Source organism: Heyndrickxia sp. FSL K6-6286 (assembly GCF_038630395.1).
In the GTDB taxonomy this organism is placed as follows: domain Bacteria; phylum Bacillota; class Bacilli; order Bacillales; family Bacillaceae_C; genus Heyndrickxia; species Heyndrickxia oleronia.
This window is the reverse complement of sequence record NZ_CP152029.1, coordinates 2,308,845-2,366,515: the sequence shown is the minus strand read 5'-3', so window position 1 is coordinate 2,366,515 and position 57,671 is coordinate 2,308,845. Positions and strand designations below refer to the sequence as shown.

Sequence of the window (57,671 nt, the reverse complement as noted above, 5' to 3'; positions counted from 1 at the left end):
TCCACCATCAGTTATACTCATTAAAAATAATGCAAAGCTCAAACCTGCAGCCATTAAAATAGCAATCGACACCTCTGAATACGTATGATAAGCCCTTCTCATATATTCAATCCCAACCGCGCCAATGATGACTACAACAATCGTTGAAAACGTTACATTTGTATGAATAAAAAATCCAATCGCAACCCCTGCTAATGAAATGTGGGATAATGTATCTGCCATTAATGCTTGCCTTCTTAAAACAAGAAAAACTCCTAAAAGCGGGGCGATAATACCGATTAGTCCACCAGCCCAAAACGCCCGTTGCATGAATTCAAGGTTAAACATTTCCATCCGCCTTGCTCCCCTTTCTCTAAGTGGATGATTTTATCAAGATAATCCTCAACCTCATCCTGATCATGTGTAACCATGATGACTGTGCGATTATGCTTTTTTACTTGGTGACTCATAAACTCATAAAAACCTTTTCGGCTTTCAAAATCCATCCCTGTTGTTGGCTCATCTAAGACTAATAGATCTGGTTCAGATGCCAATGTACGAGCAATACAAATTTTTTGCTTTTGCCCACCTGATAATGCGCCAATTTTATGGTTTCGAAATTCCCACATACCAACCATTTCAAGTGCATTTTTTACATTTAACTCATCAGTTTCATTTAATCGCCTGAACCATTTTCCTTTTGGATATCTACCGGAACGAACAAGTTCAATTACTGTACTTGGGAAACCAACATTGAAGGATGCAATTTGTTGGGGTACATATCCAATCGTAAGACGTTTTCCTTGAGCATTTTTCTTACTAATGATCACTTCACCTTCCCATGGCTTTAATAAACCAAGCATAATCTTCAACATCGTTGACTTAGAAGCACCATTAGGACCAGTAATTCCAACAAACTCTCCACTATTTAATTCAAAAGAAACCCCATTTAATGCAGGGGTATGAGTATATCCAAATACAATATTGTGTAATGATGCTAATTTCACATGTACCAGTCCTTTCTCTAATTAAAGACAAAAAGCGTGCGTTTGAACATTGCACACGCTTTTGTTTTGCCTCAATAGTAGATTGCAAAGTAATAATAAGAAACGAGTATGATTAACATTCTAATCAATTACAGACTTTTTAATCGCATCTAGATTCTTTTGCATTTCCGTAATATAATTTGAACCCTTTTCCTGTTCATCCTTACTTAAACCTTCTAGTGTACTTAATACTTCGGTTTTTGCACCAATTTCATTCGCTAATGTCTCAGCAACTTTTGGGGATGTAAGTTCCTCAAAATAAATGATTTTAACTTGATGCTCTTCAGCAAATTGTTTTAGCTCACTTAATTTAGACGGACTTGGTTCTTGAGAAGGAGATAAACCGGCAATAGGAACTTGCTTAAGTCCATATTCCTTTGTCAAATAACCAAATGCAGAATGCTGTGTGATAATTTCCTTTTTCTTTGCATCTTTTAAGGCTGTTCGGTAGTCTCGATCTAATTTTGATAATTTTTCAATGTACTGATCACTATTTTTTTGATAATATTCTTTATTTTTAGGATCAGCTTTTATTATTGCACTTGTTATAGCTTTAACTTCTTTCTGCGCTAATACCGGGCTTAACCAAACATGTGGATCAACATTTTCATGATGATCATCCGATGATTTTCCAGCTAAATGGATCTTGTTACTAGCCTCAACAAAAGAAAGTTTCTCATTACCTACACTTTTTTGAATGGCCGGGACCCAAGTTTCGAAATATTGACTGTTATAGACAAATAGATCTGCATTTTGAATACGGCCAACATCTTTCGGTGATGGCTCCCAATCATGTGGTTCAATATTAGATGGAATTAAAAGTTCGACATTCGCTTTATCCTTAGCAATATTCTTTGTAAATTCATACATCGGATAAAAAGTAGTTACAATTTGCAATTTTCCATTGTTCTCATCTTTTACGGTAGATTTACTTGAACAGCCACTGACAATGAATAAAGTGGAGATAACCACTATTAGACTGATCATATAATGTCTTTTTTGCATATACGTACCTCGTTTCTATGAATCGACATAATTACGATTTATCATGTACAATTAAAATATAAGTATACTATTCTTTTATCTTTTCTTTTTTTAAAACAAAATCATTCCGATTTACAATTCAAAGGAAAAAAGAAAAACAAAATATCCTCTCTAATAATAATACGGAATCATTCTTATTTGCAAGTATTTTATTTTTCCTTTCACCGACATTAATTTCAACTTTAGATGGATATATTATCTTTCGCTAGATTCATTATTTATTATTTCAATAAAATTTTTTAATATATTTGCTGTTAATCCCCAAATAGTATAACCTCCATAAAAATAGAACAGCTCATCCATATGTCTAATTTGCCATTTATATTTTTCCCCACCGTAAATTGAATGGAAAGGAAAGTCTTTTTCAGGTTCTGCATGAAAATGTACCTTATAATATTCCGGCTCTGTTTCCATAAAAAAAGATAAAGGAACTGTAAATGTTTCTGCTACTTCCTCTGGGTTAGGAATAATTTCTACCTCGTCTTTTATTATTCCTGCATATGGATAAATAATGGTACCAAATGGTGACACAACAAAATCTAATGGAAATATTTGTTCGATATTTCCTGAATCTACGCCAAGTTCTTCCCTTGTTTCACGAAGGGCTGTCATTTTGGAATCTCTATCTGTTTTATCGACTCTACCTCCAGGAAAACAAACTTCTCCTGGCTGCCTTCTCATATGGTAGGCACGGACCTCGAATAAAATATGATAATCTTCTTTTTTCTTAATAATAGGTAAAAAAATAGCGTACTTACTATAATTTATTTCCCCAATTATTTTTGGAATTCGATTTAAATATTTCTCTAACAACTTAGACCCTCCCTTCTTCCATGTTCAAAAAATCCATTACAACTAATTAAATTTCTGCAATCTTATTTACAATCATTTCACATAACTCATGAGTTTTGACGAGCTCTTCTTTAGTAATGTATGGAGCATGATTATATTCAATTGCGTGAATAAAATCTGCTACTGCTTGTTCAAATCCACGTTTGTACAGGGTCTGCTCCCAATCACTATATCCAATTCTTGTTTCATTTCTATCTTTCCGAATGATTAAATCTGCCACATTGGTCACTACTCTTTTTTCTTCTGAATTCATGATTTCAAGTTTCTCTTCATTTGTTCCACTATCACGATTCATTATCCCTATTGCCGTACCATATTTTGAAATCAATTGAATAACTACATGGTATAGAAGCTGATTTTGTTTTCTGCCATTAATGACAATATCCTCAATTGGATAAGGAAACATATATAGTAATGTATCTGCAACATGGATAAAGTCATCAAAAATAAATTTCCTATTATCTTCAGGGAGGTTTTGGCGATTTTTTTGCATAATAATCATGTTAGGATTGGAAAGCTCTTTTAAATTTTGATAGGAAGGTGCAAATCTTCGGTTAAAACCTGCCGTTAAGATTAATTTATTTTTTTCTGCTAATCTAAGTAATTTTTCCGTTGATTCAAGATTATATGTAATTGGTTTATCCACATAAACATGAATATTATTTTCAAGAAGTTTTTCGATAATTTCTTCATGGGATTCTGTCGCACTATGAACAAAAGCTCCTGTAATTCCGCTAGTTATTAAAGATGATAGGGATTCATGGCTCTTTTTAAAACGATATTTTTCTTGAATATTTTTTAACTTGATTTGATTTCTTGTATAAAGATGGATTTCGATATTTTCAAGACTAGCTAATACGGGTAAATAGGCTTTATTGGCTATATCCCCAAGTCCGATGATTCCAATTTTCAACATGATTTTCACCTCATTGTATTTATATTCTTCTATATTAAATATTAGCACGTATCCAGTAATGAATAAACTCCAGACTCCAGTGTAAAATGAAAAACAGACTACAATTTATAGTCTGTTTTATAAAATATGACTTTGGTTTACATAATAAAATTACAGTATATTAAATTCATCACTGATGGAACTGTGTACAGTAGTGATTCACCAATTCTTCAATTTGATTATGTTCAGGGAATTTACCTTGGAATTCGAATTTAATTTCTTCAACAAATTTTCCTTCCTTATATACATGTATTGCCCCATCTTGACTGATAACGCTATATTCAGGTTCAAATATATAGCCATTTCTTTCAATTGCACCCATAGCTTGACATCCCCTTTATTTCAGTTGCTTGCCATTTTAAATGATGATCAAACTTTAGATAAGTAATTCATAAACTTCATTTAGCTGATGTACTCTCTTCTCATCCTTTTCATTCTGTGCATAAGAAATTTCATCTTTTAAAATTGAGTTCAAAAAAGAAATTTCTTCCTCATCTAATTCTCTTACAAATTCTTCTTCGTTTTTATAATGATTTTGTAATTTTTTATAAATCCTTTGACCCGTTGACCGATTTACATGGTTTGATAATGATTCTCTTAAGTAGGCTAAAGTTGTATCCAATTATTTTCACCTCAAATTAGAATATACCTCTATCATATAAATTCGGTTAAAAATTCATAAATCATGCATACCAATTTTTCTTAATTAAGCACCAATTTCTTCATTTATAATTACATCTTTTGGACGTGAAATATAACTATGTAGAATCATTCCTATAATAACAAGAAAAATACCAAATAAGGCAAACATCGATGGAAATGCTGCATGTAAAATAATAATTTCTCCAATTAAGGCAAATAATATTTCAACAGACTGGGTTGCTTCCACAGCTGCTAGTTGAGAAACATCATCTTTAACAAGATCAGTCGCTTTAAAAAAAAGGACAGTTGCAATAACTCCTGAAGAAATAGCAACAATTAATGACTGATTCATCTGGTTTACACTAGGAGTTCCGACTGTTTCAAGAGCATAAACAGATAGGATGATCCAAAAAGGAAGACTCGCAATTGTCATTCCTAATACCCTTTGAAATGGATCTAATCTTCCTTCACATATTTGCATCATCTTTCGATTACCCAGTGGATAGGCGAAAGAAGCAATCAGAACAGGAAGCACAACCAATAATGTACTCTTTAGAGATATGTCCTCCCCTTGATTAAATTGCATACAAAATACACCAATTAAAATAATTAAGGACATCATTAATCCTTTAAAAGGGATTTTCCCTTTCACCTTTACAGGACCATTGGATGTTTGGATCACTTCTGAGAAAAATGGGACAAGTAGTGAGCCTGAAATGATTGTGATTTGCCATGTTCCAGCAACAAGCCAACCAGGACCATACGCGGATGAAAAACATAAGGGACCATAAAATAATCCAAACCCAACACAGCTCCATAATAACCATTGAACAGGATGCTTTTTCATTTCTCTTAGTAAATCTTTAAGATTTTTTCTCCATAAAACAATCATCAATAAAAATGGAATCATGAAAAAATAGCGTAATGATGCACTCCATAGCCAACTGCCACCAGAAAGTTCCATTGAACGATTTAGTACAAAAGTTATGGCAAAAAAGAAAGCTGCACCAATCCCTAATATAATTGCTTTCATAACCTACCTCCTTAGTTGAATCTATCCATGATGTATGTGTCTAGAGAATACGAAGATATCTACACCTATCTACACCTGTACTTCATGTTATTGATCAGTTTAACTGACTAGATTATTAACAAAATTAAGAAAAGTGCTCTTTTACAAAAATCTATATTACAAGAATATTCGTTTAGACAAAAAAAATCTAGAGGAGTTTTTCCTCTAGATTTTTTAATATGAAGATTTAAACGCATTAAATAATTATTTCTGCTCAACTAACATATGCGATAATGCCTTCTTCATCATTTATTTCTAATTCTAATGCTACAGCCATAGGGTCTACTCCATGTTCCGTATCAAGCCAGTGACGAAGTGCTTCAATCAATTTCACTTCATTTAGCTGATGTAAACGATCATTTAATTCAACCTCTGCACCAAATCCAGTATCATCATCGAAAACTAATTCAACAGAAACCTCTTCTGGTTGAATATAATTTTTATCCGCAATATATATACATATCGCATTGATGATATCTTGTTCGTATATCGCTGTCTTTTCCATATTAGTTATACCTTCTTGTTTTATTCCGCTTGAAGAAGCTGAAAATTCGTACAATAACCATAATCACTCCAATAAGAATGATGACATTTACAAATCCTGCTAGGATGGATCCAAAAGCACCCATTCCCATTCCTCCAAATAGGTTACCAATTAATAATCCACCTAATCCACCAAGAAGCATACCTTTCATAAATCCGCCTTTATTGGTTTTATTGGTAACAGATTTTGAGTTTGAAAACGTATTATTTTTCTTTTCTTGCTGGAATCTATTTGTGTTTGTATTCTTATTCGTTGAAAAAGGTGTTGATTGTGAAGGACTATATGATCGTTTTCCTGAACGATAGCCTTTAGCATCAGCATCATGAACAAAACCAATACTTGTGACACTAAATATTAATGTAAATGCAGTTAAAAACATAATTAGTTTTTTTCTCACTTATGATTCTCCTTTTTTAGTTAAAGTTTTTACGAGTTCCTATGAACCTATTATATGAACTTTTGAAGAAAAAATCAAGATTTTTTTATATTAGACACTAAAAAGTCAAAAATATCAAAAGATTTTTAACGTCTTCTAGTAGAAATTCAATAGTGGATTTGAATTTTTTTTAAATAGTAGTTTGACATTTCATATTACTAATCATAACATAAGTTCATAAGAACCTTGTTTTATGGAGGTGGAATGGTGCTTACCTTTCAATTAACTAGAAAAGAAATGGCTGAGCTATTATTATCTCTTAAAGGATGGAATAACAATCGGCCGATAACGATTCTCCAAGAAGCTTGGATTCGTTCAAACCATATCACAGTAGATGAACAAAAACCATTAAATGCATTTATTACAACAGTTTTAGCACCTATATTTGAAAAAGTGATTAAATATGATAAAACAGAAATTGCATTTTCATTAAATGAGATTGTTGCCCTTGGAAATCAAATAGAGAATACTAACTTTACGACTACTGCTGTTCAAAATTGGGTAAAAAGAGATATTAAAGAAATGATTTCTTCCCCTCAGAAAGGGAAAAAATATTCTTTGGAACAAACTGCATTATTATTTCTAGTTGAAGATTTGAAAACAGCACTAGATTTTGAATCGATTCGTAAATTATTAAAATTAGTCGTAAATGATCCGGAAAATGAAAATGATGATTTAATAAATCCCGTTCATTTATATGCAGCTTACTCTACTATTTTTGATCAAATTAATCAGCAATATCATAATCAAACAAGCCATACAATCCAAGATATTGAAAACATGATTGAATCAACTGCTAACCAATTGGTGGATGAGTATTCTCATCTTTCGGATAAACACCGAGAAGCTATTAGGAATACAATTGTTATTGCTACTCTATCTGTTTTCACAGCATATTTCCAAATGTATGCTCGCAAGTACCTATCGGCAACCTTATTTTTGCAAGATTTTACGAACCAAAATTCTTGATCACTTTCAGCACTAAGTTTGTTTAGAAACTTAGTTTTTTTAATCCATTAAGACATTCGAAAAGTAATTTTAATAATTTTTTATTATATTCATGCACTTATATAGTTTTTTAGATAATATGTGTCTTGAATGGATTATATAAATTAAGAAGTTTCGGTTCAAATGATTAGTGTTTATAAAAAATAAGCTATAAAAAAACAGACCCGACATAGTCTCAGGTCTGTTTACTATTACCAGTTATTAATTTCTTTACGGTCTCCTTTACTATTTCCCTTTTTTGCGAATCTATTTTTTAATTCTTCTTCAATTTCAGAAAGTGAAATGTTTTTCTCTGCCATCAAGACGAAAATATGATAAAATAAATCACTGCATTCACTAATCATTTCTTTAGGATCGTCATTTTTAGCAGCTATAATGACCTCTCCAGCTTCTTCTATCACTTTTTTTCCTATTTTATCGATACCTTTACTAAGCAAATAGTTGGTATATGAATTTTCCAGAGCATTTACTTTCCGATCGTTGATTTCTGTCATCATCTCATTGAAGATATCTGTCACCTTTTCATTTGGCTCAGAAAATCCCGGAACCGTACGATAAAAACAAGAAGTCTTTCCTGTATGACAGGCAGGTCCAGATGGTTCAACATAAATAAGCAATGTATCCTCATCACAATCAAATTGAATAGAATGCACCTTCTGTCTATTCCCAGAAGTCGCCCCCTTATTCCAAAGTGATTGGCGACTGCGAGAATAGAACCATGTTTCCTTCGTTTCCACAGTTTTTTGATATGCTTCCTCATTCATATAAGCAAGCATTAAGACATCTTTTGAATGTATATCAACAATAATTGCAGGAATTAATCCTTTAGAAAAATCGAACATCACGAATATTCACCCCATTTTCTTTACAAACCTCTTTTACTTCTTGAATCGTACATTCACCGTCGTGAAAGATCGATGCTGCTAATCCTGCGGAAACATTGGTTTCAGCAAAAACGTCAAGAAAATGGTGAGGCTTCCCACAACCACCTGATGCAATGATTGGTATATTTACACTATCAACTATTGTTTTTGTTAATGGAATGTCGAAACCATCTTTCACTCCATCACAATCAACACTTGTTAACAGAATTTCTCCAGCACCTAAACGTTCCACTTCCTTCGCCCATTCGATCGCATTTAATCCTGTATCTTTTTTTCCTCCATGTGTCATCACATGCCATGTACCGTCAGGAAATCGTTTTGCATCTATTGCTACCACTACACATTGAGAACCGAAGCGATCTGATGCATCTTTTATTAATTGCGGATTAGCAACAGCTGCAGAATTAATTCCTATCTTATCCGCTCCCGCCCTTAGCAGTTCAGTTACATCAGCAATCGTTCTTACTCCACCACCGACAGTAAAAGGAACAAACACTTGTTCTGCGGTTTTTTTCACCACATCAATCATTGTTCTCCTGCCATCATTTGTTGCGGAAATATCCAAAAAAACTAGCTCGTCTGCACCATTTTCAGAATAAAATTTTGCTAAATCCACAGGATCACCGAGCTTCCTTAAAGATTTAAAATTGATTCCTTTTACGACAGATCCATTTTTAACATCTAGACACGGAATAATTCTCTTGGCAATCATATCTGATCCCTCCGGAGAGATACCTTTCCATCATAAATTGCTTTACCAACTATCGCATCAGTTATCCCAATCCCTGACAAAGAAAGAATGTCCTCATAATGACGTATTCCTCCTGATGCAATAATTTTACAACCGACTTGATTAACGATTTTTTCTAGATGATAAAGATTAGGTCCACTCATTGTTCCATCCTTTGAAATATCGGTGTAGATAATTGTTTCTACGCCAAGCTGCTCCATTTTTTTTGCAAATTCGAGATAATTGACTTCTGAAATATTTTCCCATCCACTCGTAGCCACTTTTCCATTTTTTGCATCGATGCCAATGACAATGTGCTGATGATATTTTTTTAATGCTTCCTGTAAGAATCCTGGTTTTTCAATTGCCGCTGTCCCTAACACCAGTCTTGCAACCCCTGCACAAATATATTTATCAATCGTTTCTAGATCACGAATACCTCCACCGACCTGAATAGGTATCCTCGAAATTTCTACTAGTTTCCTAATTAATTCAAACTGTACACTTGTTCCCCGCCTTGCTCCATCAAGATCAACAATATGTACAAGCTCAGCTCCATCCTCAATAAATTGTTGAATTTGTATAAGAGGATCACTTGCCACTTCAGTGGTTTTTCGAAAATCCCCTTGGTACAACCGTACACATTTTCCATTTATTAAATCAATCGCCGGTATAATCCTCATCTTGTAACCACCTAACTTAATTATTTACAATTTTTATGTTATTTGATTGAAGAAATATTTCTATTAACTTCCTTCCAACAGCCCCGCTTTTTTCAGGGTGAAATTGCATTCCATAGATATTTCCCTTACGCACAATTGCTGGAATCTGTGTACCATAGTCCGTTGTAGCCAATACATATTTAGAATCAGTTTTTGCTATATAGGAGTGAACAAAGTAAACATATTGATCTTGAAATCTTCCAAATTCTTCGTCCTTAACATCAAGTGTATTCCATCCGATATGGGGGAGTGGATCAACTGTACGCATTTTTTCAACTGTTCCTGGAATTAAATTTAAACCCAATGATTGCTCCCCCTCATAACCCTTTGTAAATAATAATTGCATTCCTAAGCATATTCCTAAAATGGGCTTGGTTTTGGCTAATTCATGTAAAATCTCTCGCAATTGGCGGTTATTAAGTTCTTGAGCAGCCGCTTGGAATGAACCGACTCCTGGAAGGATAATATGTGATGCTCTTTCTAGTTCTGTTTGATTATCAGTCACACATACATCACAGCCTAAATCTATCAGCGCATTGGATACACTTGAGATATTCCCCATTCCATAATCAATAATAGCAATCATTCGAGTAACCCCTTTGTTGAATTGACTCCATTTATTTTCGGATCAATGGTAATTGCCTGACAAAGTGCACGTCCTAAGGCTTTAAACAATGATTCAATTTGATGATGCGTATTTTCTCCATATAACACTCTAGCATGTAATGTAATGGCTGATTGATAAGCAAAAGCAATAAAAAATTCTTTCACTAATTCCGTATCAAATGCACCTAATTTAGGATTAGTAAATTGTGCATCAAAATGTAGATATGGTCTGCCACTAATATCTACTGCTATAAATCCCAATGTCTCATCCATCGGTACGTAAGAAGATCCATATCTTGAAATTCCTTCTTTATTTCCTAATGCTGCCTTCACTACTTGACCTAAAACAATTCCTACATCTTCTACTGTATGGTGACTATCAATGTGTAGATCTCCTTCTGCTTTAATATGAAGTCCGAACCTTCCATGTTTGGCGAATAACTCAAGCATATGATCAAAAAAACCGATCCCTGTTTGAATTAAAACATTTGACGGATCGTCTAAGTGAATTGCCACAAATATCGATGTTTCATTTGTTTGTCTACTTTTTTCTGCTGTACGCATGAAGCTCACTCCTTCTTTACAAGTCCATCGGGCCATATTCTATTACATTTGTTTATTTTCTTGAATTCTTACTTGAACTGCTCGTGCATGTCCGGCTAACTTTTCTTGATTTGCTAATGTAACCACATCTTTGGAGGCATTTTCCAAAGCTGCTTTAGAATAATATAAAAATGTAGTTTTTTTCATAAAATCATCAACGGATAGTCCGGATGAAAACCTTGCTGTACCGCCTGTTGGTAATACATGGTTAGGGCCTGCAAAATAATCCCCAAGTGCTTCAGGAGTATGATAACCAAGAAAAACAGAACCCGCATTTTTGACTTTATTTAAATAGGTTAGAGGCTGATCTAATTGAATTTCTAAATGCTCGGGGGCTAATTGATTCACCAAATCAAATGCCATATCTATCGAATCAACTATGACACTAGCACTTTGAAATTCTAGTGATTTCTCAGCAATTTCCCTCCTCGGTAAACATTCACATTGTTTAATTAATTCCAACTTGGTTTCGCTCAATAATTTCTCACTAGTAGTAAAAAGAAAAGTGCGTGCTTGAACATCATGCTCAGCTTGAGCAATTAAATCTGCTGCAATAAATGTTGGATTCGCATTTTCGTCCGCAATGATAGCTACTTCAGATGGACCTGCAATCATATCGATACCAACATCACCAAATACTAGTGATTTTGCTGCAGCAACATAGGCATTGCCCGGACCAACAATTTTATCCACTGCTTGCATCGTTTCGGTCCCATATGCAAGTGCTGCAATTGCCTGAATCCCACCAATTTTATATATCTTATCTACACCTGCAATATCTGCTGCTACAGATAAAATAGGTGAAATCCTTTCTCCCATTCTTGCAGGAGTGGTCATGATGATCTCTTCAACGCCTGCAAGGGAAGCAGGGATGGCATTCATAAGTACAGTTGAAGGATAACAGGCTGTTCCACCAGGCACATAGATTCCTACTCGTTCTATCGGACGAAACAGTTGACCAGATATGATATCATCAGATAAATCCATAAATCTGGACTGTTGAAGTTGTTTTTTATGAAATTCTTTAATATTTTTAGCCGCTTTTTTTAGCGTAACAACGATTTCATTTGATATATTTTTCCATGCAAGTTCTCTTTCTTCTTTTGTAACTTCCCATTGTTTTGGTACTATACCATCAAATTTCTTTACATATTCTTTTAGAGCTTCTTCTCCATTTAAACGAATAGACTTAATGACTTCCTTTGCAATGTTTACTATTTCTTCCTGCATTGATTTTTCTTTATACCGACATTGAATAAAATTATTGATAAATTGCTCAGGTGAATAGTTGCGAATCATCGAATTTCCTCCTTAGGAAAAATCGCCTCAATTAAAGGTGTTATTAGCTCACGTTTTATTTTCAAAGATGATCGATTGGCAATGCAACGCGCAGAAATCCAATGAATATCTTCTGTTACAATTAGGCCATTTTCCCTTAATGTCGTTCCAGTTTCTACAATATCAACTATTGCATCTGCTAAACCCAATAATGGTGCTAGTTCAACTGAACCCTCTAGTTTTACAATATCAACAGATTCCCCTTTTTTTCGAAAAAAATCTGTTGTAACATTCGGATATTTAGTTGCAATGGTCCGTTTCTGTTTTCGTTTGACACCTTTTTTTTCTTGTTCCGCTAGTGAAAAACGACATTTTCCAAACGGGAGAGGCAATAAATTATAAACATCTGGTTGATATTCAAGAAGAATGTCTTCACCAATGATGCCAATATCCGCAATTCCATGTTCAACATATGTTGCTACATCTACACCCTTAGCAAAAATAAACTGAAAATTTTCTGTTTCTACAGATAGTTTTCTTCCCTTATTAACTAAAGGATCAATATTATAAGATAAAGTGCGAAAATAATTAAGAAATTGTTCTTCTAGCCTACCTTTTGTTAATGCAATACATATCTTCATTTCTCAATCACCTCGTAATCACCATTGCTTCCTATTATATTTAGCACCTTATCAAACGCATCTAGGTTTGTTTCCTTATCCAGAACTTCAACAATTGAATCCTTATATCGTTCCCTTAATTGTTCTGCTATTGAATACGTTTCTTCAGTTGCAATCACACAAATTTTTTCTCTATTTTTCTCTACTTGTATTTGTTCAGCTAACTGATCTGCATCAAATGCTAAACCAACAGCACTAATACTTTGTTCAAATTGTTCATACAATTTATCATAACGGCCACCTGAATAACACGTTGCACCATTTTCCTTCAGAAAACCTCTAAACATCATCCCAGAATAATATGGAAGATTTTTTACTCTTCCTAAATCAACGATTATGTCTGTTTCACCCATTGACTGTAGCATCAGTGATAATCGTTTTATCTCCCCTAGGATGTTCAATAAGGTGGCGTTATTTTTCCATCGGATTTCATACATTTCAATTACTGACTCAAAGTTGCCATAGGCATCGACCAAAGATACAAACTCATCGGCAATCTCATGATTGCCATGGTTTTTAGCTATTTGATAAACCGTATCTTTTCTTTTATCATGCATAGCTAAACGCAATTGCTCAAAATCATTTTCACTTAAATTTAATTGCTTGGATAATTCTTCAAAAATTCCTGTATGGGCTAGTTCGGTTATGTATTCCGATATCTTCAACTCATTAAGAAAATTTCTAGCCATAAATAAGCATTCACTTTCAGCTAGTAGATTGGTATAATTGATTATTTCTATTCCAACCTGTCTACCCTCTACCCCCAGTTTATTTCTTCTGAAAATAGATCCTTGATATGCCCATTTTTGAGGCTTGTCACTATGCTTTGCTATAGCTCTTGCGATGGCTGTCGTCCAATCCGGCCTTAATACTTCAATATCACCATCACTGTTAAACCATTTCAACATGTTTTGCAGGGGCATTCCGACATATTCATTTGTAAATGTACTCGCATATTCTACAACCGGAGTCGCTATTTCTTGATACCCCCTTAAAGTAACAACTTGTCGAAATGTTTCAAACACCTGGTTCTGCCGGCTAACTCTACTCCCCAACATATCTTTACTACCACTTGGTAAAAACATATTTTCACTTCCTACACCACTGATTCTTTAGTATATTATCACTCTACCAAACTAAAGTATTTTGAGTTGTATTTACAATAGCACAGTTCTTTGAAAAACGTCAATACATTAAAATTAATGAAATGGCTTTTAACTACGTAAAAAAAGAGTACACCTCTAATTTTAAAGTGTACTCCCTTTATCAAAATTAATATCAAATGATTTTATCAATAATCCCATACTCAAGAGCTTCTTTAGCAGACATGAAATAATCTCGATCGGTATCTTGCGCAACCTTGTCATAGGATTGTCCTGTACGTTCAGCAATCATTTTGTTTAAATGCTCTTTAAGCTTTAAGATTCTTTTTGCAGATATTTCTAAATCAGTAGCCTGCCCTCTTACGCCACCTAGAGGCTGATGGATCATAATTTCACTATTTGGTAATGCCATTCGTTTCCCTTTTGTTCCTGCCAATAGCAGCATTGCACCGAATGAGGCAGCTAAACCAATACAGATGGTTTGTACATCAGGTTTGATATATTGCATTGTATCCAAAATGGCAAAACCAGCTGATGTCGATCCGCCAGGACTATTAATATAGATGGAGATATCTTTATCTGGGTTATCAGCAGCTAAAAATAATAATTGTGCGACTACACTGTTTGCAACTGAATCATTGATTTCATCACCAATGATAATAATACGATCCTTTAATAATCTTGAATAAATATCAAATGATCTTTCACCACGCGATGATTGCTCGATTACATATGGAATTGTATTCATGCTTTTTCCTCCTGTTTTTTAAGCTGCTCGTAGTTGGAGGCTTGTCGAAATGGAAGGTGATGTAGATTTCAAGTTAAACAATCGGTATAATTCTACAAGAATAGATGGATTTTCATTTTTTATCGCTTCATACGTTGCATGAAGCAAAGCTTCCCTCTCATCCATATTCATATATGACTGCAACAACCTTTGAGGATCATTATCTGCCACAATATTTTTTAAACGATTACGAGTTCTAAATAATGAAGCCTTTATGGCGCCTTCTGTCATATTTAAGGATTCGGAGATTTCTGAAAGACTGAATTGAAAAACATCCTTTAAAATGAAAATTACAGTCTGTTGATAAGATAAATTTGAAACAAGTTTTTCAATTGTTGAGTATAGTTCAGGAAGATCCTTTATCGGATCATAGGATGGTTCTTTTAATGAACCATTTACTACTTTCGAATCTTTTCGCATTTGATCTACCCATCGATTATGTGCAATACGATACAATAAGGTTATATTGATACTTGCATTTTTATCAATATATGTTTTAAGCATTTTTTCCATCGTTTCTTGAGCCAAGTCATCTCCATCCCAGTTATTTCTTGTCACCATTCGACAATACCTCTTTAGAGCAGGATAGAAATTTGTTATGTCTGTTTTATCAATACCAGATTCATTACCAAGCTTGGTTTTCAAAGTGATCACTCCTTTTGAACCTCTATATAATAAACGAATTTTAACAAGAAAAAGTTACGGGTATGAAATTAAATCACTAATTTTTTTCTCCGCCATTTTTTAAATAAAACTCCATGCTTCGGCGAAGCAAACAAAGTAATGAAGAAAAGGAAGCCTGCTACCATAATCATACATCCTGCAATTGATGCATCCATTAAATAGGCAAAATAATAACCTAATACCGCGCTCGCGATTCCTGCAATCATACTATAAATAATCATGATAAACAGCCGATCAGTAAGTAAATATGCAGTTGCCGCAGGAACTATTATCATTCCAACAACAAGAATGGCACCAACACTTTCAAAAGAGGAAACAGTTGTTAAAGAAACGAGGCTCATTAACAAATAATGAAAGAAAACAACTGGTATTCCTAATGCAGCTGCCATTGCTGGGTCAAAAGAACAAAGCTTAAATTGTTTATAGAAGAGCCCAATTACTAGAATATTCAATAAAAAAATACTCCCCACGATCCAGACCGCTTTAGGACCTAATTCCATCCCATTTATTATAAATGTATCCCATGGTGCATAAGCAATTTCCCCATATAGAACACAATCAAGATCCAGATCAACCTGCCTAGTAAATAAACTGACTAATACGACTCCTCCTGCAAATAGTGCTGTAAAAACGACTCCAATCGATGCATCAGATTGTACACCATTATTTTGAAACATTTGTATAAGAAAAACAGTAATGATCCCTATAACCGCAGCACCTATCATCATGACGAAGGAATCTCTTGTTCCACTTAGAAGGAAGGCAATAACAATCCCCGGTAATATGGCATGACTAATAGCATCACCAATCATTGACATTTTTCTCAATACTAAAAAACAACCTACCAAGCTACACGAAGAAGCAACTAATGCTCCAATTAACATAATCCATATATGATTCATCATGCATTTCCATCCTTTATTGCTTGTTTAAGTTGCTGTTGGTTCAATATTTCTGTTTTTGCCCTTTTCTGTCTCATAGCCTTAGCTAATACTCCTCGACTAGGAGCCAATACAATTGAAACGACAAAAATACTTGTTGCTGAAAGGACGATCAATGGACCAGTTGGTAAATTATTTGCCCATGTACTAATAATTGTACCAATTAATCCACTTGTTCCGCCAAACAGTCCCGCTAATATAATCATTACATGCAATTTTTCCGTCCAATAACGAGCTGATACAGCTGGGGTAATTAATAATGCTGCCATCAAAACAACTCCCACAGCTTGTATTCCAATCACAACAGCTATGACCAAAAGTAGCATAATAAATTGATCAAGAATCATTGTAGGTAAACCGATTCCTTTTGCAAAGCCTGGATCAAAGGATAGTAGTTTAAATTCTTTAAAGAAGACAATACTTACTCCAATTAAAAACAAACTAATCCCTGCCATCGTATACACATCGGAATGAACCATTGATGCCGCCTGACCAAACAAAAATTTATCCAATCCACTTTGATTTCCACTCGCGCTATGCTGAATTTGTGTTAATAAAACAATTCCAATGCCAAAAAATACAGTTAATATAATCCCTAATGCAGAGTCTTGTTTAATCCGAGAATATCTTGTAATAAAACTAATTGACATTGTCGCTAAAATACCAGCGATCATCGCGCCAATTAAGAAAAAAAAGATTGATTTCGTTCCAGTTAATATAAAGGCAAGACATACACCTGGTAAAGCAGCATGAGATAAAGCATCACCCATTAACGATTGTTTGCGCAAATAAGCAAAGCATCCGATCACCCCACTGCTTATACCGAGTAAAACGGAACCAAATAAGATCCATTGAGTATTGGGGTCTTGAAAAACTTGAAAGATATTCATTTCTCTCACCTCGAATTAATCAGTATTGGTGATGTTTCAGAATCAAGCATCGTTAATTTGCCACCATATGTTTTTTGGAGATGGTCCTTAGTAAATAAATCTTTCGTAGGTCCTGCCGCAATAAGATGAACGTTTAACAAGATAAGCCAGTCAAAATATTCTTGAACCGTATTTAAATCATGATGTACAACCAAAACTGTTTTACCTTGCTTTTTTAAATCATTGAGAAGTGTAATAATTGCTTTTTCGGTCGCCGCATCCACTCCAACAAATGGTTCATCCATAAAATATAGTTGGGCATCTTGTGCTAACGCTCTTGCAAGAAACACACGCTGCTGCTGTCCACCTGATAATTGACTAATTTGCCGTTGTGCATATTCTTCCATCCCTACTTTTTCTAAACATTCCATAGCGATCCTTTTATCCTTCATCCCTGGTCGTTTAAACCAACCCAAGTGGCCATATCTTCCCATCGTTACGACGTCTAATGCATTAGTAGGAAAATCCCAATCTACCGATTCCCTTTGCGGAACATATCCAACAATTTTCCTTTTCTCTTTATACGTTTTCCCATATATTTCAACAGTGCCTGAAACAGAAGGAATTAATTCCAAGATCGCCTTAATAAGTGTTGATTTCCCCCCTCCATTTGGACCAATAATACCGATTAAATTTCCTTCAGGAATATCAAAGGTAACATTTTCTAGGACAGGTTTCTTTTGATATGCTACAGTTAAATTCCGAATACTTAATGGTGTAATCATCTTGAATTTCCTCCTTTTTATTTCAATGCATCTACAATGGTTTCTACATTATGTCTCACCATTCCAATATAGGTTCCTTCAGGAGTTCCTTCTTCACCCATTGCATCAGAGAAGAGTTCGCCACCAATTTTTACATTATGTCCTTTCTTTTTTGCTCCTTCTACAACCGCATTAATAGCTTTTTTAGGCACACTTGATTCCATAAAAACAGCTTTAATTTTATTAGCAACTAAAAAATCCCGAAGCTCACTGACATCCTTTGATCCGTATTCAGAAGCTGTACTAATGCCTTGGAGTCCCATCACCTCTATACCATATCGGTCTCCAAAATAGCCAAATGCATCATGAGCTGTTACTAAAACACGGGTTTGCTCAGGAATACTTGCAATTTTATCCTCCGCATACTGGTCTAATTCCTCCAATTTTTTGATATATGCATCTGCATTCGTTTGATAATCCTCCTTGTGATCTGGATCATACTTTATTAATTCATCACGTACTGTTTTTGTAGCTGTTATCCAATGCTTTACATTAAACCAAATGTGTGGATCATGTCCTTCTGTCCCATCATCCCAACCTCGTAACAGATCTTCGGAAATGTCCTTTGACACTGCGATCGTTGTTTTTTTCTTCGCCATCTTTTCGAATATATCAATCATTTTCCCCTCTAAATGTAAACCGTTATAGAAAATGATATTTGCCTCTTCAAGCTTCTGTATATCTCCCTGTGATGCTTTATAAAGATGAGGATCAACACCAGATTTCATTAAGCCAACCACTGCTACATGCTCTCCACCTACCTCGTTTACAATATCTTTTATCATGCCAATTGTAGTTGTTATTTGAATTTTACCTTCATGCTGTTTGCTAGTTTTTGCACTATTTCCACAGCCTGAAATGAAAACCATTGTTATAACGAATAAAATACAAAAATATTTTAAGTGACGCATTAAAGCTATTCCTCCTTTATTCTCTAGGCATACTTTTTTACTAATAAAACTTTAAAATCCTTTATTTTACCCCCCTTCAAGTTATTTAGTCATATACCATTTTCTTTCCCTTACGCAACTTTTAGACAAAAAAATATATCAACACAAAAATGTTTCCTTAGTGAAAAACTAAAACAAAACTGGAATAATGTCAATAGAATTTTTAAAATTCACTAAATTAATGTTCATTGTTATGATGCAAATTTTTAATTTGAACTTGGTTATTTTCTAATATAATTTTCGCATCTTCCTTACTTAATATCCCTATTTTTTCACATAGCAGCGTATAAAATATCAAACTCTTTCTCATCTTCATTCCTCCATTTTCAATATAAACGTTATTTTTTAAAAATTATATGCATAAAGGTAAAAAAGTTTACTTCTTGCAAAAATATAATTTATGTATATACTAAAAATTTTTTAAAATTGGGAAAGTACCTATCACAAATGGAAGTTCTACTCATAATCTGTATCATAACAGAATAAATTTTTTTACAACTGTTTTATATAAGTATATACTGTAAAAAACATTTACTTTTCTGTATATTTTAAAAAATGGAGGCGAGTATCGTGTTACAAAATCCTGTTGAATTTTTTTACAATTTAATGAATTCAAAGAAAATCTGTCCGGAATGTGGGGAAAAAGTAGAAGATCAGGCTGAATCCTATATTCTAGAATGTGAACGTTGTTTAGCTAATAAATTAGAGTAATAGTAAGTACTTTTATTTCTTTTTGTGAAATGTATGGTGTAGCGTTTTTCAACTGCATTAGTTAAAAATAATACTTTAATAGAATCAAATTTAAGTAAAGAACCTATATAAAAAAACGAGAAGGTTCTCTTCTCGTTTTCAACGAATTTATATGTTCATTTTGTAGGGAATAAAAATTGGATCTTTTGCCTCTCTTGATCCCATTCAAGATAAGCGTCAAAATTTCTCTCTTCTTTTTTAAATCCTTTAATTAGCTCTGTTTTTCCATCCTTAAGTAGTTTCGAAATATTTTTTTGTGAAATGGTCTTCCCGAGTATTTTTTTAGAAATCGTAAAATCACATTTTGTTTTTTGATAGTTCGTACACCCATAAAAATTTCCTTTTTCGACGATGCTTCCATCACATTTTTTACAAGCTCCTAATTTTGCTTTCGCATGTTTACGTCCTTGTTTTTTACTCGTAAAATGAGAGATTTCCTCAAGTAAGTCTTCGGAAAAGGTCCATTGTCCTTCAGCACTTTTTGCATCATCAATTAATTTCATGGACAATTTTTTTGCTTGCTCCATAAATATGGCCGGGGAAGCTTGTCCTTCGCCAATCTCCTGTAACCTTTTTTCCCACTTAGCTGTCATTTCCGGTGAGGCTAAAATACTTTTACCGATACTATCAATCAATAAAATCCCTTTTTTTGTAGCATAGACTAGATTTTTAGTTACTTCAATATACTTACGGTCTTTTAATACAGTAATAATCCCTGCTCGTGTAGCTTCTGTACCTAATCCTTCCGTCTTCTTTAGTATACTTTGTAATTCTGCGTCCGAAGTAAATTTTCCCGCTGTTTTCATTAACGTAATAAGCTGTCCTTCTGTATATCGTTTGGGTGGCTGTGTTTTTCCTTCTTTCACCCTTGATTGTTTGACAATACCCGTTTCATCCTTCAGTAAAACTGGGAGTAATTGATCCTCATCTTTCTTGTCATCTGTTTGATGGAGAACCTTTCTCCATCCCTCTTGAATCATTTGTTTTCCTTTTGAAACAAAGGTTGCTCGTTCTTCAACAATCGTGTGTATCGTTGTATAATCAAAAATGCTTTTTTCATAATGGGCAGCAATTAATCTTTTAATAATTAGGTCATAGATCCTTTGTTCATCCTTCTCAAGTCTACTTGGATCGACTACTTGTTCCGTTGGAATAATTGCATAGTGATCAGTAACCTTTTTAGGATTCACATAGCGCTTATTATCAATTATTGACTGGTTTGGGAGTGGAAAATAATCTTTATATGCATTCATTTCACCAATCTGTTTCAAAATTTCAGGAAACATCTCAGCCTCTTCCTTCGTTACAAAACTGGAATCAGATCTTGGATAGGATATAATTCCACGCACATAAAGCTTTTGAGCAATGTCCAATGTCTTCTTCGGTGGAAACTTGAATAATTTGTTGGCCATTGCCTGTAAAGCAGAAAGATTATATAAATATGGCGGATGAAATTCTTTTCTCTCTTTTTGGATATCCATCACTCTCGCCTTTTTTCCCTTACAAAAATCGGCAATAGCATCTGCCTTTTCCTGGGTAGAGATTCGAGTTTCTTGATCTAAATGCCAAATCCCTTCGTATTTTTTTTGATCCATTTGAAAAGTTGCTTTTACCTCCCAAAAGGGTTCACTCTTAAACTGTTCTATTTCTTTTTCTCTCTCTACAATTAAAGCCAGTGTAGGGGTTTGAACTCGTCCTGTTGAGAACACATCATTAATCCCTTTCTGTTGCAGTAACAATGTATAAACACGTGATGCATTCATACCGATTAACCAATCTGCACATGCTCGACTCATGGCTTCAAAATAGATCGAACGTGTCTCGTCTTCATTTAATAAATTTTGAAAGCCGTGAATGACTGCTTTTTCTGTTAATGAAGAAATCCACAATCTTTTCATCGGTTTACGGTTTTTAGCTTGTTTTAAAATGATGCGAATAATAGCTTCCCCTTCACGCTCAGCATCTCCAGCCATAATTACTTCATCAACTAATGGTTGATTTAAAAGATCCTTAATTATCTTGAATTGATTCCACTTATCACGTTTTACTTTATAGTGAAAGGATTCTGGTAAAATCGGTAAGGTATCAAGTGACCACTTTTTCCACTTCGGATCGTACTCTTCCGGCGGAATTAACTCACATAAATGTCCAACCGCCCAAGTTAAATAGGCACCTTCTGGGAATGTTTGGTTTGAGGAAATTTCGATGTATCCTTTCTTTTTCTTATGAGGAAAAGGTGCTGCTAGCTTTGCACCTTGGTCAGGTTTTTCAGCAATGATTAATGGAAAAGACATAGATTCCAAAAACCTTCTTTCAAATTTTATGTATTTAATAGTTTGCTTTATACGTTTTTATTAGAGAAATAAATCCATACTTAGTATATCAAATTTTAAAGGTATTGGTTCAAATGAATAATACTATCATTCCAGTGGAAGGATAAACAAAAACGTTAGGATAGGAGTATAAAATGGGAAAAGAATCTTCTAACAAGCCAGATTATAAAATTTTAGCCTATTTGACAGCAAATAAGGACAGAAAAATTTCAGGTGCTCCTCTTTTTTTATCATTTAACACTGAAGATGAACTAAAAGAGACCACTAACGATATTGCTAGTGCCTTGAAGGCAGACGTTGTAAAGCTAAAAAATAATGACTATATGATAATCCGAGTATAAAGTTCTAAAAGACAACATATTTTTAATTCCTTCCTCATAAAATGGACAAGAAGGGGGAATATGCATGGATGTTTCGATAATTAAATTAAGAGATCGTTTTAATTAGCAATGAAAAATACTCTCATTACATATCTAGGCCTATTATTTGGTGCTGCTGTACAAGGAATCGCTATGTCTTTATTTCTATTTCCACATTCTATCCCTTCAGGTGGTGCAGCAGGTTTAGCCCTTTTATTAAATCATTGGTTCCATCTTTCACTTGGTTTTTCGTTATGGCTTGCCAATGCTGTATTTTTACTATTTGCTTTAAATTATTTTGGATCTGCGTGGACCTTCCGAACAATCATTTCTGTAGCAACTACATCAGCTACTGTTACCGTCTTGACATCTCAAAATATTCTACCACATATTCATATCCTATTTGATGTTTTAGTTGGTAGTATTCTCTTTGGTATAGGTGTTGGCATATTGATACGGCTAGGAGCTTCAAGCGGCGGTATGGTCATTCCTGCTTTAATGATAGCCAGCTATAAAAATTGGAGTCCTGGAAAAGTGATGATGGGTATTAATCTATTTATCTTTTTATTAACTTCTCTTGTAATCGATTATAAAATCGTAATTTATGCAATTATATGTCAGTTTTTTTCTACAAATATTATTGATTTTATTAATGAAATGAAATTGCCAAAAGGTAGTTCTCTCTCATTAAACTGGCGAAAAAGATAAAACGATCCCTAATACAGGATCGTTTTATCTTTTAGATGTGATAATATAATACTGACTGATTCATCAATGCTTAAACGGTCTGTTTGAATCACAATTTCAGGGTTATTCGGCCTTTCATATGGGGAAGAAATACCCGTAAAATCAGATATTTCACCTAGTCTTGCTTTTTTGTATAATCCTTTTGGATCTCGCTCTTCACAAATATTAATCGGACATTTTACGTAAATTTCGATAAACTCATCCTTTTCAAACATATTTCTCACTAACTGTCGATCTTCACGAAAAGGAGAAATAAAAGCGGTGGAAACTATTTGACCACTATCTACAAAAAGTTTCGCTACTTCACCTATTCGACGAATATTCTCTTTACGATCCTCATTTCGGAATGTTAAGTCCCGATTTAACCCATGCCGGATATTGTCTCCATCTAAACAATAGCTTTGATAATGTTGTTTAAATAGTTCATTGTCTACAGCATTTGCTAGCGTAGATTTCCCTGATCCAGATAATCCTGTAAACCATAAGACCACACTTTTATGTTGATTTTTTCGTTGGCGATCCTTTTTCGTGATTGTTGCCTCATGCCAAGTAAGGTGGTTACTTCCCATATCCTACACCCTCATAGTTATCTTTCTTCATTCCTTGAATTAATATATCTATCACTTCAGGACGACTAAATTCCTTAGGTGGTTGTTCACCATTTCTTAACATCCCTCTTACTTTTGTTCCGGATAAAATAACTCGATGAATTTCATGATGTGGACATGTTTTATCTGATGCCATGTTCTCACATTTCCTACAGTAAAAACTATGTTCAAAGAACAACGGTTTAATTCCTAATTCAGCTTCATTAAAGTGACTAAATATTTTTTTGGAATCGTAGGTCCCATAATAATTTCCTACACCAGCATGATCTCTTCCAACAATAAAATGTGTACATCCGAAATTTTTCCTTACCAGCGCATGAAAAATAGCTTCTCTAGGCCCAGCATAGCGCATTGCAGCAGAAAACACAGACAAAAATACTCGATCTTTCGGATAATAATTATCAAGTAATACTTGATAACTTTCCATTCTAATTTCCCCAGGAATATCGTCCGATTTTGTTTCACCTACAAGTGGATTTAAAAATAAACCATCAACAATTTCTAAGGCTGTTTTTTGAATATATTCATGGGCTCGATGGACAGGATTTCTAGTTTGAAATCCAACCACCGTTTTCCACCCTTTATCTTCAAAATGCTTTCTTGTTTGTACAGGGTCCAAATAATAATTAGCAAACTGTTGTTTTTCAATTCGTTTAGTTAAGGTAATCGGGCCACCTAAATATACTTCAGGTCGTTCCATAAGCTTCTTTACTCCTGGATGAAGGTCATCGGTCGTCTGATACACCTTCAATGCTTCCAAATTTTTATCAGGAGAATAGATGTCTTTAATTTCCATTAGGCCATAAATAGTATTTTCATAAACAAGATTAATGGTTTCTCCTACTTGTAATTCCTCTGCTTTCTTTTTGTCGACACTTAACGTAATAGGGAGGGACCATGGTAGATGATTGGATAGTCTCATATCCTGAACGACTGATTCATAATCTTCCCTTTCCATAAACCCTTCTAACGGGCTATAACTGCCATTTGCAATTAACTCCAAATCACTTATTTCTAATGAATCTAGCTCAACATAGTTTAAAGAATAATCATCCTCTATCTGAAGGTCGATTCGATTAACCAATTTTCCTCCATGTGGAATACTTTTACTCATTATTTTTCCCCTTCCTATTATTTGTAATAATCTATTTATGTTTGATGAAGTCCACATTCCGTTTTTGAGCTACCGGCCCATCGTCCTGATCGGGAATCTGATAGATTTGTAATTGGTTTTGTACACATCGCACATCCAATACTCGGATATCCTTTATCATGTAATGGATTATAAGGGAGATGATTGATTTTTATATAAGTCATGACATCATCCCATGTCCAATGGATAAGAGGACAGATTTTCACCTTCTTAAATCTTTCATCCTTATTAATATATTGAGTCTTACTCCTAGTAGGAGATTGCTCTCGTCTTAAACCGGTAATCCAAGCTTTCGCATTGTCTAATGCTTCTTTTAATGGAACAATTTTTCTTATATAACAGCATTGATTTGGATCATGAACCCATAACTCCCTACCAAACTTTGTTGCTTGTTCTTCTAAAGTTAATTTCGGTTGAATTATATTTATTTTCAAAGTAGGATAACGTTGTCTCACCTGATCGATTAACTCATAGGTTTCCTGGAAATGAAGATTCGTATCCAAAAAAACAATTTCAGCGTTTTTGTTCACCTTATGAATTAAATCTATTAACACGATTCCCTCTGCCCCGAAGCTGCATGCGTAAACAATCTCATCCTCCTTATACTCTTGAAAAGCCCATTTTAAAATACCGATAAAATCTGGTTGAGCACTAATTAAATTAGCTACTTTTTCTTCATCAAACGTTTCATAGGTAAGTTGTTGGGACAAATTTATCCCTCCTTTATTGAACTGAATCAACAATGGTCGATGTTATAACCATGCATTTATTGTTTTCAACCGTAATTTTATTCATTTCGTTTATATGCCCATATTGATTTAGGGAAACAAACGCACGTATCCAAGCACCATGACCAAAAACTAAAAGATTGTTACACTCTTTATATTTATCTATAAACATTCTAATTCTTTGTTCTAAATGGTCGAGGCTTTCACCTAAAATGATCTCACTAGGATTACAAATCCATTGATTCCCATACTCTTTATAAAGCATTCTCTTTGAAACACCTTCAAATGGACCAAAGTCTAATTCATCCAATAGCTCTTCTATTTTAAAAAGATAACCATACCATTTAGCCGTTTGTTGTGTTCTTTTTAGGGTGCTTGCTAACACAAGATCAAATGGGGAAAGCTTACTAAGTAGCTTTATGTTATGCTGAATCTCTTCCTGGATTTTACTGTTCGGATAGGAAATATCAATATTTCTTTTTCCTTGCAATAAGCCTTGTTTATTCCATTCAGTCGGTAAATGTCTTATTAAAGTAATAGTTTGCACTCACTTTCCTCCAAAAAAAAGGTCTCACTTCTTAAGCCACAACGCTGTGCTTCTAAGACTAGTACATCGTTCAATTTTACATTTCCTAAATTGACGTTTGGTCCTATTTCTTTAATAAAATACATTTGATGTTTTGCTGTGGGGGCTTCGAAAATAATTTTATTACAATCAAAATCCTTTATTAATTCATGAATTAAATTCGACTTTATTTCCCCACTTTTTTCATATATACCTGCGGTACCAGAATCTCTCCCTTCTGTAATAACGTACTCACATCCAGCATCAAATAAAAGTTTCATCTCTTCCTTCCATTTGCTTTCTGACATTTCCTTATTTGCGTCTTTAGATCCGACCTCAGCAATTACATGAAAATCCTCCCTAAAAAGAGCAATCATATTTAAACGTTCTTCGATCGGTATATCGAGTGTTCCATTTGATATTTCTACCCATTCAATTCCTAATTTATATAAATAAGATTGATATTCGGCAATTTTGTTTTGATAAAAGCATTTTTCAAATAATGTTCCTCCACAATAAGGCCTTATATTATACTCCTTATATAGTTTTACTTTATCTTTGATTTTAGGTGTAACATACGCAGATCCAATTCCCATTTTGGCAATATCAATAATATGGCCATAGTCTGCTAATATGTGATCTAGTTCTCCCATTGGAGTTCCGAAATCAGCAACTGATGTAATCCCATTCGTTCTGATTCCTTTTGTTCTTTCTGGTAGATTTAAAAATTCCATAGGAGAAGCACCTCCTCTATTTTTTTGATTGTTTTCATATAGTTTGTTTCTTTTGTAAAAGCTGCCTGCTTTTGCACCAAAAAAGTACACCATATTTCTATAAAATGATTACAGCTCTTTTCTCGATAGAATGAAGGGTTTGAGGCACTTCAACTTATTTTTTTGTTAAAACTTTACCTAAATACCAACAGTGTTTGAGAAAAGAACTTTTACTATAAGGAAAGATAACGCACGGTTTAATGCATAGAATTAACTTTTCAAAGTGAAAATTAACATGTGTTACCATGCAGTTTTCGTAAGATAGAGTATTCAAAAATTAGGCGAATGTGTAAAAATATAACCCGACTCTATGAAAAATAGGCGTTTGCCCTGAATAAATGAAAAAACCGGACGAGTATTGTCCGGTTTTATAGTCAATCGACGTATTCTTAAATCTATTCAGATTCATAACCTTTGTGCGGAATTTCTGTTCGCTCATTATCAAGAACCGCGTTGATTTCGCCTTCAATATAAGCATCACTTACTTGTTCATGTGTAATTGCTAAGCCTGTTGATGTTTGGTCATTTCCCTGATAATCCTTTGTTTGATAGTGCTTACCCGCTACTTTTAAGCTTTCTTCATTGTATTTTTTATCCATACATCCCACCCTTTCTTCATTATTTTCTTTCATTTTGATAAAATCCAGTCAGGAATTATTAGGTATCTAATTTTTAAAAACAATGTACTTTTGTCCTAAATAATTCATAATCGTATAAAATCCAGTCCCGATTAGGATCGCCTGTTCTTCATCAGATAAGTAGAAACCTTTTATCATGGTGCTTAAAAGATTAAATACAATCAAATGGCTGAGCGAATAGGAGAGATAGTAACAGACAAGGATCGTCACAATAAATAGAATTACACTTTTATTCAACTCCACTCTACTTTGAAACGTAAATACTCTGTTTAAAAAATAACTAACACATGCACCAGTCCCATTCCCTATAAAAGTGGAGAGCCAATATGGTTGATGAAAACCATTTAATAACGTGAACATAATAAATAATCCGATAAGAGTATTTATCATTCCGACGAGCAAAAAACGAATGAATGAATTAGTTCGTTTCAGATAAATTTCTAAAGCTTGTACGATTGAGCTCATGATCTTTCCCTCCGGCATTTATTAAATGACGGGGAATGGGTAAATTTAAGGTGTCCATTTCGATAATAAACTTAGGTCGCCGTTTCGTCTCTTTATATATTTTACCGATATATTCCCCCACTAAACCAATAGACATTAACTGTAACCCGCCAATTAACCATATAGAAGTAATTAATGAAGTCCAGCCAGTCGTTGTATGACCGAAAAACTTTAATGCTAAAAAATAACATCCAAATACAAGGCTGATAAGGAAAGACAAGAATCCTACTACCATCACCAAACGGATAGGTGTAACCGAAAGAGAGGTAATTCCTTCAAATGAAAAGGCAATCATTTTCTTTAATGGGTACTTCGTTTTACCAGCCAACCTTTTATTACGCACATAGTAAACTTGTGTGGATTTTAATCCTATTAGTGGGACAATTCCTCGTAAAAACAAATTAACTTCTTCAAAACGTTCTAACTCGTCTATTGCACGTTTGCTCATTAAACGGAAATCCGCATGATTATACACTAAATCAATTCCTATTATTTTCATTAGTTTATAAAAGCTTTGAGCTGTACTCCTTTTAAAGAATGTATCACTATCTCTGTTGCTTCTAACTCCATAAACGATTTCATAGCCTTCGTGAAATTTAATTAAAAAATCACGAACAACATAAATATCATCCTGTAAATCAGCATCAATTGATATGACACAATCAGAAGTTGTTTTGGCAGAAAATAATCCAGCAAGGAGCGCATGCTGATGTCCAACATTTCTTGACAGTTTTAACCCTCTAATTCTTCCTCCTTTTAAGGTTTCTTTATAAATCATTCTCCACGTATCATCTTTACTTCCATCATCAACAAAAAGAATTTTACTTTTATCCGATATTAGTCCCTCTTCCTCCAAATTCATTAGTAACTGATCTAATTGTAAAATGGAGTCTTCTAAAACATCCTCTTCGTTATAACAGGGAACAACAATTGTGAGAATCGGGTGATCCATTTAATCCCTCCTCCTACTACTACAATGCTTTATAAAGATAGATTTTCCATGCTGAGCTTTTTGATTCAAAAACCTTTTCTAAGGCAAGATTATTATCGATAGCATTATCAATTGGAACAGCAGAAAAAATAAATCTTCCTCCCATTTCCTTGAAAACATCCGTATTAAGTTCTAAATTTTTCACTCTTTTTTTTGTGTGTTTTTTAAACATATAATGTTTTCCAAGTTCGCTTGAAAACATATAACAACGTCCACCCCATTCATCAAAATAAACTCGAATGGTTTTATTTTTCGCAAGTTCTTTTTCAATAATTTTTCGAAACTGATATTTATAGCTTAAAGGATAAAAATTATTGTATGTATCCAATGTGTAAAACCCATTATATTGGGCAATAGCCGGATGGAGTCCAATGCTTGCTACACGATAACTTTCTAGTGGCAAGTTAATATAATTTTTAATCTCATTGAATTGATCCACTGCAAAAAATTGCTTAACTGATGGTTTATCTCGAAAAAGGATCTCCTCATTAAAAAATACAATGACAATTATTTGTAATAGCACGAATCCTTCTAGGATTAACTTCCGAAAGCTCCCATACTTGAAAAGAATTTTTAATGATAGGGCAAATAATACATAGATAATAAGCGGTCTTAAAAAGTGAAATCTTGCAAAATTAAAAGTATCCATAAAATGAAACATTTTCGTTACCGGAAGCCAACCTTTATAAAACCAAAAGGCATACCACGCAGATAACGCAAAATTTAATATAAATAAAGAAACAAACACTTTTTCCTGCTTCCACAGTTTTTTTACTATAATGAGAAAAAAAGCAAGAATCATGACAGGTAAAATGACAAGTGTATGGATAGTTGCCACATGATGATGACCGAAAATAAAATTTTTAAAAGTAAGACGAATGCAATGCCAAAATGACAGTCTAGCATGAAAATATTCATCTCTACTGTTTGGCACATGGTCAAATAAAAAAGAATAAACTAGTCTATATTCAACAAGGAAATAGACACAGGTCATATAAATAATTGATAGGATAAATCGAGGATTCCATCCTTTCCCCTTTATTACATCTACTAACCACAATATTCCCATTACTGTTAAGAAAAAAAAGAAGCCTAACACAATACTAGAATAAAACGGAATTAGAGTTAGAACTACGTAATTACGAAGTAAGCTTTCACCTTTTCTAATATTTAAAAATGCCCAAAGGGCTAATGGCATCCCAAGCGTACTTAACATACCTGATGGCCAAAAAGGAGTAAATGCAAAAGCAAGTGCCGTACCGACATTAACGATTTCCCAGCCTTTTTCATATAGAAAATGCTTTTTTAGTAAAAGGTACATCCCTATAAAAGCAACGACTCTTGTAATCGTTTGGCTAAGAGCATAAGCGATCATTGTAGGAAATAACTTATACAGCCAAACGATTAAACTAAACTCCGTTCCGAAAGCATTTCGCGATAAATTCCCATTGATAATTTGTGAAATAGAGCCATTTAATGGCCCAGTTAATTGTCCACTCATTGCTAAAACTTTATACCAAGCTAAATTGGAATCCAAATTATCATGTACACGGATATGAGCGTCTTCTCCTAAAATAAATAGTGGAGAAACAAAAATCGCTAGTAACAGAAATGCTATGATCAATATAAGTTGTTCTTTTTTTTTGTTTTGCAATTGCAATTGCTACACCTCATAAAATTGTATTGACGATAATATCGTTTCGCAAAATATAGAATAATATTCCTATTTCTTTGCTCTTGTTCCTTCCTCATTCATTTGTGATAATACAACCTTCACCTCTCATACAAAATAAAAAGACATCTAATAAATAACAAGGGGTGTTCTAAATGATAAAAAAAGCAGTCATTCCCGCTGCAGGATTAGGTACCCGCTTTTTGCCAGCAACAAAAGCACAGCCCAAAGAAATGCTTCCAATTGTTGATAAACCAGCAATTCAATATATTGTTGAGGAGGCCATCGCTTCAGGAATTGAAGATATAATTATCGTAACTGGTAAAAATAAACGGGCAATTGAGGATCATTTTGATATATCCGTTGAAATGGAAATGTTATTAAATAAAACCGGAAAATTTGAAATGCTTCAGATGATTCGTAATATCTCTCAATTAGCTGATATCCATTACGTAAGACAAAAAGAACCTTTGGGACTTGGGCATGCAGTTTTATGTGCTAAAAAATTTATCGGTAATCAGCCTTTTGCTATCCTCCTTGGCGACGATATTATTGATAGTGTAGAACCGGCCTTACAACAGATGATTCGTGAATTTCAAAGAAATAAGACTAGTATTCTAGGTTGTAAAGAGGTTCCTCGCTCAGAGGTTAGAAAATATGGGATTGTCGGCTATACAGAACAGATTGGCGATCTATATAAAGTAAACCACCTCATTGAAAAACCAACCATTGCAGAATCTCCTTCTACACAAGCCATAATAGGTAGATATATTTTAACTCCTGCTATTTTTGATATGATTGAAAAGGTCAAACCTGACGAAAATGGGGAGATCCAGCTTACTGATGCCTTACAATTATTACTCCATCAAGAAGCAATCTTTTCATACAATATCAAGGGAAATCGATATGATATTGGCGATAAATTAGGATTTTTACAAGCATCCATTGATTTTGCCTTGAACCGGCCAGACTTGAAAGAAAAAATGGCAATGTATCTGAAACAACTTCGTTATTAATCTTCATCATAACCTTTACTCAAATAATGTTTTTATTCCTATGAAAGGAAGATAAATGTTTATATTTGCTCTTTTCTCAAACATTCTTACTTTTTAGATAAAGTTTCAACTAAAAAATATAGATTGAAAACTGTCAACCTTCTACATTTTACTGAGAAAAGAGCTACCTAAAAAAGTATGAAAACAGACTTTGTTTAAAGAGGAAATAACTTTAGGCCCATTCAATGAAGTATTGAAGTATTTCATGAACTAATGAATAAATCAGATGATGATTTCAAATAATGTAAAACAATTAAGTATATGGGATAAAAAGTTATGATCTGTGGTTAAAACTAATCTTTGATGGATCATTGTTTTAATAATGTGATCATATTAAAAGATAATGAAGGAATCCTAAATCAATCCATTTTTTTAATTAGGGGGTACTATTCTTGCCAAAGCAGAAACAAAAGGGCTTGACCATAGTGGCTATTGGGTCCATCCCACTTATTTTGGTCTTAGGGAACTCTATGTTAATTCCCATTCTACCTAAAATGCGAACAGAACTAGATGTTTCTCAGTTTAAAATCAGCTTAATCATCTCAGTTTTTTCTATTGCTGCTGCAATATCCATCCCAATATTAGGCTATTTATCTGATCGTTTTTCAAGGAAAGCAATTATTATTCCTTCTCTCATCCTTTACGGAAGCGGGGGAATTTTAGCAGGAGTGGCAGCAGCTTGGTTCTCTAGTGCCTACATATGGATACTCGCAGGTAGAGTCATGCAAGGAATCGGAGCTGCAGGCACCGCCCCTATTGCAATGGCATTAACTGGAGATTTATTTAAAGGTGGAGAACAAAGTAAAGTTTTAGGGCTAGTTGAAGCTTCAAATGGCTTTGGTAAGGTCATTAGCCCCATTCTCGGCTCACTACTTGCCATATTATTTTGGTATGCTGCCTTTTTTGCTTTTCCCATTTTTTGTCTCATTTCAATACTGTTAACGGTTTTTTTTGTAAAGGAAAAAAAGTTGAAAAAAACTCCGCCACCTGTTGGAAAATATGTTAAAGGACTAATTTCTGTATTTAAGACAGAAGGGCGTTGGTTGTTTGCAGCCTATTTAACTGGGGCAGTATGTTTATTTACCCTATTTGGAGTATTATTTTATATCTCTGATATTCTTGAAAAAGAGCATAATATTAATGGACTATTAAAAGGGAGTATTCTCGCAATCCCTCTTTTAATCATGACGATTACCTCTTATATCACCGGTAGTAAAATTGGTAAGAATATGCGCTTAATGAAATCCTTAATTATTTTAGGACTGCTTTTCATGACTGTATCTTTCTCAGTGCTCGTATTTTTTAAGAGTTTAGTCCCCTTTTTTTCTGTACTTGGGATTAGCAGTATCGGAACAGGATTAGTTCTCCCTTGTATAAATAGTTTTATTACAGGATCTGTCCCCTCAGATCGTAGAGGATTCGTCACATCCCTGTATGGATCAGTCCGTTTTCTAGGAGTAGCTATCGGACCACCAATTTTTAGCTCTTTAATGGAGTGGTCTCGTACAGGAATGTTCTTAATAACAGCAGGTTTAACATTGTTTGTTGGATTTTTATGTTTAGTACTAATTCATGTAAGTAAAAAAGAACCTTCAAATAAAAAAGATACCTTGTTTGAAAAATTACAGTTAACTTAATGCGTTCGAATAGGACAAACTATGTTCATAAGGAGTTGATCGTTTTGCAAATATATTTTTCACCAGAGATTATTAACCCGCATTTTCAAGTATTAAATGTTGTTGATTCAACAAACAAAGCAGTAGGAAATGTGGCTATTTTATTTGAAGAAAAGAAATTATATGTATATGGCATATTAGAGGAAGAAGGTGTGGGTTCAGATTTTAAAGATTTGGTCACTCCATATCTAAAAGGATTATCAAAAGCAACGTCGGGTCTAGATATTTTCTCTTGTTTATATGTTGGTTGCAAAAAAATCAATTTAAACAATGAAGATGAACCCAAATAAGCATCTTCACTTAACTAACGGAGTGATGAAATGAACCAAGAATCGATTTCACACGAACATATCATCATGATTGTTACAGCTATTATTGTAGGAACACTTGCAAGAATTTTCTCATTAAAAGAGGACTTCCGTCAGTACCCAAGCTATCCTAATGGATATTTAATTCATATTGTTACTGGCTTTATTTCTGCAGCTTTAGGGGCAGTGGCTATTCCTGCCCTTCTAACAAAAAATTTTGTTGCAGTGACCTTTTTAGCCATAGCTATTCAGCAATTTAGAGATGTTAGAAAAGCAGAAAAGGAAAGTTTAACAGACCTTGAAAATACTGAATATGTATTTCGCGGAAACGCATATATAGATGGAATAGCAAAATCCTTTGAGTCGAGAAATTATTTTTCTCTAGTTGTCGCATTTGTTACAGCATTGACCATACAAATTGTAAATTCTAAAAGTGATTGGATTAATATTTTAGTTGGTTTCATTGTCGGATTGATTATATTTTATATTTTAAAAAGATTTTCTAAGGGCAAAACAATTGGAGATATTGCTGAAGTGGAACAAGGTCAGATTGAAGTACGCGATTCAGAGCTTTATGTCAATGATTTATTTGTCTCTAATCTAATAGGCTCTGGTTATGCATCCCAGTTATTTAATAATGAAGGATTAGCAGTAATAATTACCCCTCATGAATACCAGTTCAGCCTTACATTAAATAACCTTGGTCAGAGACAAGCGGCACTTTTTGAAGCAGTAAGAGCGGTAGGTGTTAAGCGATACCACTTTACAAGAAAAGATTTTGAAACAGGTAAAGTCATCCTAGCCATAGTTCCTCTTATGCATGATATTGATCGGATAATAGAAGCAGTAAAAAAAACTCCCCTACTTGAAAGTGTCAAAAAAACTGAGGCAGTTATGGATACTAATTTATTTGGAAAAAAATAATTGTAAAAGTCTTCTCACGAGAAGGCTTTTTTTAATTATTCCCTTTTGATACAACCCATTTTTAACATTTAGATTGTAACAAGGTATATACCCATTTCATAAATTATCGATATGGGTTTCTTGATTTTTAGACTTTGAAAGTTTGGAGCGTGTGCAAATGAGTATTGGCATTATTATAATGGGGATATTAATTGGTTTTATGGTAGGATTAACGGGTGTTGGAGGAGCAGCTTTATTAACACCCATATTAATACTATTGGGCATCAGCCCATCAATTGCTGTAGGAACTGATCTATTCTATAACTCAATTACAAAATTTTTTGGTTCCATTCAACACTGGCGGCAGAAAACAATCAACCTCCAGTTAGTAAAAAATCTCGCCATCGGAAGTATACCAAGTGCTATCCTTGCTGTTGGCATGCTCCATCTATTTGATACCTTCTTTCATAATCAAGAGCAAATCATTAAGCATGCATTAGGTTATGTATTAATTTTAGTTGCATCTGCAACCCTTATTAGAACCTTTGGAAAAGATAAATTAAACTTCAATCGTTTTCAATTAAAATCCATACACGAAAAGCGCATGTTAACCATTATAGTTGGGGCAGTCTTAGGTTTCATTGTAGGCTTAACCTCCATAGGAGCGGGATCATTATTTGCTTTAGCAATGCTATATTTATTTAGAATGAGCCCTTCTGAACTAGTAGGAACAGATATTGCACATGCTTTTTTATTAGTTACTGCAGCTGGTATCATGCATGCTGGTATTGGTAATGTCAATTATCTATTAACGATAAACCTATTGTTAGGATCGATACCAGGAGTAATCGTAGGAAGCATCTTATCTTCTAAGCTACCAGTTAAACCGTTAAGAACGATTATGGCCATAATGATCTTAATAAGTGGAGTAAAACTAATTTAAAAAAGTGAAGCTTTGTGCTAATCAAGAACTTCATAAGACTATGAATTTGGGTGGATGCTGAATCCCCCAACTCCTTTTATAACTATATGTTAGAAAAAAATAAGCCCCCACTATAATGGGGACTACCAACTTGCCTTTTTGATTCCTGGAATTTGACCTTTATAGGCTAATTCACGGAAACATATACGACATAGCTTAAATTTACGGATAACTGAATGTGGACGTCCACAATTCTTGCAGCGTGTATAGTTTTGAACTTTATATTTATGTTCCTTATTTTGTTTAATTATTAATGCTTTTTTTGCCATTATGAAACCTCCTCTTTAGATTATTAGTGGAGGTAGAAGAGCATATTTTCATCTTATCAAATTAATATACTTCAGTAAATAGTAGATTATTGGTACATGGGTTTTTCGTTTCACGATATGATATGGAAAATCTTTTTACATAATTCAAAAAAAATTCATTAAAACACGCAATTATATGTTAGAAATTTTCATTTTAAATAGATCTCTTTTTAATAAGATCTTTTATACTGGCTGTTTTTGTATAGTTAGTTGCTTTTACAAAACTATCCCTGATCTTCCAAATGAAGGTTTGATAATCTTTAACCCATATAAATATCAGCTACATACATTCAAAAAGCCTGTTAATCATTTCTAATGTTTAATGATGACCATCCACAAAACGTCCATAGTCTGGTATGGCTATTTGGTCAAAATTTTCAACGAGGTTTTTTAAACCACTAGCTAATTTTTCTCCAGACATTGGAACCCCATGTCCAGTTATCACTTGATCTGGATATAACTTTTCTAATTTTCTTACGGATTCCCAAGCAGCCTTCCAATTAGTTGTTAAATATCTTGGTGGACCGTTCACTTCCTCTTCTTGCATCAATACCTTAAAAAGCGAATCCTGTTTTACCGTAATAAACGCATCCCCGGCTATCAGCGAACGATCGTTATCACGAAACAAAGATACATGACCGGGTGAATGACCTGGAGTATGAATCCAGCGCCAATCCTCCATCCCTGGGATACGACCATCTGATGGGAGTTTCTCAATATTCTTTCCTAAGTGGATCGGTTCATTTGGAAAATATGGGGACATTTTTGCTACTAGTCCCCCTTCTACTGTTGCATCGGGTTCTGGATAACTTTTATCTCCTATTAAATAGGGTAACTCCAACTCATGCGCATATACTGGAACATTCCAATGTTCGACCAATTCAACAATTGCTCCCACATGATCAAAATGACCGTGTGTTAAGACAATTGCTTTAGGCCGGCTATTAGGACCAAATCTATCTTCTGCTTCACGGATAATCATGTCAGCTGATTTCGGCATTCCGGCATCAATTAAAATCCACTCAGAGTCTTTCTTAGGATACCCAACAAACCCTACATTGACCACCTGGACTGTATAACAATATAGATCATTTGATACCTCCTGACCCATACCGCTCATAATTGAAGTGACAGGTATATATTTGTAATCTTCGCCGTACTCCATTTCTTTATCCACGATATACGATTCCTCGTTTCTTGTTATTTTCCCTTCCTTTCATATTATTTCAACATTTTTTTTCATTATTCGATTGATAAAAAATGTAATCCTTCTGTAAAAAATATAATTATACAATAATAATTCTTAATACGATTATTATCTTATTGTAACTTTATTCGGGTATAGAGATGATAACATTATTTATATAAATACAATATTTTTAGTAATACATTTATATCACATGGTTAGGATTTATAGTTTTGTGAATCGAACGAATTAAATAATGTTATATAAAAATAGAAATAAAATTATATAGTGAGGTGTTAATATGGCTTCGACCACTAAAAGAAATTTATACTTTGATAATGCAAAGTTAATCTTAATTTTTTTAGTCGTCTTTGGGCATGTCATTAGTCCTTTAAAAAGAAATGATGATTTCTTATTTACAGTATATACAGTGATTTATCTGTTTCACATGCCTGCATTTATTTTAATATCCGGATATTTTGCAAAAGGATATCGAAAAAAAGGATATTTAATGAAATCGGTTAAAAAGATACTTTTACCCTATGTTATTTTTCAAGTCATTTATTCCATTTTTTATTTCTTTAACGGGGAAGAACAAACATTAACATTTGATTTTTTACAACCACATTGGTCATTATGGTTTTTACTTAGTTTGTTTTGTTGGAATATCTTCCTATACCTTTTTGCACGATTAAAATGGGCTGGATTCTTGCTTGCCGTTGGAATTGGTATAGCTGTTGGCTATATAGATCAAATTGGAAGCTTTTTAAGCCTTTCGCGGACTTTTGTATTTTTCCCTTATTTTCTATTTGGTTTTTTAATCGACGCAAAGCATATCCAATGGATAAAGAATTTCAAGTTTTCGAGTGTAATTGGAATCGGCCTATTGTGTGCAACCTTTATTGTTTTTAGCTATTCTTTTCCAAGTGAGGCAGTTCCATGGTTACTCGGATCCTCTTCCTATGCAGATATGGGAAATGTAAACCTGATTGATGGTGTATTTCGAGGAATACAATATGTAAGTACATTTATTGTGATTTTTGGCTTTTTAACATTAGTTCCTTCCGGTGGATCTAAGTTTACTGTCATTGGTGAACGTACCTTGTATATCTATTTATTACATGGATTTATTATTAAAATAATCGAAACATTTGTATCTGATGAATCACTTGCAGCATTTGCGCAAAATTATTTATTGTTAATTTTGTTTTCCATCTCTATCTGTTTAATATTAGGAAGTTATTTAATAAAAAAATATACAAAACCACTTATTGAATTGCGCTTATAGTGGGGATTTGTATAAATTTCACATTCATTTCACACCATAGTAGTAATAACAAAATTAGAGGTGAAATGGATGGGACTTTTAAATACATTTCAGGAATGGGCTAGCAACCGGCATGAAAAAATGCTAGCTAATATGGAATCAAAGGGCTTTTGCCCAGATTGCCGAGGAAAAGGAATTAATCATCTTGCATTGAGTGAATATTATTATTCAACTTCCATTGAATGCCCTGGTTGTAATGGAAGTGGTACGTTCACAGACTGGGCAAGCAATAGTAAATAAAAATATAGGCAACCAAATTAAGATCCTGACTCCATACTTGTCTGTTCAGAAAAATGAGTGTTTACTTGGAGTCAGGCTCTTATATATATTAACCGCCAAAGAAAAAGTCAAGTATGTTGGAGCCGGTGGATGCTTGTTTATTATAAAATTCCGAGTAACCGCAGTTTTTACAATACACAACTGTAAATTGGTTATTTTGAATGTCGAACATTTTAGATAAGCCCGTACCTGTCATCGCTACATCCTTTTGACCAGCATTTTGACTTCCACACTTTATACATCCTTTTTCACTCATATCAAATTCCTTCTCTCATTTAGATTATTCATTCATTAATATTTACGTATTTTCCTTAAAAAAGTTTCAATCTAATTATATCTGTATTTGCTAGCCTTAAGAAAACAAATACATAGATAATACTTAGTACAAATCCCTACATTAAATAAAAAGGCCTAATTTTCAAATGTAAAGAGCACCACCAATGTGATGCTCCATCTAATTATTCTAAATCAATTTTTTCTAAAGATGTCTCTGCTGGTCCTTCTATTACATCTCCAGCGATCGAGAACCTAGAACCATGACATGGACAATCCCAAGTACGATCTCCAGAATTCCATTCCACTTCGCAGCCTAGATGTGTACAGGTAGTATCAACTACATATATTTTCCCCTCTGAATCACGATAAGCTCCTGCTCGCTTGCCATTCACATTAACAACTGAGCCTTCATCCTTTTCTAAATCATCTATATCTCTAAGTGGGTATTCTAATTTTCCTTCCACTAAATGCTTAGCCACATCAAAATTCGTTGAAATAAATTCTTTTACACTTGGATCAGCATTAAATCGCGAAGGAGAGAACAATTCTTCAAATCGATTTTCCTTCTCCCTAATGATGTCTCTTATTAATAATGCGGAAACAGTACTATTGGTCATCCCCCATTTCCTAAAACCTGTTGCGACAAGTATTCTATCGTGATTGCTGGTAATTCGACCAATATAGGGTACTTTGTCTAGAGTCGTTAAATCTTGAGCAGACCAACGAAATAAGAAATCCTTGATTCCAAAGGTCGTTTGTGCATATTCTTCAATAGCCTCGTAATGCTGAATGGTAGGAATCCCTTGGCCTGTCTTATGATTTTCACCGCCTACCAACAGAACATTCTCCCCCTGATAATTCATACGGCGAAAAGATCTTGTTGGCTGTTCAGCATTAATATACATACCAGGTGGAGGGTCTTTTTCTGTTTTCACAGCAATAAGATAAGATCTTTCAGCATACATTCTTGTTGGATAAAACCCGAGACCGTCGTAAAACGGAAAATGAGAGCATGCACATACATATTTACATTTTACCTTTGGTCCACCTCTCGTGATAACAATAGGATATTCTGCATAATCTACATCTGTAGCTGTTGTATGCTCGAATATTAGTCCTCCAGATTGCTGGATATACTCAATAAGCGGTTTTAAATATTTTATTGGATGAAATTGAGCCTGGCTTCTCATCACTAATGCAGCTTTCACGGAATAATCAATAGGCAATTGTTCAACCAATTCACCATTAATCCCTAATTCCTTATAAGCTTGCTCTTCGGTTTTCAATTTTGGTATATACTCCTCACTATTTGTAAAAATATAGGCATCTTCTTCACTAAAGTCACATTCAATCCCATGTTCTTTAATAGTTTCTTTAATAAATTGTATGGCTTCCGTACTCGCCTCATAATAAAGTCTTGCCTGTTCTTTTCCTAGATTTTGAATTAATTCATCATAGATTAAACCATGCTGTGCTGTGACTTTGGCAGTTGTGTGTCCCGTCGTTCCATTCAATAATTCTCCAGCTTCGATAATGGCTACCTTTAACCCTTCCTTTGTTAAAAGATAACCCGTGGTGATACCAGTAATACCGCCTCCAACAATTGCTACATCTACCTCGATATCCTCTAGCAACTCGGAATAACCAGGAATATCCATCCCTTGTTTCCATATCGGTTCAGGAAATTGTGGCATTTTCACTTCTTCGTTTGGCATCTAATCTTCCTCCAAATGCAATTATATACTTTCTATTTTTAACCAAAGGAAGAAATTTCATGTATTCTTTTTTATCGCCACGGATGAATTTTTACATATATTAAGTAAATAATACTCAAAGCTACTTACTAAAACAGAAAGGTGAATTAAACTTAATGACTGAATCATATGAAGACAAAAGATTAACAGATACACCAAAGCAGCCAAAAATCACGATAAATACAGCAATGAGTACCAAAAACCAAAAAAAATATTATCCTGGTCATTCAGTGGCTGATCATAAACAATTAGAAGAGGCAAATACCAACATAGCTGGAGACGAAATAAAGCAACAGAATGAGAATTTATAAATGAGATATGTATACATAAAAAAAGACGCTTTGATTTATGTACTATCCAAAGCGTCCCTTCGTATTTCATTGTTTATTGTTATTGCAGGTAACAGCAAAAATCAATTGTATAAATCTACCCCGATTTACAATATAAGTAGAATTTTAGAAAATTGATTTTTGATTATGCTTGATTAAGCAAATCTTTTAACAAGTCTTGGGCTCATCGTAATGATGATACTTAAAATAATTGCACATAAAAGACCTGATAGAAGCATTGTTGTTCCATTAGCAATTAATGAATATAAGAATGGCGATTGCCCTTCTGGTGCAAATTTACCCCAAAAAATCATCCCAGCTAAAAAATGCCAAAAATAACGACCAATGCTGCCAATAAACGTTGCAACTACAACTAAGAAAATTGTCTTTCCTTTATTACCTTCATGAATATTCGCTTGAATAAATGACCTAAATAGACCTGCTAGACCAATAAAAGAAAAGGCAATAAAAAATTCTATGAACCCTTGAACGGGAGTTAATATATCATCTGCTGCATCTCCCAAAACAATTTGAAGTAGTCCCCATAACAATCCTCCGACAAAGCTTGCTCTCACACCCCATCGAAAAGCAAGAATGAAAATAGGAACCATAGCAAAGGAAACTGAAATCGCTGAGCTTAGTTTTATAGATGGTAATAAATCTAACACAAACGCAAAAGCAGCACATAATGAAATCTCGATCAAAGTTAGCAAACTAAATTTTTTCATAAAAAAAATCCCCCTCTATAGTGTTTTTAAAGAAACGCACCGCAAAAGGGGGAATAAACGATTGCATATTGTAAAAAAAGCAATCCATTATTCAATCCACATCCCTACGCTAGTACTAACTAACAGGTTCAAAGGGTCAGAACAAATATGTTCACTCTCAGCAAAAAAATGCTCCCCTTGTGGTAACGTTCATTAAATTTTCATTAACATTGTACAACAATTTTAATTATTATGAAAGGCATTTTTTTTTAGAGAAACAACTGCATCCCTTTCAATAACTGACTTTTCCCTTTTTTAATCAACTCATGGTATAATTAATAAGATATTATTCTTTTGGAGGTATTTGTCTTTGATTACTGTAAATAATGTAGGCTTACGATTCGGTGAACGTAAACTTTTTGAAGATATTAATATTAAGTTCACACCTGGAAACTGTTACGGACTTATTGGTGCAAATGGTGCTGGGAAATCAACATTTCTTAAAATATTATCTGGTGAGCTTGAGCCTCAAACTGGTGATGTGCATATAACACCAGGCGAAAGACTTGCTATCTTAAAGCAAAACCACTTTGAATTTGAAGAAGAAGAAGTTTTAAAAGTCGTTATTATGGGACATACACGTCTATTCGAAGTTATGCAAGAAAAAGATGCAATATACATGAAAGCTGATTTCAGCGACGAAGATGGAATGAGAGCTGCGGAGCTTGAAGGTGAATTTGCGGAATTAAATGGTTGGGAAGCTGAGTCAGAAGCAGCAATCCTTTTAAAAGGACTCGGCATAGATGAAGAGCTTCATTCAAAAAAAATGGCAGAGTTAACAGGTGCGGAAAAGGTAAAAGTATTACTTGCACAAGCTCTTTTTGGGAAGCCTGATATTTTACTTCTAGATGAGCCAACAAACCATCTAGACTTAAAAGCAATACAGTGGTTAGAAGAATTTCTAATCAACTTTGAAAATACAGTTATTGTCGTATCGCATGATCGTCATTTCTTAAATAAAGTCTGTACGCATATAGCAGATCTTGATTTCAGTAAGATTCAATTATATGTTGGAAATTATGATTTTTGGTATGAATCTAGCCAATTAGCACAAAAAATGGCCCAAGAAGCGAACAAGAAAAAGGAAGAAAAAATTAAGGAATTACAAAGCTTTATTGCCAGATTTAGTGCAAACGCATCTAAATCGAAACAAGCCACTTCACGTAAAAAGCTTTTAGACAAAATTACCTTGGACGATATCAGGCCATCTTCAAGGAAATATCCATATGTACATTTTACACCGGATCGTGAAATTGGAAATGATCTTCTCCGTGTAGAAGAACTATCAAAGACTATCGATGGTGTTAAGGTACTCGATAATATTAGTTTTACAATGAATAAAGATGATAAAATCGCATTAGTAGGTCATAATGAATTAGCAAAATCTACTTTATTTAAGATTTTGGCTGGAGAAATGGAACCCGATAGCGGAACATATAAATGGGGTGTCACAACCTCTCAATCATACTTCCCTAAAGATAACACAAGTTATTTTGAAAATGGCGAATTGACTTTAGTAGATTGGTTACGTCAGTACTCCCCTAATGATCAAAGTGAAAGCTTCTTAAGAGGATTTTTAGGAAGAATGCTTTTCTCTGGTGAAGAAGTGATGAAAAAGGCCAATGTTCTATCGGGTGGTGAAAAAGTTCGCTGCATGCTTTCAAAAATGATGCTTAGTGGAGCCAATGTCTTATTACTAGATGAGCCAACAAACCATCTTGATTTGGAATCCATTACAGCAGTTAATAATGGTTTAATACGTTTTAAAGGTTCAATGATTTTTGCATCACATGACCATCAATTTTTTCAAACCATTGCCAATCGAATCATAGAAATTACACCAAATGGCATTATTGATAAAGAAATGACCTATGATGAATATCTAGAAAATGACGAAATTCAACATCAATTAAAAATGTTATATGCATAAAAACGATAAAAAGGTTGCCTAAAGATTGGGTCTGACATCACCATACGATATCTAATAAGAATTTTGTTCTAAAAGATTACGTATTTATGTGATGTCGGACCCTTAAATAGACAGCCTTTTTTATTTTATAAATTTCACTGGGTAGTCCGGTTTAAATTCAAGCATACAATTTATTATTCATAAAAGTGGGGTGGTAAAATTGTCTTTAAATGGAGATGATTTCATTAAAAGAATTGATGGTTTAAATAATGAGGTGTGGGTGGATGGAAAAAGAATAACTGGAAAAATCTCGGCACACCCTGCTTTCAGTGGCGTATTAGCAATGAAAGCTAAATTATATGATTATCAAGTTGAACATTGTGAAGAATTTACATTTTTTTCTGAAAGAACGAATAGTAGAGTGAATTTTTCATACCAACAACCTAAAACAATAGAAGATTTAAAGAAAAGATCAATTGCTACGCAAAAGTTGGCAAAATTAAATGCAGGTTTACTAGGTCGCTCACCTGATTATATTAATACTGGAATAATGAGTCTAGGTGTGGCAGAGGAAATTTTTAAGGAAGAAAATCAACATTACCATATCAATATACGCCAAATATATGAAGATGCAATGGAAAATGATTTGACATTTACCCATACATTTATCAACCCTCAAGTCAACCGTTCAGACAATTATTTCGAGGAATCTGATAAAGTTATTGCCGCAAAAGTAATTCGAGAAACAAGTGAAGGCATAATCATTTCGGGAGCTAGATTATTAGCGACACAAGGTGGAATTACTGATGAGATTTTAGTTCTTCCTGCAGGGGGAAATTACTTTGAAGATCCATATAATTATGCATTTTCTATTCCATCGAACACCCCCGGATTAAAATTTATTTGTAGGGAATCATTCGTCTCCAATGAATCCATTTACGATGCACCTTTAAGTTCAAAATTTGAGGAAATGGATTCTATTGTTGTATTTGATAATGTATTAGTTCCTTGGGAAAGAGTATTTCTTTATAAAAATTTTAAGATCTCTTTACGAATGTTTTCCGAAACTAAATTTAATACTTTCCTTCTCTACCAAGCCGTTTCCAGAATGATTGTAAAAACTGAGTTCCTGTTAGGAATAGCGGAATCCATTGTCGAAACAATTAGTATTAAAGAATATCAACATGTTAAAGATAAGATTACAGAAATAATCTCAGCACTTGAAATAATAAAAGCATTACAATTATCAGCCATGACACATGCTAAAGTTGATTCGAGGAATACAATGGTTCCAGATGATTATCCACTTAATGTTGCCATTTGCTATTACCCTAAAATATATCCCCGACTGGTAGAGATCCTTCAATTATTAGGTGGAAGCGGTTTAATCCTTCTCCCAACCAAAAAGCAATTTGACTCTTCTATTGGATCATATTTAGACGATTATCTTCAAGGAACAAATTCAAATGCCGTAGATCGTGTACAACTTTTTCGACTAGCGTGGGATCTCTGTATGAGTTCATTCGGTTCAAGACAAACACATTTCGAGCGATTTTTTTTTGGAGATCCTATTCGTATCAGTATGGGTTTATACGATGGATATCCAAAAGAAAAATACATAAATATGGTTAAAGATTATTTATCTTAACTATTCTACTAAAAAAGGTTTGATCCTGTTGACCATATTTTCAATTCTCTTCGCATTCAGTTTATACATTTCTTGAGCAGGTTTTGATTCTGTTGCTAATGTAAATAATTCAAGATCTGCTTGACATTTTTTAAGAGTCGCTAATAAAAGAGCTCGTTCCTGGGAATTTGGCAATTGAATTTTATCGTCATAAATATCAACAGTTAATTTTCCGTATGAATCAATTTGACCGATAAAAACATTATCAAGGGCAACATTTAATTTTTCTAATTCCGCCTTTAACCAAGCTCGATTAAAAACCGTTTCCCCTAAAGCCTCATCTAGTATCTGACCTTCTGATATTACTGTTTTTGCCTCCTTCTCAGGTGCCACCTGTAATTGGATATCTTTCGGTGTAATAGGTTGGTTTTCTTTTTTAAGAAGAACATTTAAGTCACCATTTGGTTCTAAGACAGCAAATTCAACATCTGCCAGATTAAATGCATTCTTTTTTCTTAAAAGCTCCGTTAAATCATCTACTGTATATTTTTCCTTAGTTAAAGTATCTTCTTGTATTTTTCCTTCTTTTATAATTACTTTCGGTGTACCATCAATAAAATCCCTGAATTTTTTGCTTTTTAACGAAAGAAATAAAATGCCTAAAGGAAGTAAGCTCCAGACTAACAGACTATATATACCATATAAAAAGTGTTTCTCGATACCTGTGGAAATCTCAGCAACGATACTTCCAATAGTTATTGCTATAATGTATTCAAAAAGTGTCAGTTGAGTAATCTGCTTTCTTCCAAGAAATTTTGTTATGAAAAATAATACTATAAGTGCTGTGATTGACCTTAAAATGACCTCAAACCATGCCGGTACAGACATTGTAACACTCCCCTCCTATTAATTTTTGTATTGTGGTTCTTCGCGTTCAAGAATAACTAATCGTTTTTGTAAGTCATTTATAATTTCCTCGGTTTCCATCATACATTCATGGAATTCTTTTTGCGCTTTCTCATCAACAGCCTTTAATGCGAGCTGACTAAAATTGTTCTTTGCTCCATTTAAGCTTGCAATACATGATTTTACATCCGATGCAATCGTCATATCATCATTCCTTTTTTTTGAAAAGGACTGCCGATTTGCAGGATGACAGTCCCTTTCTCATTTTATTAATTTCCTTACTGTTGCTTATATTGTGGTTCTTCTTGCTCAACTTCATTCATTCTTGGAGTTAACGTATCAATGATTGATTGTGTTTGCTGAGCACATGTTTGATATAGCTGTTTTGCCTGTTGATTGTCAGTTTGTAATGCGAAAGTTTCTAAATTCGCTTGTGCACTTTTTAATCCAGAAACAGTTTGTTTAATATTTGTAATAACAGTCATGTACATAACCCCTTTTTCGTTTAGGTATTGGGATGTTCATAATGAACAATGTTATTTTATGAACAAACATAGTTTTTATAAATTGAAATATTATCCTTTTTAACTTCATATAAAAAATTGTATGAAAAATAAAAAGATTCATATATAATAGAATTAATTAGTGCACCGAAATATCTCATCAAAAAGGAGAATCACATTATGGAAAAAACACTGCAAAAACGCATTGCACGCTCAGAGGTACCTGTAGAGCACACATGGAAGCTTGAAGATTTGTTTGCAACTGATGATGAATGGAACAATGAGCTTAAAGCTATACAAAATGATTTACCAACTGTTACACAATATCGAGGAAAATTAAGTGAAGGTGGAAAAACTTTATTAAATTGCTTAAAAGCAGAAGAAAAACTTCACTTAAGATTGATAAGAGTAGCAACCTATGCAAGTCTACGCTCATCTGAGGATGGAACAAGTCCCTTAAATCAAGGAAATTCAGCAAGAATGGCTTCGATGCTAGCTAATATTAGTGCTGCCTTATCCTTTTTAGATACAGAGATCCTTGCATTACCTATTGGCACGATTGAACAATACATACAGCAAGAACCTGAATTAAACGTCTTTAAAAACTATCTAGAAGATTTATTAGAGAAAAAACCACATACATTATCAGCTGAATTAGAAGAAACATTGGCTTCATTAGGTGAAGTTCATGATGCACCTTATATGATCTATCAGCGTGGTAAATCATCAGACATGCAATTTTCGGACATTGAAGATAAGGATGGGAATTTACTTCCTATGTCATTTGCCCTTTATGAGGATCGATATGAATTGTCTGCAAATACGGACCTGCGTAGAAAAGCATATTCATCCTTTAATCATTCTTTAAACCAATATAAAAATACATTTGCCGCAACATATGCTACTGAAGTAACAAAGCAGGTTGCTCTATCCCGTATTAGAAAATATAATTCTGTCACTGAAATGCTGTTACATCCACAGCACGTAACCTTAGAAATGTATCATAACCAGTTAGATGTCCTTCAAACAGAGCTTGCTCCAATTATGAGGCGCTTTGCTCAATTAAAGAAACGGGAATTAGGTCTTGATAAAATGCTTTTCTGTGATTTAAAAGCACCACTAGATCCCGAATTCAATCCACAAACGACATATGAAGAAGCATCGAAATTGATTATTGAAGCATTACAAATCATGGGACCAGAATATAGTGATATGATTCAAACTGCCTTATCAGAGAGATGGGTTGATTTAGCGGATAATATCGGAAAATCTACAGGTGCTTTTTGCTCTAGTCCTTATGGAGTGCATCCCTTTATTTTAATTACATGGACGGATACAATGAGAGGAGCATTTGTATTAGCACATGAACTTGGTCACGCAGGTCATTTTTATCTAGCAGGAAAAAATCAGCGGGTCGTAAATACAAGGCCATCTACTTATTTTATTGAAGCTCCTTCAACGATGAATGAGTTGCTTCTTGCAGACCATATTCTATCTACTACTGATGATAAACGGATGAAAAGATGGGTAATTTCTCAACTATTAGGCACATACTATCATAACTTTGTCACTCACTTATTAGAAGGTGAATTACAGCGACGCGTATATAAGCTAGCGGAGGATGGTAAACCAATCACAGCTACTACACTTTGTGAGCAAAAAAGAGAATTATTGCAAAATTTCTGGGGAGATGCTGTTGAGATAGATGAAGGTGCAAGTTTGACTTGGATGCGACAGCCGCATTATTATATGGGACTTTACCCTTATACTTATTCTGCTGGGTTAACTGTTTCCACTGCCGTTGCAGGAATGATTAAAAATGAAGGTCAACCTGCTGTTGAGCGCTGGCTAGATGTATTAAAATCTGGTGGCACTTTAAAACCGCTCGAACTCATTAAAAAAGCAGGTGTTGACATGTCAAAACCTGATGCAATAAGAAGTGCAGTCTCTTATGTAGGTAAATTAGTCGAAGAATTAGAGAATAGTTATAATTAAAGTACTCTAAAGAGATAAAAAAACACCCCGTTTTATTGAACGGGGCGTTTTTTTGAAATAAGTAGGGCTATTTGAGCCATTGTAATTGGTAAGGATGTTTTTTTACGATAAGCCAAATATTTCGGTTCCCAGTAATTAGCATATTTTTCTTTAAACCTCTTAAGGCCCTTAAAATGATAAACAAAATTACCATGCGTATAAATTTGCGAGGCTATTTTTTCTCCAGTAAAAGAGTACTTGGACAAACCAACATTAGCAAGAGGCGCCATCCCTAAATTATAACGTTCATATCCGTTCATTTTGCCCCATTCAATAACTCCTAAAAATAGAAAATCCATGGTTCCAGGTGGTGCTTCTGGTAAATATCTCATTAAATCAATAGATAAAGTTGTTTGCTGATCATATACTGGCATTATACTTGCAAATGCAATTGTATGATTTTCAGCATCATTAAGAATAGCTATTGGAGCCTTATTTAAATAATCCTCGTCATAATAGCCTAATGAAAATCCTTTCTCTTTCTTTTCACCTAGCCATTGATCAGATATATTTTTGAGTATGCTAAACTGTTCAGCGGAAAAAGGTGGTTCAATGATTTTGAATGTATACCCTTCCTTTTCGAACTTATTCTTTGTAGCACGAAGACCTTTCATTTTACTTCCTGTTAAAGTAAATGACTGTATATCAACAAATGCCTCTTCACCAAGTTTAAAGAAGTCATAACCATTTTCATGTAATTTTGGTAATAGTTCTTTCGTCACTTGATAATATGCAGGTGTATATCCATACAAATCAGCAAAATCTTGGAATTCTTCAATAGAATGAAGGATTTCATCCTTCTTACCAATTGGATCCCCTAAAATAACAAGCTTATCGGCATATTTTTGATACATAAACATAACTTGTCCGGTTTCATTCCAAAACACCTTTTTATCATTTAAGAAAACAAGATGCGATAGAACAGTTCCCCCATACTTTTGAAGATGTGCTTTTACTTTTTCTTTTTCAATTGGAAAAAATTCAAGTGTTCGTGGTTTTATAAATAAGTATGTACAGAACATGATGATCGCTGCAATAACTAAACCAATGATTGCACTAATAATTAAGTCACCTGCATCCACAATCATATATTTACGAATAAAGCTTGGAATTTTCAACTTGCTGTCCGGCAAATTATAATAACCGATGATGATATAAAGAAAAGTGAAAAAAAGAATTACACAAAAATCAAATAATGCTCTCCCCCATGTTATTACAAAATTTATTCGATAAAAACGTTTCTTTGAAATAACGAGCATTAATGCAACAAAACTTAAATAAATAGTTTCCTCATAATCCAATCCCTTAACAAGACAAAGGATTGATGCACTGATTAAAACAATTAATGTCGAGTAATATGCCCATCTAACTTTATATTCAATACCACGGGAAAGAAGTATTAACAAAAATCCTGAAACGATTGTTAACTGATGTGAAAAGTCCATTAATGGAGAGGATAGAAAACCCCTTAAAAATTTTATTCTATCTAGTACTCCAGGTAATGAAGCAGACAAAAGTAAGATAATCCCTGATAAAAAAACAAGAAGACTTAAGACCATATGACTAACATTTTTTGTTATTGTGTAAAAAATTTGTTTATACTGTACGTCAAGTAAATTCCAAAAGTGACGGCCAAATAATAAAACGGCTATTAAAAATGGGATAATATAGTAACTCACTCGATATAAAAGTAATATAAGTAAAACCTGTTCTGATGGAATATGATAAAATTCAAATCCCATTAAAAGAACCAGATCGAATGAGCCTAATCCCCCTGGAATCATACTTATAATTCCAGCACAAGCTGCAACAATAAAAATTGGGAACAAATGTCCAAAACTAATTTGAACATGAAGCAATCTCGCAATTAGATAAAATAAAACGAGTGAACCCATCCACTCTAGCAACGATATAACCATTAATTCTAATAAATAGTTGTTTTTAAATGAAAAATCCTTGTTTTTAAGATTTTTGAGTTTAAAACTAATTAATAGAAACGGGATGTATAAAGCAATTACCCACACAACGATTTTTAGCCATTTCATTTCTTCTAGAAAAGTCGGTTTAAATATTCCTAATGCAACGAACCAGCATAAAATAGAGACCCCAGATAAATAGAATATCGAAACCTTCGCTATACTTTTAATAATAGCGTCCTTTTCATTATAGTGGTCTTTGTAAAAGTACCCTCTTAGGCTTAAACCAATTACACCACCAAAACCAAGAAAATTTGAAAATGTATTAACAATCCATGAATAAGATAGAATCTTTTTAAATTGTAACTTCAAATTTAATAATTTACATAGGATAATATCGTAAAATAGCATTGGAGATACTGCGATAATCCCAAGTAAAAAAATAAGCAATAATTTAGATAAATTTAGTTCTGAAATATTATTTTTTAACAAATCAATATTAAAATCCTTCACCATACTTTTAGATTCAAATAAAATTAAAACTAAAAGTATGATTGGAAAGGCTATTTTTAATATTGATAATAACTTTCTTTTGTTAAGTTTCATGTTTACACCAGCTTTCCAACACTCACCTTTTTTGTTTATTTTGCCTACCTTTTTTCCATTTATTTTCTTTCAAATTACTAATACTATTCATTATTCATAATATATGTATATACTAACTATTTTTTCAGTTAAAGGATTACAAAAAAACAACCCAAGTATTGCTACTTGAGTGTTTTTTGTTTTTTATCATATTATCTTTGCGAAACTGTTTCTTCCTCTTCAATCTTTTGAAGTCTTTCCGCTACTTCCTCTTTAGTTAAACCATGTTCTTTGATATAAAGATTTCTAGGATGAACACGACATTCATGTGAACAACCTCTTAAATATTTATGCTCGTTTTCCTCAGAACATAGCATTTGACGATTACATTCAGGATTTGCACAATTAACATATCGTTCACATGGTTCCCCAGTAAAGTAATCCTTACCGACAATTACATGCTCTTTTTGGTTAATTGGCACAGCAATGCGCTCATCGAAGACATAACATTGACCATCCCAAAGTTCACCTTGTACTTCTGGATCTTTACCGTAAGATACGATTCCTCCATGAAGTTGTGCAACATCTTCGAATCCTTCTCTAACTAACCAACCAGAAAACTTCTCACAACGGATACCGCCAGTACAGTAAGTTAAAATTTTCTTGCCTTCAAATTTTTCTTTGTTTTCGCGAACCCAGTTAGGAAGATCTCTAAATGTTTCTATATCAGGACGAATGGCTCCTTTGAAATGACCAAGATCATATTCATAATCATTTCTAGCATCTAGAATAACAGTATCTTCATCTTGCATAGCCTCATAAAATTCTTTTGGACTATAATATTTACCAGTTAATTCATTTGGATTTATATCATCTTCTAAGCGAAGCGTAACTAACTCTTTTCTTGGTCTAACATGCATTTTTTTAAATACGTGCTTATCAGCTTCATCCACTTTAAATACAATTCCATCAAATCGTGGATCATTTTTCATCATTTCCATATATTGATTTGTTTGTTCTACCGGACCTGAAAGTGTACCATTAATTCCTTCATTGGCCACTAGAACTCTTCCTTTTAACCCTAAATCTTTGCAATATGCTAGATGCTGTGCAGCATATTCTTCAGGATTTTCAATTTTTGTGTAGAAGTAATACAATAATACTCGATATGGTTTTTCACTCATTTTTTTATTACCACCTGTCAATTTATATTTGCAAGATATAAATGTACTTAGGTTGTATAGTTTATACACTTGTCTCTTACAATAGATTATTGTATACAAATTATCTCACTTCTGCAAGGAGAATTTTATATTTAAATAATATGTTCTGTTATAAAAATAGGAAAAGTTATTTATAAAAACATTTATGAATTTACGGATTGAGGTTCAGTTTTTTGATTTTTTCCTTTTACTAAATAATGAATAAACTGATTTAATATACGTGTTCCAAATAATCCACACCCAATAATAAATGGAATAAAATAATAACAAATTCTAAATAAAAGTAAAACTAATAATGCCGTTTCTGAAGATATGTGATGGTAGTGGAATCCCATTAATAAGATAAAATCAAATGAACCTATTCCCCCTGGTAACATGCTAAGAAACCCAGCACAAGTTGCAATACTATAAATAGGGAAGAGTTGAATTAATTGAATGTGAATACTAAGTAAACGAGCAATAACAAAAATGAGTAAAAGTGAACCAATTTTCTCAAATATGGAAACAATGATTAATGAGAATATTTTACTTTGTCTAAACGAAAACCTTCGATTATTTCGATTTTTAAGTTTAAGACTTAATAATATAAAAGGAATATACATTGCAAGAAACCAAACAGCAATTTTTAACCATTTCATCTTCGTCAAAAATGTGGGTTTGATAATACCTACAGCAGTAATTAAACAAAATATTGATGTTCCTGATAAATAAAAAACAGAAACCTTTGCAATGTTTTTTATAATTAGCGATTTTTCCTTTACATAATTTTTAAAAAAGTAGGTTCTTAAACTTAAACCGATCGCCCCACCAAATCCGAGAAAATTAGAAAAACTATTAATGATCCAAGCTAGACTGAACAACTTTTGCACTTTTATTTTTAAATTTAAAATTTTACATAAAATAACATCATAGAATAATGTTGGAGCCATAGCGACTAATCCTACTATAATAATAAAAATTAATTTTAGTGGGGTTAGCTCAATAAAATGACTTTTTAATAAATTGAAATCGATTGATTTTACCATATTTTCTGATTCAATAACGATTAAAAACAATATTGAAACAGGAAAAAGAATTTTAAAAACTAATAACCAATTTTTTTTGTTTAATTTCACATATTCACCGCTTCTCCATTGAATGGGCAATAGCGCTAATTAGCTTTTCTATTGCTCAGCACTTTGATGTATTAATAATTTTGAACAAGAGAATATTTTACCTAAGTTTATTTATAAGTTCAAGAATAAAAGTACAAAAAAAGAGACAACCTTTTGAATTGCCTCTTTTTTGGATTAATCGAATTTCAAGCCTTTTAATGCATCTTTAAATGCATTATTTAAAGGCTCTTCACTTTTTTGCTGATTTTTCATGTATTTTTGTACTTCATGTTTAGATACTTTACCACGGGATTCCTTTTTACGACGTGCTTCAAATGCTGATAATTTTTCACGGTGTCCACATTGACATGCAAAAATTTGCCCTTCACCTTCGCCACGTAGCTCTAGCTTTTTATGACATTTAGGGCATCGAGCGTTCGTCAAACGTGAAACATTTTTTCTGTGACCACATTCTCTATCTTGACATACAAGCATCTTCCCCTTTTTCCCATTGACCTCGAGCATTGGTTTTCCACAGTCAGGACAATTTTTGGTTGATATATTATCATGCTTGTATTTTTTGTTACTTGCTTTGATTTCTGCCACGATTTCTTTCGTGTAATTTTTCATTTCCTTGATAAATACATCTTTTTTCAGCTTTCCATGAGCAATACGATCTAGTTTTTGTTCCCACTCTGCTGTTAAGGTAGGAGATTTAAGCTCTTCAGGTACAAGATCCAATAATTGAATTCCCTTTGAAGTAATATGAATATCTTTGCCACGCTTTTCGATTAAGAATGAATTAAATAGCTTATCAATAATATCTGCTCGCGTAGCAACCGTACCTAAACCACCTGTTGATTTTAATGTATCTGCCAGTTTTTTATTTTGAGTATCCATATACTTCGATGGATTTTCCATTGCTGAGAGTAATGTAGCCTCATTAAATCGTGCAGGTGGTTTTGTTTGTCCCGATGTTTGCATAATTACTTTTATTTTTAATTGATCACCTTTATTCATTTGAGGCAATTTTTGTTCTTTCAGATCATCTTTTGTCTCATCATCATCAAAATGATTTTCATAAACCTCTTTCCACCCATTTGATAGAATGGTTTTTCCTCTTGCAATAAAATTCTCTTCATCAATTTTTGCGTGCAGGGTTAATTGCTCATATGTGAATGCAGGAAATAATACTGCCAGAAATCTTTTTACAACTAAATCGTAGATTTTCCGTTCTTTATCCGAAAAGGCAGATAGATTCACATAGCTTTCAGTCGGTATAATTGCATGATGATCTGACACTTTACTATCATCAACAAATGCTTTGCTCGCTTTAATTGGATTTTTGAGCACCTTATTCGTTAATGAACGATACTCACCAATTCCACATGCTTTTAAGCGCTCGGGAAGGGTAGCAACAATATCAGATGATAGATAACGTGAATCGGTACGTGGATATGTTAAAACCTTATGCTGTTCGTAAAGCTTTTGCATAATATTTAGCGTCTCTTTAGCAGAATAACCAAAAATTTTATTCGCATCACGCTGTAGCTCTGTTAAATCATAAAGGCCAGGTGAAAAAGACTTTTTCGATTTCTTCTCAATGTCAGTTACAACTGCATTTTGTTTACCTAGTTTTTTTACAATTGTATCTATTTTTTCTTTATCAAAGCTACGCCCATTCCCTTTTTTATCTTGCCATGTCAATTTAATATGATCGATCGTTTGTGCTTCAATCCCATAATAAGTTTGTGTTTTAAAGTTTTTGATTTCTTCCTCTCGTGCTGCAATCATTGCAACAGTAGGTGTTTGTACACGTCCACAGTTTAACTGAGCATTAAAGCGAGTCGTTAATGCACGAGTAGCATTTAAACCAATATACCAATCAGCCTCTGAGCGTGCGACTGCAGAAGCATATAGATTATCATATGCTGAACCTTGCTTTAAATTTGCAAAGCCATCTTTAATCGCTTTATCCGTAACAGATGAGATCCATAAACGTTTAATCGGTTTTTTTACTTTTACTTTATCAATAATCCAACGTGCGACCAACTCTCCCTCTCTCCCAGCATCGGTCGCAATAATAATTTCTTTAACATCCTTTCTAATTAATTGACTTTTCACCGCGTTAAATTGTTTTCCAGTCTGCTTGATAACAGTTAATTTTAATCGTTCGGGTAGCATCGGTAAATCATCTAAATTCCATTTTTTATATTTAACATCGTAGCTTTCTGGGTCAGCAAGTGTGACTAAATGTCCAAGTGCCCAAGTGACGATATATTTGCTACCTTCTAGATATTCGTTTCCTTTTTTATTACAATTCAGTACACGTGCAATATCACGTGCTACCGAAGGTTTTTCAGCAATTACAACACTTTTTTCCATAATCTATACATCCTTTCGCTCTACCTAATTTAATATACCATACTCGTAAAAACTTCGCGATTGAGCATAATTACATGTTTATTAGAGAAAATATAGTCTTTTAGAAAAAGTTTTGTTAAAGTAAAGATGAGGTGATTATAATGGGAAAAAGCTTAGCAAAAAAGAAAAGAGATAAATTAATTAGAGAAGGCAGGAGAAACCCTGAAGAAAATCGAAGTTTCTTTGCGTTTGCAGATTTACGTTCAAGAAGAACAAAAACGAAGGCAGAGACACTTCAAAAACAAAAACATAAAAACCGATTATCTAATCAATATGATGAAGATAATCGGTTTTTTACGTTTAAATTAACTAAGGATATAATCAATAGAATAAGTAAGAATTAATTACCTTGTTTGTTCATTCATTTCCCGCACCTTTTCATCTTTTGGAAGTAAAAACGTCAGTAAACCTAATAATGGTAAAAAACTACATAAAATCATTACAAATTTAATGCTAAAGAAATCGGCAAGATTTCCATATAATACCGAACCAATTGCTCCCATTCCAAAAGCAAGCCCCACAATTAACCCTGATACCATGCCAATCTTATTTGGCATTAATTCCTGAGCATAAACAACAGTTACACTAAAGCTAGATGTAATAATGAAGCCGATTAGGAAAAACATCGGAATAACTAAAAATAGCGGTACATAAGGTAACATCATTGCGAGTGGTGCCGCCCCCACAAGAGAAAATAAAATAATATTTCGTTTTCCAAATCTGTCGGCTAATGGACCACCTAAAAATGTACCAATGACACCTGCAATCATAAAAATAAATATATAGATCTGTGCCCCTTGAATACTAATGCCATAATCCTCAATTAAATAAAATTGATAAAAATTCGATATGCCAGCTGAATACCATGATCTAGCGAAAACGATAAATACCAATAAAATCATTGCACCAATTAATTTTGGATGAATCCGCTGTTTTGTAGTTGAAGCCACTATTTTTTTCTTTATTTGAGCTCCAAAAGAAATCTGTTGTTTGTACCATTTAGATACAAAAATTAATAATATAATTCCCATTGCTGCAACAAAGGTGAAAGATAATATTCCCTTTTGTCCAAAAGGATAAAAAATAAGTGCAGTAAAAACTGGTGCAAGTGATTGACCAAAATTCCCACCAACCTGATAGATTGATTGAGCAAGACCTCTCTTTTCTCCTGCAGCCATATATGCTACCCTTGATCCTTCCGGATGAAATACAGCTGATCCGATTCCAATAAAAAAGACAG

The 57,671-nt window shown here is 33.6% G+C and carries 64 protein-coding genes and 1 riboswitch (2 of these 65 cut by a window edge); of the genes, 16 read left to right on the top strand and 48 right to left on the bottom strand.

Annotated features, from left to right (window positions below; all coding sequences use genetic code 11):
• The 10 genes from MHI39_RS11950 to MHI39_RS11905 form a co-directional block, all read right to left on the bottom strand.
• A protein-coding gene (locus MHI39_RS11950; RefSeq protein WP_058004450.1) for a metal ABC transporter permease crosses the window boundary here: on the bottom strand, positions 1 to 333 show its 5' portion. 519 nt of this gene lie to the left of the window's left edge; 333 of the gene's 852 nt are visible here — the first part of the coding sequence; the start codon lies at positions 331 to 333; its stop codon lies beyond the left edge, outside the window.
• Positions 279 to 986 (bottom strand): metal ABC transporter ATP-binding protein, encoded by a 708-nt coding sequence (locus tag MHI39_RS11945; RefSeq protein ID WP_058004449.1) that lies wholly within the window; start codon positions 984 to 986, stop codon positions 279 to 281. Before MHI39_RS11945 ends, MHI39_RS11950 begins: the two co-directional genes overlap by 55 nt.
• Before the next feature lie 120 nt (positions 987 to 1,106).
• Positions 1,107 to 2,030 (bottom strand): metal ABC transporter substrate-binding protein, encoded by a 924-nt coding sequence (locus tag MHI39_RS11940; protein ID WP_280615500.1) that lies wholly within the window; start codon positions 2,028 to 2,030, stop codon positions 1,107 to 1,109.
• Positions 2,031 to 2,264: 234 nt separating this feature from the next.
• The gene (locus MHI39_RS11935; RefSeq protein ID WP_251337006.1) at positions 2,265 to 2,882 is read right to left on the bottom strand and encodes a CoA pyrophosphatase; all 618 of its coding nucleotides are present in this window, start codon (positions 2,880 to 2,882) and stop codon (positions 2,265 to 2,267) included.
• Positions 2,883 to 2,928: 46 nt separating this feature from the next.
• The gene (locus MHI39_RS11930; protein WP_342541283.1) at positions 2,929 to 3,837 is read right to left on the bottom strand and encodes a Gfo/Idh/MocA family oxidoreductase; all 909 of its coding nucleotides are present in this window, start codon (positions 3,835 to 3,837) and stop codon (positions 2,929 to 2,931) included.
• A gap of 169 nt (positions 3,838 to 4,006) precedes the next feature.
• Complete coding sequence (locus MHI39_RS11925) at positions 4,007 to 4,198, bottom strand: YbxH family protein (RefSeq protein ID WP_251337008.1); 192 nt, start codon at positions 4,196 to 4,198, stop codon at positions 4,007 to 4,009.
• 54 nt (positions 4,199 to 4,252) lie between these two features.
• Positions 4,253 to 4,498 carry a sporulation protein gene (locus tag MHI39_RS11920; RefSeq protein ID WP_342541282.1) on the bottom strand — a complete coding sequence of 82 codons (246 nt, stop codon included), beginning with the start codon at positions 4,496 to 4,498 and terminating at the stop codon, positions 4,253 to 4,255.
• An 84-nt stretch (positions 4,499 to 4,582) separates the two neighbouring features.
• Positions 4,583 to 5,551: a multidrug resistance efflux transporter family protein gene (locus MHI39_RS11915; RefSeq protein WP_251337009.1), complete on the bottom strand. Its 969-nt coding sequence runs from the start codon at positions 5,549 to 5,551 to the stop codon at positions 4,583 to 4,585.
• 253 nt (positions 5,552 to 5,804) lie between these two features.
• Positions 5,805 to 6,095, bottom strand: a complete 291-nt coding sequence (locus tag MHI39_RS11910) for a YxcD family protein (RefSeq protein WP_251337010.1) — start codon at positions 6,093 to 6,095, stop codon at positions 5,805 to 5,807.
• Between the two features lies 1 nt (position 6,096).
• Positions 6,097 to 6,531 (bottom strand): hypothetical protein, encoded by a 435-nt coding sequence (locus MHI39_RS11905; protein ID WP_058004441.1) that lies wholly within the window; start codon positions 6,529 to 6,531, stop codon positions 6,097 to 6,099.
• A gap of 246 nt (positions 6,532 to 6,777) precedes the next feature.
• On the opposite strand from MHI39_RS11905, the gene MHI39_RS11900 reads away from it, so the two are divergent.
• On the top strand, positions 6,778 to 7,539 hold the full coding sequence (locus MHI39_RS11900) for a DUF1836 domain-containing protein (protein ID WP_058004440.1): 762 nt from the start codon (positions 6,778 to 6,780) through the stop codon (positions 7,537 to 7,539).
• A gap of 230 nt (positions 7,540 to 7,769) precedes the next feature.
• Here the strand turns inward: MHI39_RS11900 and hisIE are convergent, their stop codons facing one another.
• The 15 genes from hisIE to MHI39_RS11825 all read right to left on the bottom strand — a co-directional run bounded on the left by hisIE (position 7,770) and on the right by MHI39_RS11825 (position 19,549).
• On the bottom strand, positions 7,770 to 8,423 hold the full coding sequence (hisIE, locus tag MHI39_RS11895) for a bifunctional phosphoribosyl-AMP cyclohydrolase/phosphoribosyl-ATP diphosphatase HisIE (protein WP_280615504.1): 654 nt from the start codon (positions 8,421 to 8,423) through the stop codon (positions 7,770 to 7,772).
• Entirely contained in the window at positions 8,404 to 9,174 is a 771-nt protein-coding gene (gene hisF / locus MHI39_RS11890; protein ID WP_259545276.1) for an imidazole glycerol phosphate synthase subunit HisF, read from the bottom strand. Before hisF ends, hisIE begins: the two co-directional genes overlap by 20 nt.
• Complete coding sequence (hisA, locus tag MHI39_RS11885; protein ID WP_259545275.1) at positions 9,171 to 9,875, bottom strand: 1-(5-phosphoribosyl)-5-[(5-phosphoribosylamino)methylideneamino]imidazole-4-carboxamide isomerase; 705 nt, start codon at positions 9,873 to 9,875, stop codon at positions 9,171 to 9,173. Before hisA ends, hisF begins: the two co-directional genes overlap by 4 nt.
• Positions 9,876 to 9,891: 16 nt before the next feature.
• On the bottom strand, positions 9,892 to 10,500 hold the full coding sequence (gene hisH, locus MHI39_RS11880) for an imidazole glycerol phosphate synthase subunit HisH (protein WP_071974911.1): 609 nt from the start codon (positions 10,498 to 10,500) through the stop codon (positions 9,892 to 9,894).
• Positions 10,497 to 11,084 (bottom strand): imidazoleglycerol-phosphate dehydratase HisB, encoded by a 588-nt coding sequence (gene hisB, locus MHI39_RS11875; RefSeq protein WP_259545274.1) that lies wholly within the window; start codon positions 11,082 to 11,084, stop codon positions 10,497 to 10,499. Before hisB ends, hisH begins: the two co-directional genes overlap by 4 nt.
• Before the next feature lie 42 nt (positions 11,085 to 11,126).
• Positions 11,127 to 12,422: a histidinol dehydrogenase gene (hisD, locus tag MHI39_RS11870; RefSeq protein WP_058004434.1), complete on the bottom strand. Its 1,296-nt coding sequence runs from the start codon at positions 12,420 to 12,422 to the stop codon at positions 11,127 to 11,129.
• Positions 12,419 to 13,042: an ATP phosphoribosyltransferase gene (gene hisG / locus MHI39_RS11865; protein ID WP_071974913.1), complete on the bottom strand. Its 624-nt coding sequence runs from the start codon at positions 13,040 to 13,042 to the stop codon at positions 12,419 to 12,421. Before hisG ends, hisD begins: the two co-directional genes overlap by 4 nt.
• On the bottom strand, positions 13,039 to 14,166 hold the full coding sequence (locus tag MHI39_RS11860) for an ATP phosphoribosyltransferase regulatory subunit (protein WP_216383209.1): 1,128 nt from the start codon (positions 14,164 to 14,166) through the stop codon (positions 13,039 to 13,041). Before MHI39_RS11860 ends, hisG begins: the two co-directional genes overlap by 4 nt.
• A gap of 193 nt (positions 14,167 to 14,359) precedes the next feature.
• Positions 14,360 to 14,932 (bottom strand): ATP-dependent Clp endopeptidase proteolytic subunit ClpP, encoded by a 573-nt coding sequence (clpP, locus tag MHI39_RS11855; protein ID WP_216383207.1) that lies wholly within the window; start codon positions 14,930 to 14,932, stop codon positions 14,360 to 14,362.
• An 18-nt stretch (positions 14,933 to 14,950) separates the two neighbouring features.
• Positions 14,951 to 15,616, bottom strand: a complete 666-nt coding sequence (locus MHI39_RS11850) for a sigma-70 family RNA polymerase sigma factor (protein ID WP_342541279.1) — start codon at positions 15,614 to 15,616, stop codon at positions 14,951 to 14,953.
• 68 nt (positions 15,617 to 15,684) lie between these two features.
• Positions 15,685 to 16,557: a metal ABC transporter permease gene (locus MHI39_RS11845; protein WP_216383452.1), complete on the bottom strand. Its 873-nt coding sequence runs from the start codon at positions 16,555 to 16,557 to the stop codon at positions 15,685 to 15,687.
• The gene (locus tag MHI39_RS11840; protein WP_058004429.1) at positions 16,557 to 17,486 is read right to left on the bottom strand and encodes a metal ABC transporter permease; all 930 of its coding nucleotides are present in this window, start codon (positions 17,484 to 17,486) and stop codon (positions 16,557 to 16,559) included. The genes MHI39_RS11845 and MHI39_RS11840 overlap by 1 nt, the downstream gene beginning before the upstream one ends.
• A 5-nt stretch (positions 17,487 to 17,491) precedes the next feature.
• Entirely contained in the window at positions 17,492 to 18,250 is a 759-nt protein-coding gene (locus MHI39_RS11835) for a metal ABC transporter ATP-binding protein (protein WP_342541278.1), read from the bottom strand.
• 17 nt (positions 18,251 to 18,267) lie between these two features.
• Complete coding sequence (locus MHI39_RS11830; RefSeq protein ID WP_259549522.1) at positions 18,268 to 19,158, bottom strand: zinc ABC transporter substrate-binding protein; 891 nt, start codon at positions 19,156 to 19,158, stop codon at positions 18,268 to 18,270.
• 259 nt (positions 19,159 to 19,417) lie between these two features.
• Positions 19,418 to 19,549: a hypothetical protein gene (locus tag MHI39_RS11825; RefSeq protein ID WP_257234068.1), complete on the bottom strand. Its 132-nt coding sequence runs from the start codon at positions 19,547 to 19,549 to the stop codon at positions 19,418 to 19,420.
• A 257-nt stretch (positions 19,550 to 19,806) separates the two neighbouring features.
• On the opposite strand from MHI39_RS11825, the gene yhfH reads away from it, so the two are divergent.
• A complete protein-coding gene (yhfH, locus tag MHI39_RS11820) occupies positions 19,807 to 19,950 on the top strand; it encodes a protein YhfH (protein WP_235813343.1) in 144 nt (47 codons plus the stop codon).
• 155 nt (positions 19,951 to 20,105) lie between these two features.
• Here yhfH and MHI39_RS11815 read toward each other — a convergent pair whose 3' ends face one another.
• A complete protein-coding gene (locus MHI39_RS11815; protein ID WP_078110756.1) occupies positions 20,106 to 22,283 on the bottom strand; it encodes a DNA topoisomerase III in 2,178 nt (725 codons plus the stop codon).
• A gap of 173 nt (positions 22,284 to 22,456) precedes the next feature.
• Here MHI39_RS11815 and MHI39_RS11810 point away from each other — a divergent pair, with 173 nt between their 5' ends.
• The gene (locus tag MHI39_RS11810; protein WP_058004425.1) at positions 22,457 to 22,663 is read left to right on the top strand and encodes a hypothetical protein; all 207 of its coding nucleotides are present in this window, start codon (positions 22,457 to 22,459) and stop codon (positions 22,661 to 22,663) included.
• Positions 22,664 to 22,771: 108 nt separating this feature from the next.
• Positions 22,772 to 23,389 carry a YitT family protein gene (locus MHI39_RS11805; RefSeq protein ID WP_180212163.1) on the top strand — a complete coding sequence of 206 codons (618 nt, stop codon included), beginning with the start codon at positions 22,772 to 22,774 and terminating at the stop codon, positions 23,387 to 23,389.
• A gap of 8 nt (positions 23,390 to 23,397) precedes the next feature.
• On the opposite strand, the gene cysC is transcribed toward MHI39_RS11805, so the two are convergent.
• From cysC to MHI39_RS11760, 9 genes are all read right to left on the bottom strand, one after another.
• Positions 23,398 to 23,997, bottom strand: coding sequence for an adenylyl-sulfate kinase (cysC, locus tag MHI39_RS11800; protein WP_058004423.1), 600 nt, complete (start codon positions 23,995 to 23,997; stop codon positions 23,398 to 23,400).
• Positions 23,987 to 25,150, bottom strand: coding sequence for a sulfate adenylyltransferase (sat, locus tag MHI39_RS11795; protein ID WP_259545271.1), 1,164 nt, complete (start codon positions 25,148 to 25,150; stop codon positions 23,987 to 23,989). Before sat ends, cysC begins: the two co-directional genes overlap by 11 nt.
• A 35-nt stretch (positions 25,151 to 25,185) precedes the next feature.
• Complete coding sequence (locus MHI39_RS11790; protein WP_276532096.1) at positions 25,186 to 25,899, bottom strand: phosphoadenylyl-sulfate reductase; 714 nt, start codon at positions 25,897 to 25,899, stop codon at positions 25,186 to 25,188.
• 13 nt (positions 25,900 to 25,912) lie between these two features.
• On the bottom strand, positions 25,913 to 26,464 hold the full coding sequence (locus MHI39_RS11785; protein ID WP_235813338.1) for a phosphoglycerate mutase family protein: 552 nt from the start codon (positions 26,462 to 26,464) through the stop codon (positions 25,913 to 25,915).
• Positions 26,446 to 27,216: a phosphosulfolactate synthase gene (locus tag MHI39_RS11780; protein WP_058004420.1), complete on the bottom strand. Its 771-nt coding sequence runs from the start codon at positions 27,214 to 27,216 to the stop codon at positions 26,446 to 26,448. The genes MHI39_RS11785 and MHI39_RS11780 overlap by 19 nt, the downstream gene beginning before the upstream one ends.
• 434 nt (positions 27,217 to 27,650) lie before the next feature.
• The gene (locus MHI39_RS11775; protein ID WP_058004419.1) at positions 27,651 to 27,854 is read right to left on the bottom strand and encodes a YozQ family protein; all 204 of its coding nucleotides are present in this window, start codon (positions 27,852 to 27,854) and stop codon (positions 27,651 to 27,653) included.
• A gap of 66 nt (positions 27,855 to 27,920) precedes the next feature.
• The gene (locus tag MHI39_RS11770) at positions 27,921 to 28,358 is read right to left on the bottom strand and encodes a GtrA family protein (protein WP_259545269.1); all 438 of its coding nucleotides are present in this window, start codon (positions 28,356 to 28,358) and stop codon (positions 27,921 to 27,923) included.
• On the bottom strand, positions 28,312 to 29,349 hold the full coding sequence (locus MHI39_RS11765; RefSeq protein ID WP_259545268.1) for a glycosyltransferase family 2 protein: 1,038 nt from the start codon (positions 29,347 to 29,349) through the stop codon (positions 28,312 to 28,314). The genes MHI39_RS11770 and MHI39_RS11765 overlap by 47 nt, the downstream gene beginning before the upstream one ends.
• Positions 29,350 to 29,368: 19 nt before the next feature.
• Positions 29,369 to 31,042, bottom strand: coding sequence for a DUF6044 family protein (locus MHI39_RS11760; RefSeq protein ID WP_342541435.1), 1,674 nt, complete (start codon positions 31,040 to 31,042; stop codon positions 29,369 to 29,371).
• 173 nt (positions 31,043 to 31,215) lie between these two features.
• Here MHI39_RS11760 and galU point away from each other — a divergent pair, with 173 nt between their 5' ends.
• The 5 genes from galU (at position 31,216) to MHI39_RS11735 (ending at position 35,945) form a co-directional block, all read left to right on the top strand.
• Positions 31,216 to 32,076 (top strand): UTP--glucose-1-phosphate uridylyltransferase GalU, encoded by an 861-nt coding sequence (gene galU / locus MHI39_RS11755; RefSeq protein ID WP_078110760.1) that lies wholly within the window; start codon positions 31,216 to 31,218, stop codon positions 32,074 to 32,076.
• Positions 32,077 to 32,507: 431 nt separating this feature from the next.
• Positions 32,508 to 33,752 (top strand): MFS transporter, encoded by a 1,245-nt coding sequence (locus MHI39_RS11750; RefSeq protein WP_342541272.1) that lies wholly within the window; start codon positions 32,508 to 32,510, stop codon positions 33,750 to 33,752.
• A 44-nt stretch (positions 33,753 to 33,796) separates the two neighbouring features.
• Complete coding sequence (locus tag MHI39_RS11745) at positions 33,797 to 34,081, top strand: hypothetical protein (RefSeq protein WP_058004414.1); 285 nt, start codon at positions 33,797 to 33,799, stop codon at positions 34,079 to 34,081.
• Positions 34,082 to 34,111: 30 nt separating this feature from the next.
• On the top strand, positions 34,112 to 35,023 hold the full coding sequence (locus MHI39_RS11740) for a YIEGIA family protein (RefSeq protein WP_251345087.1): 912 nt from the start codon (positions 34,112 to 34,114) through the stop codon (positions 35,021 to 35,023).
• Between the two features lie 157 nt (positions 35,024 to 35,180).
• Positions 35,181 to 35,945, top strand: coding sequence for a sulfite exporter TauE/SafE family protein (locus MHI39_RS11735; RefSeq protein WP_058004412.1), 765 nt, complete (start codon positions 35,181 to 35,183; stop codon positions 35,943 to 35,945).
• A gap of 122 nt (positions 35,946 to 36,067) precedes the next feature.
• Here the strand turns inward: MHI39_RS11735 and MHI39_RS11730 are convergent, their stop codons facing one another.
• A complete protein-coding gene (locus tag MHI39_RS11730) occupies positions 36,068 to 36,253 on the bottom strand; it encodes a type Z 30S ribosomal protein S14 (protein WP_058004411.1) in 186 nt (61 codons plus the stop codon).
• 358 nt (positions 36,254 to 36,611) lie between these two features.
• Entirely contained in the window at positions 36,612 to 37,469 is an 858-nt protein-coding gene (locus MHI39_RS11725; RefSeq protein WP_058004410.1) for an MBL fold metallo-hydrolase, read from the bottom strand.
• Between the two features lie 310 nt (positions 37,470 to 37,779).
• Between MHI39_RS11725 and MHI39_RS11720 the strand changes: the two genes are divergently transcribed.
• Positions 37,780 to 38,766: an acyltransferase family protein gene (locus MHI39_RS11720; protein ID WP_078111165.1), complete on the top strand. Its 987-nt coding sequence runs from the start codon at positions 37,780 to 37,782 to the stop codon at positions 38,764 to 38,766.
• 69 nt (positions 38,767 to 38,835) lie between these two features.
• On the top strand, positions 38,836 to 39,045 hold the full coding sequence (locus MHI39_RS11715; RefSeq protein WP_058004408.1) for a hypothetical protein: 210 nt from the start codon (positions 38,836 to 38,838) through the stop codon (positions 39,043 to 39,045).
• Positions 39,046 to 39,133: 88 nt separating this feature from the next.
• On the opposite strand, the gene MHI39_RS11710 is transcribed toward MHI39_RS11715, so the two are convergent.
• Together MHI39_RS11710 and MHI39_RS11705 are read right to left on the bottom strand one after the other, a co-directional pair.
• Positions 39,134 to 39,340, bottom strand: a complete 207-nt coding sequence (locus tag MHI39_RS11710) for a zinc ribbon domain-containing protein (RefSeq protein WP_058004407.1) — start codon at positions 39,338 to 39,340, stop codon at positions 39,134 to 39,136.
• Between the two features lie 202 nt (positions 39,341 to 39,542).
• Positions 39,543 to 41,075 carry an FAD-dependent oxidoreductase gene (locus MHI39_RS11705; protein WP_071974929.1) on the bottom strand — a complete coding sequence of 511 codons (1,533 nt, stop codon included), beginning with the start codon at positions 41,073 to 41,075 and terminating at the stop codon, positions 39,543 to 39,545.
• Positions 41,076 to 41,230: 155 nt separating this feature from the next.
• Here MHI39_RS11705 and MHI39_RS11700 point away from each other — a divergent pair, with 155 nt between their 5' ends.
• Entirely contained in the window at positions 41,231 to 41,425 is a 195-nt protein-coding gene (locus MHI39_RS11700) for a hypothetical protein (RefSeq protein ID WP_071974930.1), read from the top strand.
• A 173-nt stretch (positions 41,426 to 41,598) separates the two neighbouring features.
• On the opposite strand, the gene thiT is transcribed toward MHI39_RS11700, so the two are convergent.
• Positions 41,599 to 42,171, bottom strand: coding sequence for an energy-coupled thiamine transporter ThiT (gene thiT / locus MHI39_RS11695; protein ID WP_058004404.1), 573 nt, complete (start codon positions 42,169 to 42,171; stop codon positions 41,599 to 41,601).
• Between the two features lie 84 nt (positions 42,172 to 42,255).
• Positions 42,256 to 42,359, bottom strand: a riboswitch (TPP riboswitch).
• Between the two features lie 161 nt (positions 42,360 to 42,520).
• Between thiT and MHI39_RS11690 the strand changes: the two genes are divergently transcribed.
• Together MHI39_RS11690 and hpaB are read left to right on the top strand one after the other, a co-directional pair.
• Complete coding sequence (locus MHI39_RS11690; RefSeq protein WP_342541270.1) at positions 42,521 to 44,140, top strand: ATP-binding cassette domain-containing protein; 1,620 nt, start codon at positions 42,521 to 42,523, stop codon at positions 44,138 to 44,140.
• Between the two features lie 199 nt (positions 44,141 to 44,339).
• Positions 44,340 to 45,767, top strand: coding sequence for a 4-hydroxyphenylacetate 3-monooxygenase, oxygenase component (gene hpaB, locus MHI39_RS11685; RefSeq protein ID WP_058004402.1), 1,428 nt, complete (start codon positions 44,340 to 44,342; stop codon positions 45,765 to 45,767).
• Here the strand turns inward: hpaB and MHI39_RS11680 are convergent, their stop codons facing one another.
• The 3 genes from MHI39_RS11680 to MHI39_RS11670 form a co-directional block, all read right to left on the bottom strand.
• On the bottom strand, positions 45,768 to 46,634 hold the full coding sequence (locus MHI39_RS11680; protein ID WP_058004401.1) for a DUF421 domain-containing protein: 867 nt from the start codon (positions 46,632 to 46,634) through the stop codon (positions 45,768 to 45,770).
• 18 nt (positions 46,635 to 46,652) lie between these two features.
• On the bottom strand, positions 46,653 to 46,856 hold the full coding sequence (locus MHI39_RS11675; RefSeq protein ID WP_058004400.1) for a DUF1657 domain-containing protein: 204 nt from the start codon (positions 46,854 to 46,856) through the stop codon (positions 46,653 to 46,655).
• 74 nt (positions 46,857 to 46,930) lie between these two features.
• Positions 46,931 to 47,137, bottom strand: a complete 207-nt coding sequence (locus MHI39_RS11670; protein WP_058004399.1) for a DUF1657 domain-containing protein — start codon at positions 47,135 to 47,137, stop codon at positions 46,931 to 46,933.
• Positions 47,138 to 47,335: 198 nt separating this feature from the next.
• Here MHI39_RS11670 and pepF point away from each other — a divergent pair, with 198 nt between their 5' ends.
• Entirely contained in the window at positions 47,336 to 49,150 is a 1,815-nt protein-coding gene (gene pepF / locus MHI39_RS11665; RefSeq protein ID WP_058004398.1) for an oligoendopeptidase F, read from the top strand.
• Positions 49,151 to 49,182: 32 nt separating this feature from the next.
• Here pepF and mprF read toward each other — a convergent pair whose 3' ends face one another.
• The 4 genes from mprF to MHI39_RS11645 form a co-directional block, all read right to left on the bottom strand.
• The gene (gene mprF / locus MHI39_RS11660) at positions 49,183 to 51,711 is read right to left on the bottom strand and encodes a bifunctional lysylphosphatidylglycerol flippase/synthetase MprF (RefSeq protein ID WP_058004397.1); all 2,529 of its coding nucleotides are present in this window, start codon (positions 51,709 to 51,711) and stop codon (positions 49,183 to 49,185) included.
• A 191-nt stretch (positions 51,712 to 51,902) separates the two neighbouring features.
• Entirely contained in the window at positions 51,903 to 52,874 is a 972-nt protein-coding gene (locus MHI39_RS11655) for a rhodanese-related sulfurtransferase (RefSeq protein WP_058004396.1), read from the bottom strand.
• A gap of 182 nt (positions 52,875 to 53,056) precedes the next feature.
• Positions 53,057 to 54,028 carry a lysylphosphatidylglycerol synthase domain-containing protein gene (locus MHI39_RS11650; protein WP_058004395.1) on the bottom strand — a complete coding sequence of 324 codons (972 nt, stop codon included), beginning with the start codon at positions 54,026 to 54,028 and terminating at the stop codon, positions 53,057 to 53,059.
• A 174-nt stretch (positions 54,029 to 54,202) separates the two neighbouring features.
• A complete protein-coding gene (locus MHI39_RS11645) occupies positions 54,203 to 56,392 on the bottom strand; it encodes a DNA topoisomerase III (RefSeq protein ID WP_058004394.1) in 2,190 nt (729 codons plus the stop codon).
• A gap of 140 nt (positions 56,393 to 56,532) precedes the next feature.
• Here MHI39_RS11645 and MHI39_RS11640 point away from each other — a divergent pair, with 140 nt between their 5' ends.
• Positions 56,533 to 56,775, top strand: coding sequence for a hypothetical protein (locus MHI39_RS11640; protein WP_058004393.1), 243 nt, complete (start codon positions 56,533 to 56,535; stop codon positions 56,773 to 56,775).
• Here MHI39_RS11640 and MHI39_RS11635 read toward each other — a convergent pair whose 3' ends face one another.
• Positions 56,776 to 57,671: the 3' portion of an MFS transporter gene (locus tag MHI39_RS11635; protein ID WP_058004392.1), read on the bottom strand. The gene runs 337 nt beyond the window's last position; the window shows 896 of its 1,233 coding nt (coding positions 338-1,233); its start codon lies off the right edge, out of view; it ends in the stop codon at positions 56,776 to 56,778.

Excerpts from the sequence above, each read along its gene's own strand:
- pepF (WP_058004398.1), top strand. The coding sequence starts at position 47,336 with ATGGAAAAAACACTGCAAAAACGCATTGCACGCTCAGAGGTACCTGTA.
- MHI39_RS11655 (WP_058004396.1), bottom strand. The coding sequence starts at position 52,874 with ATGAGTGAAAAACCATATCGAGTATTATTGTATTACTTCTACACAAAA.
- hisF (WP_259545276.1), bottom strand. The coding sequence starts at position 9,174 with ATGATTGCCAAGAGAATTATTCCGTGTCTAGATGTTAAAAATGGATCT.
- MHI39_RS11700 (WP_071974930.1), top strand. The coding sequence starts at position 41,231 with ATGACTGAATCATATGAAGACAAAAGATTAACAGATACACCAAAGCAG.
- MHI39_RS11680 (WP_058004401.1), bottom strand. The coding sequence starts at position 46,634 with ATGTCTGTACCGGCATGGTTTGAGGTCATTTTAAGGTCAATCACAGCA.
- MHI39_RS11845 (WP_216383452.1), bottom strand. The coding sequence starts at position 16,557 with ATGAATCATATATGGATTATGTTAATTGGAGCATTAGTTGCTTCTTCG.
- MHI39_RS11810 (WP_058004425.1), top strand. The coding sequence starts at position 22,457 with ATGGGAAAAGAATCTTCTAACAAGCCAGATTATAAAATTTTAGCCTAT.
- MHI39_RS11860 (WP_216383209.1), bottom strand. The coding sequence starts at position 14,166 with ATGTTTTTACCAAGTGGTAGTAAAGATATGTTGGGGAGTAGAGTTAGC.
- MHI39_RS11645 (WP_058004394.1), bottom strand. The coding sequence starts at position 56,392 with ATGGAAAAAAGTGTTGTAATTGCTGAAAAACCTTCGGTAGCACGTGAT.
- clpP (WP_216383207.1), bottom strand. The coding sequence starts at position 14,932 with ATGAATACAATTCCATATGTAATCGAGCAATCATCGCGTGGTGAAAGA.
- hisB (WP_259545274.1), bottom strand. The coding sequence starts at position 11,084 with ATGCGTACAGCAGAAAAAAGTAGACAAACAAATGAAACATCGATATTT.
- MHI39_RS11670 (WP_058004399.1), bottom strand. The coding sequence starts at position 47,137 with ATGACTGTTATTACAAATATTAAACAAACTGTTTCTGGATTAAAAAGT.
- MHI39_RS11710 (WP_058004407.1), bottom strand. The coding sequence starts at position 39,340 with ATGAGTGAAAAAGGATGTATAAAGTGTGGAAGTCAAAATGCTGGTCAA.
- MHI39_RS11740 (WP_251345087.1), top strand. The coding sequence starts at position 34,112 with ATGAACCAAGAATCGATTTCACACGAACATATCATCATGATTGTTACA.
- MHI39_RS11840 (WP_058004429.1), bottom strand. The coding sequence starts at position 17,486 with ATGAATATCTTTCAAGTTTTTCAAGACCCCAATACTCAATGGATCTTA.
- hisD (WP_058004434.1), bottom strand. The coding sequence starts at position 12,422 with ATGATTCGCAACTATTCACCTGAGCAATTTATCAATAATTTTATTCAA.
- MHI39_RS11830 (WP_259549522.1), bottom strand. The coding sequence starts at position 19,158 with ATGGTTTTCATTTCAGGCTGTGGAAATAGTGCAAAAACTAGCAAACAG.
- galU (WP_078110760.1), top strand. The coding sequence starts at position 31,216 with ATGATAAAAAAAGCAGTCATTCCCGCTGCAGGATTAGGTACCCGCTTT.
- MHI39_RS11780 (WP_058004420.1), bottom strand. The coding sequence starts at position 27,216 with ATGGAATTTTTAAATCTACCAGAAAGAACAAAAGGAATCAGAACGAAT.
- MHI39_RS11915 (WP_251337009.1), bottom strand. The coding sequence starts at position 5,551 with ATGAAAGCAATTATATTAGGGATTGGTGCAGCTTTCTTTTTTGCCATA.
- MHI39_RS11940 (WP_280615500.1), bottom strand. The coding sequence starts at position 2,030 with ATGCAAAAAAGACATTATATGATCAGTCTAATAGTGGTTATCTCCACT.
- MHI39_RS11835 (WP_342541278.1), bottom strand. The coding sequence starts at position 18,250 with ATGATTACACCATTAAGTATTCGGAATTTAACTGTAGCATATCAAAAG.
- MHI39_RS11730 (WP_058004411.1), bottom strand. The coding sequence starts at position 36,253 with ATGGCAAAAAAAGCATTAATAATTAAACAAAATAAGGAACATAAATAT.
- MHI39_RS11805 (WP_180212163.1), top strand. The coding sequence starts at position 22,772 with ATGAAAAATACTCTCATTACATATCTAGGCCTATTATTTGGTGCTGCT.
- MHI39_RS11735 (WP_058004412.1), top strand. The coding sequence starts at position 35,181 with ATGAGTATTGGCATTATTATAATGGGGATATTAATTGGTTTTATGGTA.
- MHI39_RS11675 (WP_058004400.1), bottom strand. The coding sequence starts at position 46,856 with ATGACGATTGCATCGGATGTAAAATCATGTATTGCAAGCTTAAATGGA.
- MHI39_RS11720 (WP_078111165.1), top strand. The coding sequence starts at position 37,780 with ATGGCTTCGACCACTAAAAGAAATTTATACTTTGATAATGCAAAGTTA.
- MHI39_RS11925 (WP_251337008.1), bottom strand. The coding sequence starts at position 4,198 with ATGGGTGCAATTGAAAGAAATGGCTATATATTTGAACCTGAATATAGC.
- MHI39_RS11930 (WP_342541283.1), bottom strand. The coding sequence starts at position 3,837 with ATGTTGAAAATTGGAATCATCGGACTTGGGGATATAGCCAATAAAGCC.
- MHI39_RS11825 (WP_257234068.1), bottom strand. The coding sequence starts at position 19,549 with ATGAGAAAGAGTTTGATATTTTATACGCTGCTATGTGAAAAAATAGGG.
- MHI39_RS11910 (WP_251337010.1), bottom strand. The coding sequence starts at position 6,095 with ATGGAAAAGACAGCGATATACGAACAAGATATCATCAATGCGATATGT.
- MHI39_RS11775 (WP_058004419.1), bottom strand. The coding sequence starts at position 27,854 with ATGGATAAAAAATACAATGAAGAAAGCTTAAAAGTAGCGGGTAAGCAC.
- thiT (WP_058004404.1), bottom strand. The coding sequence starts at position 42,171 with ATGAAAAAATTTAGTTTGCTAACTTTGATCGAGATTTCATTATGTGCT.
- mprF (WP_058004397.1), bottom strand. The coding sequence starts at position 51,711 with ATGAAACTTAACAAAAGAAAGTTATTATCAATATTAAAAATAGCCTTT.
- hisG (WP_071974913.1), bottom strand. The coding sequence starts at position 13,042 with ATGAAGATATGTATTGCATTAACAAAAGGTAGGCTAGAAGAACAATTT.
- MHI39_RS11765 (WP_259545268.1), bottom strand. The coding sequence starts at position 29,349 with ATGGATCACCCGATTCTCACAATTGTTGTTCCCTGTTATAACGAAGAG.
- MHI39_RS11770 (WP_259545269.1), bottom strand. The coding sequence starts at position 28,358 with ATGAGCTCAATCGTACAAGCTTTAGAAATTTATCTGAAACGAACTAAT.
- hisA (WP_259545275.1), bottom strand. The coding sequence starts at position 9,875 with ATGAGGATTATACCGGCGATTGATTTAATAAATGGAAAATGTGTACGG.
- cysC (WP_058004423.1), bottom strand. The coding sequence starts at position 23,997 with ATGGGAAGTAACCACCTTACTTGGCATGAGGCAACAATCACGAAAAAG.
- MHI39_RS11715 (WP_058004408.1), top strand. The coding sequence starts at position 38,836 with ATGGGACTTTTAAATACATTTCAGGAATGGGCTAGCAACCGGCATGAA.
- hisH (WP_071974911.1), bottom strand. The coding sequence starts at position 10,500 with ATGATTGCTATTATTGATTATGGAATGGGGAATATCTCAAGTGTATCC.
- MHI39_RS11815 (WP_078110756.1), bottom strand. The coding sequence starts at position 22,283 with ATGTCTTTTCCATTAATCATTGCTGAAAAACCTGACCAAGGTGCAAAG.
- MHI39_RS11640 (WP_058004393.1), top strand. The coding sequence starts at position 56,533 with ATGGGAAAAAGCTTAGCAAAAAAGAAAAGAGATAAATTAATTAGAGAA.
- MHI39_RS11705 (WP_071974929.1), bottom strand. The coding sequence starts at position 41,075 with ATGCCAAACGAAGAAGTGAAAATGCCACAATTTCCTGAACCGATATGG.
- sat (WP_259545271.1), bottom strand. The coding sequence starts at position 25,150 with ATGAGTAAAAGTATTCCACATGGAGGAAAATTGGTTAATCGAATCGAC.